Here is a 57,671-nt window from a genome sequence, read left to right as displayed (position 1 = left end):
TTGGGGTAGACCTTCATGTATTCAGGCGTCACGCCGTAGACCGAGTCGATGTCCTTGTAGGTCTCTTCGAGCGTCGGCTTGTCCTGGGCTGCGGCCAAGGCAATACCGAAGGCAAGGATCGAGACCGCGGCCAGCGCCGCGGCGGTTTTGACAGATTTCATGGAATTATCCTTTTGTTTCAACTTGGTTTGAAGGCGTGGGAAGGGAAGGCCCGGACCGCCTCCTGTCCGTGCCGTGGGCTGCATTCGCCTTTCGGGGAACCGAGTCCGATGAATGCCTGACGGCATCCGTCCGCCTCGCCCCGGGCGAGACTGCTCGGGGAAATCTTCGTGGATGCGCTACAGCCGGGGATCGCCGGCGGATCGTGGATGCCGAAACCCGAGGTCCCTCAGGAGATGGTCGTTAAGCTCGAAGAGCGCATCGCGCAGATCGCGTTCGGCGCGATGGCGCCTGCGCATGGCCCGCCAACGTTCGAACGTGGGTTGCAGGAAGATCGACATCTCAGGCTGCCTTCTGTTCCGGCACCGCGTTTTCGCGAGCACGTCTCAAGAAGGATCTGTTGACCGGGCTATGGGGCTTCAGCGCCAGGCGCTCGCTGGCGAGTGCTTCAGCCATGCCAGTCAAGCCGCCCCGCACCGTCGCTTCGGTCAGGGTCCAGTCGATGATATCGCGCTGGGCGTGGCTGCCGCCGAAGGAATTGGCGATGAAACGTGCGCCATGGAGTAAGCCCGCCGCGGTTTCGTAGTCGCTGCGCCAGAATGCCGCGAACCCTTCGACCAGCGGCAGGGCGGTGTTGCGGCCCCATTCACCGATTTCCGCCGGGCCGCTGCCCGCGCGGAAACCCGAGGCGATGCGCTCGACCTCGCTTGTCCGGTCTGCGCCCAGATAGGCCATCACCGCGTGCCAGTCGTTGAACGGATAGGTGCCGCCGTCTGCGTGGCTGTCCCAGGCCGCCGCCAGTTCCTGCCAGCGGTCGCCGACATCGTGGCCCGATAGATGAAGCCGCCACAGCAGCGCCGAGGCATCAACCATGTCGAGCGCGACCATGCTGCGGTCCTGCCGGATCGGCCCGTCATAGAGCGCCAGAACTTCATCGGGCTGGCCGAGATCGAGATGACAGAGTGACCGGTGCCACCAGTTGTGGACCCGGAAGAAATTGTCGTCGCCCGACCATTGCGGCTCGCGCGCGATCATCCAGCCGATGCCGTCTTCGGCGCGGCCTTGCATCTCCATGACGTGGGCGACGGCATGGTGAGCCCAGCAGTCGAGCGGCTGGAGATCGAGCGCGCGGCGGCCGGCCTCTTCGGCCCGGCCGTAGTCGCCGGTCTCTTCGAGCCCGAACGCATGCATCCCGAGCAGGATCGAATAGCCCGGCGTTTCCGCCGACCATTGCGGCAGCACACGCGCGATCCGGTCGCGCAGGCTGCGCGAACCGGCGCGGTAGAAATCCATCAGGTGGCCCGACTGCAACGCCACGATGTCACGCGGATGGTCGGCATTGTGACGGTCGAGAGCCGTTGCCGCGGCGGTCCACTGCCCTTCCAGCAATAGGTCGAGAGCGGCGACATGGGAAGCTTCGCGGTCGGAAAGCCGGAGTGTCTTCACCGTGCCGAGGATCGCCTTCGCCTCACTCGTCGCCTCCGGCTCGGTAGCGAGACCGAACAGATGCGCCTTCAGGATATGTGCCATCGCGAAGTCAGGAGCGGCCTCGATGGCGCGATCCGACAGGCCGACCGGATCGCCCCGATAGATGTTGAAGGCCTCGATGGCCTTATCGAAGAGTTGCACGGCCTCGGCCGTCGCGCCGGAGAGTGTATTTCCTTGTGCATCGATCGTCATCATCGCCGTTTCCTTCCTTTTTATGTATAGTGTGGCCGTCCGCGAACAATTGGCCGCCCGAACATCAGGACGGTGACCCACCTTTGGGTTCTATATTTGGATAGACAGACCGTCGATTGCGTCGCCGAAACTACAGTCGAAGCAGGCAATAATTGCTCGCCTGCAGCCGGTCCAACGAGTAGTTTCAATCGAGCCTATTTGCGTTGCTCATGGACCGTCATGGATATCGACCTGCTCAGAACCTTTGTCGCCATCTGCGATACAAAGAGCTTTACGGCTGCCGCACGTCAGATCGGCCGCACGCAATCCGCCGTTAGCTTGCAAATGAAGCGGCTGGAGGGATCTCTCGGCCGGCCGCTGTTCCAACGCGGTGCTCCGGGAGTGGTTCTGACTGAGCACGGAGCGATGCTTGTTCCAAATGCTCGCCGTATCCTAGCCTCTGTCAGCGAAACCCTGGCTTCGTTCGACAAAGCGACCGTGGAAGGCATTTTCGTGATCGGCATGCCGGACGATTATGCACCGCGGATTCTTGTGCCCACGCTGCAGGCCCTTGGCGCGCTCTTTCCGCTGGCATCAGTCGATGTCGTGATTGATGAGTCACGCACACTGGTAAAGCGGCTGGCCGAAGGGTCCGTGGATATGGCGTTTGTAACAGAGGAGGAAGGGCCGATGTCGGGAGGGACGACAGCCTTTGTGGATGAGATGGTCTGGGTCGCTCCGCGCACCGGAGACCTTCATCTGCGGGATCCGCTACCCATCGCGGTTTGGGATGACGATCAGGACACTTACGCCAGATATATGCGGACACGGTTGGAAGAATTGGCGCGTCCGTACCGGATTGTTGTCGTTGCGCGCAGTATGACCGGCTTGAGAGGCGCGGTTGCCTCCGGTCTTGCCGCCAGCGCCATGATGCGCAGCAGTGTAACTGGGGACATGCGCGAACTGACCGCGCGCGATGGCTTCCCCCCGCTCGCACGTCTGTCGGTCCGGCTCGAGAAAGCCCATATGAAGAAGTCCGCAGTGGTGGACGCACTGGAACAGGCGCTGCTCGCCGCTGTGGCCGAAAGTTTCGTGAAGCATGGTGGGAGCTAGATGTTTAGTGCCACGGTAGGGGGGACATCATCGATGTCATCAGCAAGCGGGAACCCTGGAGCTGCATGCGATCGACGTTGAAAAATTACCTGCGCGGCGAGGTCCCCCTGGGGCGTGTCTTCTGGTTCGACATGTTGCTGGTGGGCACAATCGTTAATGCGCTCACCAGTGCCGGTGCCCTTATTGTTTATGCCGTGGACCTTCCGGGATGGCTCGCGTTGGCCATTTTCCTTGCACCGCTTCCATACAACATCGCCCTGTGTCTCTTTGTCTGGCGTTCCGCCACTCGGAAACCTTCAGCTTGGAGCGACATGGCACGAGGCGGCGCGGTCCTTTGGCTGTTCACGGTGCTTATACTGTAGCGATCAGGTCGGCCGACCGCGCAATCGCGTCGAACGAAAACTATTCGACGACAGGTGCTAGTGGCTTTGGTACACCGCCGAATCGATCGGTTCCGTCGGGCCTCCAAGTTTTTCCTCAGCCTGTGGTTGACCAACGTGACTGACAGCATTGCAACCAATGCTCCAGAAACTATCAAGATTAGCTTATGACAGTCAGTCATGACATTTTCCCATCCGCTCGCCTAAAGCGGTGAGCCGATCGTCGATTCCGTCGAATAGCCCACCACGGGTAGGGACTACGCCCGGTCATATTGTTCGGCGTAGTAATATCGGAAGCCGACGGCCTCACATCATACGTTTGATGTCCTTGTAGGCGCCGGTGGTCTTGAGCGTCACGGTGACATCGGCGTCGGTGCGGTTGCGCCAGAACCAGCCGTGATTGCCATCGAAAGCCGCTTCGAGAACGCCTTCGTCCTCGGCAACGCCGCGGCCCCTCTCGTAGCTATCGCGCAAAGACTGGACTGCCTCGCAGTTGGACGCTTCATAATATGAGCCTGCCACGCTGTAGGGCATTCCGCCTCTCTGATTCCCTGCGACCTATATGTAACTCGCCGTGGCAAGCGCCCCGCCCCATAAGATCAAGCCGGCGCCCACCACCCAGTCGAAGCGCCAGCGCGCCGGCATGATCTTTTCAGAGAGCACCAGGGTCGCCAGCAACGCCATCCAGATCAAATTCATGGTGCCGACGACGAACATCACCGCCATCAGCGCCCAGCAGCATCCGACGCAATACATCCCGTATCTCAATCCGACGACGAGCGCGCCGGCCGCGCCGTCGCGCCATTCATGCATCAGGAAGGCGAAAGGCGTCCTGCACTTGGAGATACAGGCGCTTTTGAGCGCGGAAAACTGGAATAGCCCGGCAGCGACCAGGATCGCCGCGTTGATCGCCGTCGAGGTGCTTTCGCCCATGGGCGTCAGCAGTGCGGTGCGTGACAGGCCCCATTGCGCCAGCGCGGCGGGAACACAGAAACCCAGCCAGGCCAGCGCATAGCCGACAACGAACATCGCCGTCAGCCGTCCGCTCGCCGAAACACCGCGTCGGCCCGCCAGCATCATGAATACGGAGACTGCGGGCACCGCCGACGGCAGCATCATTGCCGCCATCATCACCGCCCACATGGCGAAGACTATGAGAAGCGCGGCAAGGCCTGCCGCGGCGGGCATCGCCATGCCGTGCATAGCCGACATGCCGGCGTTCATGCGCAGCATGTAGAGCCAGCCGAGCGCGACGATCGCCGCCATTCCGGTCCAGACCGCAGCGCGGCCGGACCGGATGCTGTCTCGTAGCAACGACATTCCCGTCATCGTCAGGCGGCTGATGCGTAGTGGAAGTCGGACATGAAGCCGTTGCGACCAGAAAGCTTCCAATCCCAGCCAAAATCCTTGAGGCTGAAATGTTTCGAGCGCGCCACCACGACCGGCTCGCCGGGCGCGATAGCCAACGGATGGCTTTCAATGGTGATCGGCTTGCCGCCTTGCCCCTCCATGCGCTCGATCTCTGCCTCGGTGACGCCGGGAACCGACAGGCTGCTGGTCTTGCCGTCATTGTAATAATGCATCGGAACGTTCTTTGCGCCCACGATCTCGCCGATGAAGGAGGCGAGCACCGCCGGATGACCGCCGGCCTTGCCGCCGAAGATGGCGTGCAGCGCGTCGTTTTGCGCCTGGTCGGCCTTCTCATCGAAATAGGCCGCAACTTTCCATTTCGTTTCAACCATGGTGCCCGGCGCGTGCACCGCCAGCATCACATTCAGCCCGTCGAGCGCGGTGTCCCCGTAGCTGCCCTTGTCGATGTGCCAGGCCACTAGCGCCGTGCAATCACCCTCTGTCGGCGGGCTCAGGAACACGCACGGGCAGGCCGTCTCGCAGTTGCAGGTTTCGAAATAAGATCCGCTCAGCTTCCACTCGGTCATCATCGCCTCCACCGGTTCGAGTCGTCGTTTCTGGTTTCCATCTGGGATTCTTCTTCACCACCTCGTGCCGTCCGCCGCTTGGCGCGGGGCAGGTCCAGAGCAATGCGAATGCTTGACATGACCGGCACAGTGTCAAACACTCGACCGGATTGGCAGAGACAATATGCCGGTCAAAATACGGAGCTGTACTGGTCATTCCGCCGGTACAGCTATGGAGGAGCGGATGCTCCCGCTGTTGGTTAGTCATGACGACGGCCGCCCGCTGGTAGAGCAGATCGTGGCAGGAATCCGGCGCCGAATAGACGAGCGTCAATTGCAGCCGGGCTCACGCCTCCCGTCGATCCGCCGCTTTGCCGAAGACCAGAGTGTCAGCCGCTTCACGGTGGTCGAAGCCTATGACCGGCTGGTCGCCATGGGCTACCTGCATTCACGACCGGGCGCGGGGTTCTTCACTACCGCGCGGCGGCGCGTCCATATCAGCCATCCCGAGGCCGACAGCGATCGCCGCAACGAGGACCTGGTCTGGCTCATTCGCAGGTTGCTCGAGGCCGAGCCCGGCACCATGCTGGCCGGTGGACCATGGCTTCCCAATAGCTGGCTCGATGAGGCCGGTATTCGCCAGAGTCTCAGTATGCTGGCCCGCAATAATGGCGCCTATCTGGTCGAATACGGCAACCCATTTGGCTATCTGCCGCTGCGCAAGCAGCTCACGCTGATGCTTGGGGAGATAGGCATCAATGCCAGCGACACTCAGTTGGTTCTGACCCATGGTGTCAGTCAGGCGCTCGATCTCATCGTACGTCACTTGCTGTCTCCGGGCGATACCGTGCTGGTCGACGATCCCGGCTACTACAATCTTTTCGGCAATCTTAGGCTCGCCAATGTCGAACTCGTCGGCGTGCCACGGCTCAGAGACGGTCCCGATATCGAGGCGCTAGAGCGACTCGCCACAGCGCACGGGCCAAAACTCTATTTCACTCAGTCGGTGATGCAGAACCCGACCGGCACCGACATGAGTCCCCATGTTGCCTACAAGGTGCTGCAGATCGCCGAACGCCACAACTTCCGGGTCGTCGAGGACGATATCTTCTGCGATCTGCAGACGCGCCCGACACCGCGGCTGGCGACTCTCGATCAGCTCGACCGCGTCATCTATGTGCGCAGTTTTTCCAAAACCATGTCGGGCAGCCTGCGCGTCGGGTTTATCGCCTGCGCTCTGCCGCTCGCCAACGACCTGGCCGACGTCAAGATGCTGACGAGCATCACGAGTTCGCAGTTCGCCGAACGGTTGCTCTACCTGATGCTGGCCGACGGTCACTACCGCAAATATTTAGCGCGCGTGACCCAGCGCCTCGACGAGACGCGGTGCGACGCCGTGCGCGCCTTCGAGCGCATCGGCATGAAGGTCTTTTCCGAACCCACCGCCGGTATGTTCCTGTGGGCGCGCGTGCCCGGCGTGGCGGATTCGCTGGCGCTGGCCGAGCGTTCGCTTGCCGACAGCATCATGCTGGCGCCTGGAAACGTATTCAGGCCGCACCTGGAACCTTCGCCCTGGATGCGCTTCAACGTCACCGCCTGTACCGAGCCGCGGCTTCTCGCCTGGCTCGAAAACGCGGTACATGCAGCCCGCGGCTGCAAGGTGGCAGCTCTGTAAGATAGTGTATCGCCGAGGAAGGATGGCGGCTATGAAGCTCGAACGCGCCGTTCATCAGTGCGCGGCAGACGAAAGAAAGGGGGCAGTCTGAGATTTCGGTCCCAGCGAGTGGAATGTCCGCTATCGTTTTTTCGGCGACGGAAAGTGCCTGTCTGCTGGCGGCCTCGAAGCAGCAGTTGCGGGCGGAGCGCTACACCGCAGCAGGGGATCCGAACCAGGTCGCGAGCCCATTTGTCGCGGTCAGAGCGACCATCCGCCATCGACCGAGATCGATGCGCCAGTGACGAATGCACAGAGGTCGGCACCCATCCACAGCACGGCGTCCGCGATCTCCTCCGACTTGCCTAGTCGTCCGACCGACTCGAGGTCGATCGCCTTCTGGATGTCGACGCCGGTGAAGCGTTCCATCATGGGCATCTCGATGTTGCCGGGAAGGATGGCATTCACGCGGATGTTCGACTTGGCGTAGTCGATCGCGGCGGATTTGGTGAGGCCGATGATCGTGTGCTTGGAAGCGGCGTAGACGGCACCGCCGGCGATGCCCCGGATGCCCGCGCCCGACGAGGTGTTGCTACCGAAAACGATCGAGCATCCTGCTTCACGCGGGCAATGTGGCAGATCTTTCATTTCCGGCGAGAACGGTCATAGGAAGCCGGACGATGAATGTTGTTCCGGTCTCGGCCGAGGCCTTGGCTAGCGTTCCGCCAAGCTGCATCGCGAAAGCTTCGAGGAACCGTGATCCCAACCCGGAGCTGCTGGCGGTATTCATGCCAACGCCATTGTCCTCGACCGTCAGGGTGACCTCGCCATCGCGCCGCTGAAATCCCAACGTGATACGGCCAGCGCCATTTGGAAACGCGTACTTAATTGCGTTGGTCGCGAGCTCGTTCACCATCAGACCCAGCGGAACCGCATGATCGGCCATAATCGTGAGAGGTTCGGCTTCGACGGCGATCTCAATCTTGGAATCCTGGCCGAGTAGGCTTGAGCGGATGCTTGATGCGATCCCTTCCAGATAGGCCTCCACCCCGACTGGCCCGAACGCGCTCGATTTGGCGATCACGTCGTATAGTTCGGCGACCGCGCCGATCCGCGCCTGCATGGCCCGATATCCTTCCACGCATGGATCGGCTGCCTGCCGGAGTTCGTAGGCCACAAAGGAGGAAATGACCTGTAGGCTATTCTTGATCCGGTGCGCCAGTTCGGCGGCCAGAACATTCCGATGACGATCGAACAGCGTCTCCTTGGTGGCATCCTCGAACACGAGGAGAAGCTGCGCGCTGTGATTGCCCCGCACCTGTATTTTGCGTGCATACAGTTTGAAGATGCGATGCCCGAGCAGAGGAAATTCGTCCTCAAGCAGGAAGTCGTCGAACGGTCGGTCATCCGGAACGACGTGGTCGAGCAGTGCATGTAATGCCGCGACATCCCACTGTCCCTGCTTGAGGTCCTCCAATCGCTGCCCGACAATATCTTCTGCGCTGTCCCCGAACATCAGAACGAAGTTCCGGCTTGCAGTGACGATCCGCATCTCGGAATCCAGAATCACAAGAGGATCCCGCACCGTATCGGCGATGGTTTGACCCAGGCGCAGATTGATCGTCGCCTTGCGTTGTTCATTCCGCAGTTCGGTCACATCGTCGATCGTGAGAAGAAAGAAATCGACGCTGCTTCCGGGTCGGTGGACCTTGCGGGCGTTGAGAAGCATCGTCTTCGGACCCACGTCGGGGAAAATGTGCTCGACCTCGTAAGCCTCGACGGTGGTTTCCCGCGGGAGAATCTCCTCTAGAAGCACGCGCAACGCCGGAATGTCCCACTGCCCATTACCCAGATCGTAAAGGCGGTGGCCGATGGTCCCGGCGGCTGCGGTCGCGAACATCGAATAGAAGGCGCTATTGGCCGAAATGACAGTCAGTTCAGCATCGAGCACCAAAAGCCCGTCGCGCACTGTCTCGACGATATCCTGAGCTGAAACATCGCTCAGTTTAAGAACCGGAGCAGACAATGAAGGGCCCTCCCGGTGACGCGTCCACGCCACTGATTTAATTGAGCATATCAGTGCTTGCGAGATTGGGAAAGCTTGCTGGATCGCACCGACACCGTAGTCTTACCGCCTAGGATTCCCGAGCGTGGCCCGCTGCCTCCTGTCCCGTGTCTTGTTGGTATCTTCGATCGCCTCAACCGACTGGATGTATTCGGCAATGCGAAACCTCACGTCAACGTCCGGCATGAGGATCAGTCAAATTATCGCGGAAGGGCGGCGATGAGGTCGGTAGCGGTCACGCTGACCGCTTCCCGACAAATGGCAGCTATCCCGCCGTCGGTGCCGAAAAGCTGCCTGTCTGGAATCGGCCCCGTTCCCGCCGCACGCAAGCGCATTCTTGCCGTTAAAAGATCAAATGGCACCCCTCCCGAAGCTGCCCTCCGGTCATTCGACCATTGGGCCGCAACGGCCGAGATTAGACTTTGCAGCGATTCTCGCGTGTCTTTGAACCTCGGCTTGCGATAGAGGCCGACCGTCAGCGAATGGTGAAGTCCGTCTCCGTCATGTGTGGGGCGCCCTCGTGCCGGTTGCGATACGACGGAACCGGCGTTAGTACAGCCGACCGGTTCCCTCGCCGTTATGTTCTTGACCGTTGGACAGGTGAGTTCGTATTTTGCCAAACCCAACACTGCTACCCCACCGAACTGAAATCCAAAACCGGGATGTAACTGGAAGGTATGATTAAAAGCCTGTCTGAGTGCCGGTCCGCTTGCTGGATCATTGTCGCTATCGCTGGCGGTGGAGTATTATCCACCATCAATAGCTCATCGATAAGCGTGATCTTGTTTTTGTCGATTATGATCGTCGCCGGCATTGCGGCATTGTCGCTCGGCCGCGACATTCAGGAAATTAAAAGCCAGGACGAAGCCGCGCGCCTGAAAAGAGACCAAGAGTTCGAGCGAGAGGTTGACGCACAAGCCCGCACTACGCTCTCACCGGCTTAACTGAAGCTCCGCCGCTGGACACGCAGGGCGGGCCTCTACACCTTGGCGCAGACTGTCCGGCCACTCAGTTTCGGGCACACCGGCATTGAGCATGCGCTGCGCGATCGCTTCCGGAATTCCCTGATTGGCTTCACGGTACGCCGCGTCGCGGATAGGGGAGCTGGAGTAGCACGTGCGGGTTGGCGCGTGCCGGCATAGCTGAACACTGGGATGGCGATCATGGGCAGCGGCGTGCCGTCTGTCCGGTAACGCACCTTGCCGCCGATTTTGAACGTCCATCGTGTGTTTCGGCGTGCAACGCAAGCTCGAAAATCTAACGAGTCAGACGACCGATTCCGCTCGCCCGCACCCAAGCCCTCACCAGACGTCTGGATCTATATCAGGAACCGTTCTCCCGCCGACAGGACGAGTTACAAAGAATCGAGAACAACCACGCGCTCACCTTCTATCGACGCGTACCGATACGCCAAAGTGGTCGCTTAGCTGCTCCGCCTTTTCAACCGAAGGCGGACCATCCGTTAACGGCCCCCTAGCTGCCGACTAGTTGTTCAGTCCCGGCATCTGATGGATCGGATTTATAGTGAATCTCTCTGGCTCGGAAGTCCAGGCCCTGCAGATGAATTCGTAGGGCGTGAGGCCTCTCAGCGTCTTAAGGCGGCGAGCAAAATTGTATGCCGCCACGAAGTCGCCGATGTGTCTGCGGAGTTGGTCGTGGTTGTCATAATGATAGCGTTTGACGGTCGCCTCCTTGATTGTCCGGTTCATCCGCTCGACCTGACCGTTCGTCCAGGGGTGCCTGGGCTTGGTCAGCCGATGCTCGATGCCGTGTTGCCAGCATGCGCGGTCGAACGGATGACCTCGAAAGCGTGCGGTGGGGCCGTTGCGGTTCTTCGGAATGTCGGCGAACTGAATGCCGTTGTCGGTCAGCACAGTATGAATCTCGTAGGGCACGGCTGAAACCAGCGCTTCCAGGAAGTCTGACGCCGTTCGCATGGTGGCGCGCTCGACCAGTTGGACGAAGGCGAACTTTGAGGTCCTGTCGATCGCGACGTAGAGGTAGAGCTTGCCTTCGGCGGTCTGCACCTCAGCTAGGTCGATGTGAAAATAGCCGATTGCGTAGGCCTTAAACTTCTTCCTCGACGGCTTGTCACCATCCACATCCGGCAGTCTCGAAATCCCATTGCGCTGCAGACATCGATGCAATGAAGATCGCGTCAGATGTGGGATTGTCGGCTGAAGTGCGTAGAGGCAATCATCCAGTGCCAGCAGCGTGTGTCGCCGGAACGCGACGATGATCGCCTCCTCTTCCTCACTGAGAACGGTTGAACGTGGCTCCCTCGGCCCTGTCTTGAGGTCCTCGACCGTCCTCCGCTTGCGCCACTTCAGAACCGTCTTGGCATTGATCCCGTAGCTCCGGCTCAGTTCCGCGGCCGAAGCTTGCGATCGCTGTATTGCAGCGCGGACTGCGTGCGTGGTCGTGGCGCTGCCGTGACGTATTTGGCCCATAGTGCTTCCCTCCATCGAACGGAAAAGATCGCACCATCAAACTCTGGGATCAAACAACTAGTCCCCTTTCGCTTTCCTTCCAGCCAATGGGGGCGGAAGGAGATGCACGATGGGACATTTCCAGTACGATCCTACGATGCCGGAGCGCAAAGCTTGGGATGCTGGCCGAAACGGCGTTCGCGCGATCGAGTGCTCTTTTTCGTCATCCAATCCAACGCATCTCTTCGCAACTAAGCTTCAGGTTCAGGTCCCACAAAAGGTCTTATAGACGCGGCCATCGCGCGGTGGTGGCTCGGCATAACTCGCGAAGCCTGGCTGGATCTCGTAAGGCTTGCCAAGCACGGTCAGGAGGTCCTCGAACGGTCCGAACTCCTGTTTCTCCACGGCGGCCTCGATGACCGCCTCAACGCGATGGTTGCGCGGGATGACGGCCGGATTGACGCGCTGCATGGAAGCCCGGCGCGCTGATCCTTCCTGCGGCTCTTGACCGAGCCGATGGTGCCAGCGCTCGGCCCATTCGTCATATGGGGCAGGGTCCTCGAAGAGGCTGCGCACCGCGACGTCGCCTTCGGGTCCAATAGCGGCCTCGCTCAGGCGTCTGAAAGTCAGGGTGAAGTCGGCCTTGCCAACGACCATCCGATCGAGAAGATCCTGCGCCAGCGCAAGATCGCCCTCCCGCTCCCAAAAAAGTCCCAACTTGCAACGCAAGCCACTGTTATACGCGTCGCTGAACCGTGCTGCGAAGGCAGAAAGTGCCTCTTGGGCCTGCTCCAAGGATTTGTCCTGATCCTCAGCCAGAAGGGGCATCAGACACTCCGCCAGCCGCGTCAGGTTCCACTGGGCGATAGCAGGCTGATTGGCATAAGCGTAGCGACCTAACTGGTCGATCGAGCTGAATACGGCCTTGGGATTGTAGATGTCCAGAAAAGCGCAGGGGCCATAGTCAATCGTTTCGCCGGCGATAGACATGTTGTCGGTGTTCATGACCCCGTGGATGAAGCCGACGAGCAGCCACTGCGCTACGAGGTTCGCTTGGCGCGCAATCACACTTTCCAGTAGTGCCAGGTAGGGACGAGTAGCGCCCGCGGCATCCGGGTAATGCCGGACGATCGCGTGATCAGCGAGAGCCCTCACCGCATCGACGTCCCCGCGCGCCGCGAAGAATTCGAAGGTTCCGATCCGCATGTGGCTGGATGCGACCCGCGTCAGTACTGCGCCTGGCAGGTAGGTTTCTCGTATCACTTCGTCGCCCGTCATGACTGCAGCAAGCGCCCGAGTGGTCGGAATGCCAAGAGCCGCCATGGCTTCACTGACGATGTACTCGCGCAGAACGGGGCCAAGCGCCGCCCGCCCGTCGCCGCCGCGGGAAAACGGTGTTCGGCCAGAGCCCTTTAGCTGGATATCCCGGCGCACTCCTTCCTGATCGATAATCTCTCCTAGCAGGATTGCCCTGCCGTCGCCGAGCTGCGGCACGAACTGGCCGAACTGGTGTCCGGCATAGGCGGTGGCGATCGGCTCGGCACCCTCAGGGATCCGCTTGCCGGCAAGAATCTCAACACCCGCCTGTGTGGCGAGTTCTACCGGGTTCAGCCGGAGCTGGACGGCCAGCTTCTGGTTAAGCTTGAGGAGGTGGGGTGCGGAGACCGGGGTCGGGGAGACACGCGCATAAAACGAGCTCGGCAGCCGAGCATAGCTGTTGTCGAATGCAAAGCGTACTGTCATTCACACTCCTCAAATATCAACGGCAGTCGCGAGACGCATCGTCGGTCGCAAAAATGTTATCAATGACAATAGCGCCATCAGACTGCCGGTCCGCATGCTGATGTGGCGATGCTTGAACTTATTTCCAGCTACGTGCCAGAAATGGGTGTCGGTGCCCTCGGGCAAATAGCCCTTCGAGCTGAACGGCTACGCTTCTCGCGCAAGCGAACGTTTGCTCTGCGCGAATCGATAGCCGGAATTCCTGTGTTGACCGTAGTGCGAGATACGTACTCCGATGCTTGGTCGGCGTTTGGTGGCGAATTTGTCGAAACGCTTGCGCCATGCCCAGACAGCACGCTTGATTGGTGTCGGGCCGTGCTCGGTCGTGACAAGGCAACGACGTCCTCAACTTAACCCGCTTGGAACAATTTATGGCATCCGCACGATGGTATGCGCGCTACCTCCAATGGTCAGCACATCGGGTGAGAATTGCCTTTGAGCAGAAATCGATTCGGTAAAAATGTAAATCGCTCTGAGCCCTTTTGCCGACTGTCGATTCGTGCCGCGCGCCGACATTTTCTATTGCCCATGCAGTAGTCGGCCTAAGGATTTTTGACTGCAAGCAACCGTTCGAAAATCCTGCAGTCGCGCTCCCCGGCCCGAAGGCGTGGCCGCACGAGCATAGGCCCAAATAGCACTGCATATCCGAGGAAAGCAATCGTCCATGAAGCTGCCGATGCGTACAGCAAGGCCATCTGCTCTGGATGGAAGGCTGCACAGATACGCAAGGTCGCAGCAAACAGGATTGCAGCGAAAACCAGACGTCCTTCCGGCCCGGCTCGCAACTCTCGACCCGTGTGGCCGAGCGTCGAACGCACCATCACCGCCAGTGTCATGCAGCCGACTGCACCTACACCGAACGCGTGCAGTCCGGCCGCCGGCGGCACCGTCTGAGGAAAGACCGCTGCTAGCCCGGCGAGCAGCAGCCCCACGGGCACGAACGCATAGGCCAAATGAAGGATCAGCACGAGCGGGTCTCGCCATGTACGATCGCCCGCCCATCTGGCCAGCCGTATGGTGTTGAGCACGGCAGCTGAAACCAGTACAGCGCCGGTTTCCACCCGTCCAGGGAACAACGACCATGCAGCCAGCGCCAGTGTGCCGAGCACAATTACAGCAACATCGAAGCGGGCGAAGGGAACCGGTAGGCGGCCAGGATTTTCCCGCACAAGCCAGTTGCGGGTAAAGCTTGGGATGATGCGTCCGCCGATGATCATGATCAGCAGCACGATTGCTCCGATGGAGAGACGTCGGCTGATGTCCGACAAACCGTCGTAGTGGGCTTCGGCGTGGAACAGGAGGTTGGACACGAACAGTACTGAAACCGGAGCTACAACCTTCAGGTTTCGCCAATTGCGGCCTGCCACGATCTCATTGACGGCAGCGATGACGACAGCGAGCAGAAAGGCGCCGTCAATCACTGCGGCCGCAAGCCAGCCAATCTCACTCGAGAAGAACACCGCGAAGCGGCCCGCAAGCCACAGAAGGACAAGGGCCAGAAGAGGGGCGCCCTGAACCGGCAACCGTCCGGTCCAGTTTGGTATGGCGGTCAGAAGGAAACCCGTTACCACTGCGGCCACGTAGCCAAAGATCATTTCATGGACATGCCAGTCCAACGGCGCGAACTCGCTTTCCGTGTCAATTCGGCCAAAAAACAACGGCAGCCAGAATAGGATCGTTATCCCTGCATAAAAGGTTCCGGCCAAGAAGAAGGGCCGGAAACCATAGGAAAGGACCGCCGGGTAGTTCCCCGGCTTCGTGCGCGGGATCGCCATGTTGTCCCATACCGATCTGACTTATATCGATGCCTAGAGAGGGACCGACGCTGCGCGGAGGACGCGCGAGTCCACTCAGCATCGGAGGCGGTTCATTGAATTCGCCGGCTCAATTTCCGGCCGAGACCTTTGAGAGCAGATCGGCGAAGGCGGCCTTGGCCTTGCCCGGCTGCTTGATGGTTTTGGCCTGTTCAAGATTTGCCGGCTTGCCTACCACGATCAACGCCACCATCCCCATACCGTAGTGAGGCACACACTTGACGCCGTAGACGCCTTCCTTGTCGAGTGTGACGGTAATCGGCTTGCTGATCTCGCCCTTGAAGGGCTGTGCACCTTCCGGAATCATGCCGTCTATGCTCGCAGCATCATGACCTTTGTCCGTAGGAACGAACGTGACCGTGTCGCCTGGAGCGGCTTCGACAAAGTTTGGCTGGAAGACCATGACGCCGTGCTCGCCCTTGTTGAGCATCTGTACCTGATGATCGGCCGCATATGCGCCGCCGGAAGCCATCAGGGCAGCGAAAGCCAGGGTGATAAAAGATTTGCGTCTCATTTACGCGCCTTTCTCTTTTACAACAATCCGATCGTTGCGCCGCTTCTATATAGGCGTTCGGCAGTCAACTTTGCGATAACGCAAATTTGACGCAAATGTGCTCACTCTATCCCAAGATCGTCGAGGACGGTGTAGGTTACCCGGGCCGTGATGAAGCGATGTCTACGGCAGCAGTAGTAGGCATTGAGACGAGAGGGGCACATGGTTTGCGTCTGCGCGCAGGCGCGTGTGGCCGGAGAATTATCCCTTCATTTCATAGAAAATTTCAACTTTTTGAATCCTGCAACGTGCGCCAGGAGTCCTGAAAGTTGAAACTGCGAATACAGGCTCCACATTGGTGGGCGACCATCTGCCGTTGGGCGTAACATTGTATTTTCGGCGCGCTTTGGAGAGAGAGGATACCGTTTTGACCCACCGTTGGGAAGTCTGAACTGGTAGACACCACGACCTTGGCACATCACGATTCCGTCTGGGGAGGGCGGCAACCATCCCATCTCGGATAGCGGAGACCATCCCGATTGTATTTCCCGCGGTTTCGTGCTCGCGAATAAAGGTTCTGCTCCGCGATCCTGACGCTTTCTCGGAATGGATCGGACGACGGAAAATGGGAGCGCCGACTATCGGCAAAGGCCCGGAATCGATTGCAGAAATATCATGATGGATCCAGCGAAAATCGATGACTGAGAAGCCATCGGGTTTGTAAAATAATTTTACGAACCTGAAGCCGGACGTCCGCCCAACCGGCTGCGGGGCGTATGGTCTACCTCGGCGTGGGTGGCGATATAGACGGTCAGATCAACCCCACGCTTATGCTGCAAACAGTCGGCCCGCAATGCGCCCTCATTTCAGCCGTTAAGATCATCTTTTGCGCTATTTGAAAGCGGCCATTCTTCGTAGACCTCGGTGAGGTTTGCATCTCGTCCATGGAACTCTTTCGGTCGCTGGCCGATCCCATTTCGCCGTTATATTTCCTTAATTCGCAGTGCTTCTGTAAGGCATTTGGTAGCCCAACATCGTATCGTCCTCTGCATTAGCCTATGTTCCACCCAAGGCGGTCGAATTCTCCCTGCAACGTGCCTGTTCGATTTGTTTTGCCCGTGCGCTCGTCACTCGGATAGCTGGCAAATTTCCAAAAAGGCTTGGTTGCGATGCACTTGTTATTAAAGCGTCGGCCTCCGGAACCGGGTGCAGTCAAATTTAAGGCTCGCGAAGACTTTCGTCGAAGCCGCGCAGGAGAGGATAGAGGAAGTAGGAAATGACCGTGCGCCGGCCGACGTTGATTTCGGCCTGGACGGTCATGCCCGGGATGAGATGGAAGCTTGGCGGCAGGGCGCGGAGCGTCATACCCCCAAGAGCAACTCTCATCTTGTAGAAGGGCGCTGTCGCTTGGTTCTTTTCTTCGGGCGCGAAGCTGTCCTGACTTATCATCCGAATTCTGCCGCTTACAGTCCCGTGCTTCTGGAATGGAAATGCATCAAACTTGATCTTGACGGGTTCATTACCCGCCAGCCGGCCAATATCCTTCGCCGCGACGGACACTTCGGCTTCCAGCGGGACATTGAGTGGAACCAAGGTGAACAGCGGTTCGGCCTCGCGCACCACCGAGCCGATCGAGCGCTGGGCGATCTCCAATACCGCGGCATCCGCCGGCGCCGTCAGCACCGCCATTCGCTGACGAAGCCTTGCCTTTTTCAATTCCTCTGCGGCGGCCGAGCGGTCGTTTCGCAGTTGAACCAGTTTTTCTATGGACTCCCGGCGGAAGTCTTCCACGAACGCCTGGCGTTCGGCATTGTTTTGCTCGATGGTCTGGGCGGTCTCCCGCTGGTTACCGCGATTGGCCTGGAGACTGGCCTCGATATCCAGGCTTAGGTCGCGACCCTGCAAATAGCTCAGACGTGAGCCCGCGCCGTTGTCCATCAGTGTCGAGCGCATCTGGTCAATCTGGTGAAGACCCTCAAGCCGCTTTCCCAGCACGACTTCTTGCTCGCGGCTGCCCGCCAGGATCGCCTCGGCGTGTGCGAGTTGTGTGTCGAAATCGTGCAATTTGGCCGAATAGTAGGCTTGGCGCTGGTTGAAGAGCTCAGCCTGAAGCGTTTCGTCCGGCCTCGCCCCTGGCGGCGCGACATACCGCCTCTCGGCCAGCTCGGCGCTTATGCGATCGATCTGTGCGTCATAGCCGTTGATCTTGTCTTGTAGTTGTTCACTATCAGATGTGGCGAAAGTCGGATCCAGCGTGGCGAGCGGCTGCCCGGTATGCACGGTGTCGCCGACCTTCACGGCAATTGAACGAATGACCGATGTTTCCAGCGGCTGCACGATCAGCATCGGCCGCGTTGTGAGAAGCCTGCCGGGTGCCACGACGATTTCATCGATTGTGGCAAGGGAGGCCCATGCGACCGCGAAGCCGAGAAACAGGACGACCGCGTATAGGGTCAAACGCGCAATCCGTGGCGGGGATCTCGCCTCTAGTTCCTCAGCGTCGGGCTGAAATTCGGCTACGATCGGCACTGGAATCGCATGAACCACCTTCAGTGGCGGCTTGGCAAGCACCTCTTCTGGGCGGGCGTCGCTTGTCGCGATGGCAAGTCTTGGACGTGGGTTTTTCATCCCGCCAGCCTCGTCTGCTGGTTCCATAGCTGACGGTAGGTCGTGCAGCGGGTAAGCAACTCATGGTGTCCGCCCACATCGGCGAGTTGGCCCTTGTCCAGGACGAGGATGGCATGAGCATCGGCGAGTGTGGAAAGCCTGTGCGAGACGATGATAACGGTACGACCTTCCGCGATGGCGCGAATGCTTCGTCTTACGATCATTTCACTTTCGGGATCGAGCGCGCTCGTCGCTTCGTCGAAGATGAGGATACGTGGATCATTGACCAGGGCTCGTGCAATGGACAGGCGCTGCTTCTGGCCACCCGACAGATTTTCGGCGTTCTCCTCGATCATCGTGTCGAAACCGCGGGGCAGTTGCTCGATGAATTCGTCGGCTCCGGCCAGTTGAGCCGCCCTTACAATTTGCTCGAAACTTGCATCCGGTCTCGCCGCCGCGATATTGTCGCGGATCGTGCCACGGAAAAGGAAATTGTCCTGGAGGACGACGCCGACGCTCTTGCGCAGATGGTTCAGGTCGAGCTCGCGAATGTCGTGTCCGCCAATGCGGACTATACCCTCCTGCATAGGGTAGAGCCCTTGGAGCAGGCGTGTGACGGTTGTCTTGCCTGAGCCACTGCGCCCGACAACGCCGAAGATGCTGCCTGGCTCGATTGAAAAGGAGACACCGTCGAGGGCCAGCGACAAGTCTGGACTGTATCGGAAGGAGACGTTCTTGAATTCGATTCTACCCCCTATGATCGGTGTCAGTCCGTCGGCGCGGCCGCAACGCTCCACGCGCTGATTCATTACTTCGCCGAGCATTCGCACCGAAAGCGCGACTTCCTGATATTCGTGAACCATCGTCACGATCTGCACCAAGGGTCCGGAAACGCGGCCCGCCAGCATGTTGAAGGCCACCAGGGCGCCGATCGTCATGTCGCCGCGGAACACAGCTAGGGCGCCGAAACCGACGATGGACACGCCCATCAGCTTTTCCATCAGGCCGGTGATGGATTGGGCGGCTGTCGAGATTTTCTCCACGTCGAAACGGCTGTTTATGGTTTGCGCGGACCGATCGTCCCATACGCGCCGCTGCAGCGGTTCCATCGCCAGCGATTTGACGGTGCGCATGCCGTGGACGGTTTCCACCAGCAGCCCCTGCCGCGCGCCCTCCGCTTCATACAACATCTTAAGGCGGCGCCTGAAGGGGCCGACCAACACCGCCACGACGATTGCAAGCGCGGCGCTGAATAGAAGCACCATTGTGGCCAGTTCGCGGCTGTACAGGAAAAGTACCGGGACGAATACGAGAAGCGAGAGCGAATCCAGGATCGTCAGGAACAGTCGTCCCGTCATGAACTCTCGGATGCGGCCGGCCTGCTGCATATGCCTGACCAGCACGCCTGCCGAGCCTTGCTCGAAAAACGTTATCGGAAGGTCGAGCAGATGCCTGAAGGTGCGGGTCGCCACGCGGATATCGACCCGGTTGGTGGCATAGATGAGCAGATAGCGGCGCAGGAAGACGAATGCCGCATCGAAGAGCAGCGCTACCCCGACCCCCAAACTGAGAACATAGAGCGTCGCATGGCTCTGATGGACGAGCACCTTGTCGATGACGAGTTGGAAGAAAATGGGAGTGGCGAGACCGAGGGCATAGAGGAACAGGACTGCTACGGCCACATCAAACAGAAGCCGCCGTTGGCGTACGATATCGGGGAGGAACCAGCGAAAGCCGAAGGGCTGGTCCGGATCATTGAGTGCGTAGCTTCGTTTGGCCAACAACAACTCGCCGCGCCATCTGACGCAGAACCGTTCGACCGCTACCTCAAGGAGTTCCGGCCGCTTGGCCAGCGGATCGAAAAGCCGGACGATCTCTTCGCCCGCCTCATTGTGTCCGGCGGACACCACCGAAACCCAGTTGCCGTTGTCGAGCGGCGCCAGGGCGGGATAGGCCTTGCCCAGTCTGGCAAGCCCCGAGCGCCCGACCTTCGCAAGACGCGCCCGAAGGCCTGCCTCCCTGGCCATGCGAAGCATAAGAGAAGGCGGGACGGGGTCACTTCCCACCGCGTGGATCGCGGCAAGCCGTTCAGGCGTGGTCCCGAGCCCGTGATGAAGCAGGACGGCTGCCAGACATTGCAGCCCCGATTGCGGCGCCCCCTCCATGCAGCGAAGCCTTCCCCTAATCGTTAGAGTGTCGTGCCCCCCCGACCGGATAGGCAAGGAACCCCGCGTCCGTCCCTCACGTCTGATTGGTGTGAAAACGGGACCATGCGTCCGCTCGGTCAATTGAAATTCGGTGAGCCGTTCTGCTTCGTTTCGGCGCCGATGCGGGTCGGCGTAACACCGCCTCGCGCATCCGAAGATTCACTTTGGCCTGATGCGACTGACGGCGTACGCTTGATCGCGCCGCCTTCGATTAGCCCTTGCAATGCCTTCTGCATGAGCTCGACGCTATTGGCGAAGCCTTCAACAGACATGACGATACGTTGGCGGAACACCGGTTTGGGCGCATTGGACTGATCGCGCTCGGTCGGCGAAAGGCTGACAAGGTCGACGCGCACGGTGGTGCCGCTGACCGTGATCTCGCCGATGCCGTCCGCATAGATCTCATTGTGCATTATGTTTCCTTCCTTCGGGTTGGCCGGCGCGGTCTGCGCCGGAATCATTGACCGGTCAGGCTGCCAGTTGGCCGTTGAAAATCACGTCCACCCAGTAGTTGGATGAGTTGTAAGAACTTGTCGGGAAGGCGCTCGCCGAACCGTAGGCATAGATGCCGTTACCGCCGGAGGACGAGCTTGAGGGCGCCGTCAGCGGTCCGTTGGTGACGGCGTCGGTGAAATAGTTGTTGTTCGCCGAGTAGTGACCGCTCGTGTGGTAGGAGATGACGTAGGTCGCGCCGGCGGTGATCGGGACGGCACTCGAGAAATTCGCCGTCTGCCAGCCGCTCAACGTCTCGTTCGTGAATGTGGTGGTCGCCAGAAGCGTACCCGTGCTGCTCCACAGGCTTCCCGTGTGCGTTCCCGTATCCTGGGAGCCCTTGTAGAAACTGACCCCTGTGACTGAGCCGCTGGTAGACGCGGAGAACTTCATCCCGAGCTCGACGGGAGAAGTATCGTTCACGTTGACGGTTTCCGGCGTCGAAGTGTCCGCGAACAGACGCTGGGTGTTGGACGGCGCCGTCACGGTCAGTGCGGCGTTTGCGCTTGCGCTGCCGCCCCGCCCATCCGAAATCGAATAGCTGAAGCCGCCATTGCCGGTGAAGCCGCTGGTTGTAGTGAAGGTGATCGTGTTGGCCTGGGCGTTGAAGGCGACGGCGCCGTTCGTCGGGGCCGATACGTCGGTGATCGCCAACGGATCGCCGTTCGGATCGGTGTCGTTGGCCAGCAGCGAGGCCGCCGCGATACTCAGGACAGTATCTTGCTGCGTTGTGAATCCGCTGTCATTCGCGGCGACTGGCGGCTGGTTCGGCAAGGCGCCGGCGGGGGCGTAAACAACGTCGACCCAATAGTTGGTGGCGTTGTACGTATCTGTCGGGAACGCGGTCCCCGAGCTATAGGCGTAGACGCCGTTTCCGCCGCTCGCCGTGCTCGATGGAGCCGTCAGATTGCCGCTTGAGACCGAAGAGGAGAAGTAGTTGCCGTCGGCCGAATAATGGCCCGAGCTGTGGTAGGAGACGACATACGTCGTTCCCGCCGTGATCGAGATCGGGGTGGAGAAGCTTGCGGACTGCCAGCCGCTCGCCGTTTCGTTGGTGAAGGTCAGCGAACCTAGCAATGTGCCGGTATTTGTCCAAAGGCTTCCCGTGTGAACGCCCATGTTTTCCGGACCCTTGTAGAAGCGGATTCCATCTACGATGCCCGCGGCAGAGGCGGTGAATTTCATTCCGAGTTCGACCGAATCCGGATCGCTTTCCGTTATCGTCGATGGCGTCGCATTGGCGGCGAAAAGGCTCTGCATCACCGATGGCTGCGTTACGGTCAACGCAACATTGGCGCTTGCAGTGCCACCATTGCCGTCGGAAATCGAGTAGCTGAAGCCGCCATTGCCGGTGAAGCCGCTGGTTGGCGTGAAGGTGACGATACTGGTTTGGGCATTGAAGGCGACGGTGCCGTTTGTGGGGGCGCTGACGCCGGTAACCGTCAATGTGTCGCCATTCGGATCGGTGTCGTTGGCCAGGAGCGACGCGACGGTGATCGAAAGCGCGGTGTTCTGGACCGTCGTGAAGCCACTGTCGTTGGCGGCCACCGGAAGCTGGTTGGCACCGCCGCCGATGGGGGTGTAGATGACGTCGACCCAATAGTTCGACGCGCCATATGTGCTTGTGGGCATCAGGTTGTCTGGGCCGTACGTGTAGACGCCGTTACCGGTGGGCGCTGTGAGTTGGCCGCTAGTGTGGGCCGTGGCGAAATAGTTCGAGGTGCTGGCGTAGTGTCCGTTGCTGTGGAAGCTTGCCACGTAGGTCGTGCCGGCGTTGATCGAAACAGGGCTGCTGAACGTCACCGTCTGCCAGCCGCTTGACGATTCATCGGTGAAATTGGCGGTCACAAGCAGCGTTCCGTTGCTGTTCCATAGACTCCCGCTATGCGTTCCCGTGTCCCCGGTACCCTTGTAGAACCTCACGCCGTTGATCGTGCCCGCCTGCGACGCCGTAAATTTGACGCCCAGATTGACCTGCGCGCTTTCCTCATCCGAAAGCGTCTCCGGCGTATCCGACGAAGAGAAGAGCGTTACGCCGCCCACCGTCAAATGAACGAACGCGGATCCGGTGCCTCCGCGACCGTCGGAGACGGAATAGCCAAAACTTGCGGGTCCCGAATATCCAACCGTTGGGCTAAAAGTGATCGCGCCAGTCTGCGCATTGAATGAGACCGAGCCGTTCGACGCTGCGCCGGCGCCCGAGATCGTCAGCGAGTCACCATTGGGGTCGGTATCATTAGCTAAAAGTGTCGTAGCCTGAAAGGTAGTCGGGGTATTCAGACCGGTGATAAGGCCGTCGTCATTCACCGCCACTGGCGGTTCGTTGACCGTGTCCGTGGCATTGAACACGACATCGACGAAGTAGTTCGCCGTGCCGCCCGAAGTCTGCGGGAAAAGGCTGGCCGTGTCATAGGTATAGACGCCCCCGGTGGCGGTCAGAGGCCCGTTGGTATGGGGGCCGTTGAAATAATTCGGACTGTCTGCGTAGTGCGCGTTGCTGTGGTAGCTGGCTACATAAGTTGTTCCGGCACTGATGGACACCGGGTTGCTGAAGGTTAATGTCTGCCAACCGCTGGCGGTTTCCTGGCTGAACGTTCCGGTCGCTAGCAACTGCCCGGTGCTCGTCCACAGCGAGCCGATGTGGGTTCCGCCGTCGCCTAGCCCCTTGTAGAACTTGATCCCGACGATGGTGCCGGCCGTCGTCGAACTGAACTTCACGCCCAAATTGACGAAGCCGTCGTCGGTCTCAGACGCAACGGTGGGGATGTCGTTAGGGAAAAGGCTGGTGATGGCGGCCGGCGCGACGGCAATAGTAGTGCCAACCGATGGCGTTTCCAGGTTCACGCTGTCATCAACGGCGCGCGAACGGATCGTATAGCTACCGCCGGCAAGCGGAACCCAGCTATAGGTCCAGGAGGAGAAGCCCGTGGCGCGATGCCAGTTCTGGCCGTTATCGGTGGAAACCTCAACGACGGCAACGCTGCCGCCGCCCGCATCGACCGCAGTACCCGAAACCATGATCGACGTGCCAGCGGTATAGTCGCCTGACGAGGTGACGGAAGTTATAGTGCTTGTCGGGGCGACATGGTCCGTCGTCTGCTGGGCCACGGCCAAGCTCTGCACCAAGGTCTCCGGCTGGACGCCCATATCCGCGAACAGGTTGACCATCGCCTGCTGGACGTTGGGGTCCGTCGGGGTTGCTTCATTGTCGTGGTGATCATCCAGGCCCCACGACCAGTAGACCGTGCCGGCTCCGAACACGAGCGCGCCGCTCGGTGCGCGGTAGAGGGTGAGGCTATGTTTGGCCGTTCCCGCGCCGGTCGTGTTGCCATAGTCATAGAGCAGGCTGTTGACATCGACCGTGGTCGAGGAAAGAGGGACGAGGCCATCGGGCCGCGCGCCGTTGTCCAGATCGGAATCCCATTCATACCCCAAAAGGTTCGGCGTCAGGGAATAGACCTGTCCCGGTTGGATATCGGCGACCGCCGTGTTGCTCCAGAAGCGGAAATTGGAAAGGTCATAGGGAATCTGGATCGTATCCAGGCGGTAGGAATCGACGGTGAAGATCGTGCCCGTTAGCCCGTTTTCCGGCTCGCCTGCCCCGAATTGCGGATCGCGCCACGTCGAGGTCGTTCCCGCCGTGTCGATATTGGCGTTGTCCCATCGCTCCTTGTAGGAAACGAGCGTCTTGTACGGCGTTCCCGACCCATCGATGCTGGGGGCCCAGCGAGTCTCCCAATAGACTTCGTTGCCGCTCATGAAGGCCAGATTGACGCCTGCGTCGCGGGCTGCCTCGACATTGTCCCGCTGGTCCGCCGACCAGTATTCGTCGTGACCGACAGAGAGGAATATCTTGCTGTTTAGTAGTTGGCTGGCCGAGCGAGCGGTGTCGATGCCAGAGATGTAGTTTACATCGTAACCGTTCTGTTCGAGCCAGCGGATCGCCGGATATTCTTCGCCGAAGACAAAATCCTGCGGGCCGGCCGCATAGCCGCCGTCGCGCGTGATGATCGGACGGTTGTAACTCACCGCATAGGCGCGGCCGGCGTGCCCGAAGTCGTCAATCCCACCGTAGAAATTGTATCCGCCCCACCAATTGTAGGCCTGCCAGGTCGTGTCGGATGTTTGGAACGTGATATCGCTGGGAGCCTCATCGTCGCGGACAACAAACGGGATGATATTCCTCCCCTGCGAACCGTCGAGGCGCGTCAGTTCAGCGAAGTAGACGCCCGAGACGGCGTCGGAGGGTATCGTCCAGGACGCCGAGACCTGCCAGTTGCCGGCGTCGACGAGCTTCAGTGCTGGATCAAACATCGGATCGGGCTGAATCTGCGCGTTAGCCAAGGTCTTGTTAATCGTCGCGACTTTGCGCGCGCCGTCGCCGCCGTAGTAGCCGAGCCTGTAAATATCGATGCGATAATTCTTGGAGTCGGTATTGATCTTGAAATCGACTGTCTGGCCGTTGTCGATTGTGAATTCCGCAGCGTATCCCTCGATACTTGGATCGGCTGTACCGATTAACCAGTCGGCCTCGGGCGTTCCTTGCTTCATGTTCTCGAGCACAATCGGATTGCTGGCAGCCGCTGCAAGCGGCGTTACAAGCATTTCCTGGGCCGGCGGAAGCAAGGCCGTCGAGGATTTGGCGTCGGGCGCGGTGCCGGTCGAAGCGGAAGCATTGCCAGTGACACCCGTGCTCAAGTCCGTTTGCCCACTCGCATCGGCAACGCCATCGCCCGGATTGAAGTATTGCAGCACCCTGGGCGCATAGCCGGTCGGCATGCCGTTGGTCGCCGCCGGCCCTCCGATCCGAACGGAACAGATGGTACAAGCGCGCCCGGTACACGAACCGCAGGGCGAGGTACTCGCCGCACCGCGCCAGTCCGAATTCCAGCCCAAGGCCGGCGTCGCTCCCGGTGAGCCGCCAATTGCAGTTGCAGACTGTGTCTCCGATGAAGTTTGACCGCTCTCTGACGTTGCCGAAATAGAGGTTGCCGACGAAGAGGAGGTATCCGACCTTAAGAAGGGTCCCATCGAGACATAGGAGGCAGGCGGCAACGAAAGCTCGGCGGTGCCGGCATAACTTGATCCATCGGCAACAGGTTGAATTGATGCACGCATGGAAGGGGCAAGCGCCATTGTAGGAACGCCAAGAGTATTGGGCAGATAGGGGGAGACTGACGCCGAAGATGACGCTGGCTCATTCGCCCGGTCTTGCACTCCATTGAACGCCAGATCGGCCGATACTTGGACCGCGAGGTGTGATCGGGTGATCACTTTAGGCGCATCAGATAACAATTTACTGGAGACGGGAGCCCGCGCGCCGATCTTCGATGACCGCTGATGATCCTGGCCGGATCTGGTGTCAACTACTACCGGTCCCTGATCCGGGGCAGAATTTTTCTGCCTGTTGTGAAATTCGTCCATCAGCATCCCGCCCAACAGGTTCGACTTTCAAACACTCCTCTGCTCGCATCTTCGCGCACCATCACTCCGCTGACGATTGCTTCTTTGGGTGATTGGCACCGCTAAAAGTACTAGGCTATTGCCGATGAGGAAATCGGTAGGTGTCTAGTGTAGCGTTCCTGAAGGATAGCCCCGCCAGCAACTACGCGTTTGTCGCCGCTAGCCGCTGACTGACAGACTTTGGCACGTTTGCAAGCATGGCTTCGTCGATTCCGTGAACGACAGCTTTTCCGATTTTTGCACCCAAAACTTGACCGACCGCAAACGGCCCCTAAACCGCCGAGCAGCAATGCGCCCCATCCTAGCCGTAGAGGCAAACATTGCCTTCGCCTGAAGCAGACATTCCGGCAGCATGGTGATGCACACGGATCGCGACTGTTCCTACACCGCATTCAGCCAATCGGACCAGCGTGGGTCATTCATGAGAAAGCGCGTTCGCATATGCTTCCAGGTGCCGTATTTGTAGAAATCGAAGTCGAGGCTCGACACCTTATTCTGGACCATGGCCCAGGTCGACCATTTGAGGTCCACAAGCGCCTTGAACAGGGAGACCCGGGCGGTGATGGCCGAATCGACGCGGCCGTAATACTCCTCGATCATCTCCGCCTCGATCTCCGGCGAAAAGCACATTTCACCAAACCAGAGCGCCAGTTCTGCCGCCCTGTCATTGGTCGAAGCGTATTCGAAATCGACCAGCGTCACCCCACCCTTTTCGTCGAGCAGGAAATTGCCGGCCAGCGTGTCGTTCATGCAAGGCGCAAGATCGAGCCCGGCCGCTTCGATCGCAGCGCGTGCCTCGCGATAGCGTGCGTTCATCCAGCCAAAATCGGCGGGAAACTCGCCGCCGAGCGAAAGCACTTGCCGGAAGTGCTCGTCGATCATATCGAAGGTTGTCTTGACTAGGGAAAGCGCGGAACTGTCGTTGAAGGCTTTCAGTGCGCGCACTGCATTACCGCGCACCGTCAAATCGAGGAAGTCGGCATTGGTCGAGGTGCGCAGCCCCTCGATGAACGCGCTGACTTCGATACCCGTCTCCGGGAAGAAGTGGATAATGCGGGCACCGACGCCGGCCTCATGCGCCAGACGGCCGGCTTCGTTTGCGGCAGCCCGATCGATGAACATCTCGGTACCAACGCCGGGAATTTTCACGAAGAAGCTGTGCGGCGCGCCAGTGACATATACCCGCCAGTTCGGATTGCTGATGCCGCCCAGCACAGGTTCGTAAGAAATCTCGCGGTCCTGCCAATCGGGCACCGCGAAAATCGCCTGTTCGATTGCTTTTTCCGCCGGGGTCGTCGCCTCACCTAGAATGCGTTTCATTGCCGCCTTGCCCCCTCAGACCCGCGTCAGCCACGTTTGGAAACTTGGCCCTTCGAGAATAGTGCGCGCCCGAAGCAGGCGCCACTCAGCATATTTGAAGAACTCGACCTGCTTGCGCGCGGATCGGGCCGCGCTGATGAAGCCCCATAGCGCCCACATGAGATCGTCGGCCGCCCCATAGAGCCGGGCGCGTGCAAAGACCCTCGCATCGGGTGTGCCTGTGGCGATCTCAATGGCCAGCAGCGCCTCGCCGTCAAAGGGCAGAAGTTCGGCGAGTACTGTTCCGAGGTCGTGGGCGAGGTCCGCCTGGCGAGCCCATTCGAAATCGACCAGGCGCACCTCGTCCTTCGGCCCCACCATCACATTCGAGGAAACACCGTCAGCGTGGCAAGGCACGGCATCGATACCGGTCGCCGCGATTGCCGCGGCAACGCGCTCGACCGCCACTGATGTGACACGCACAGGCGCGGGCAGCGCGACACCGGATACCTGCGCGATCCGGCGATATGCCTCGATCAGATCAAAGACGCTACGCGTTTCCGCGAGCGGCGCCACGGCATGGAAGGTGCGCTTGGCCGCCAGCAGTTTTTCCAGCACCTGCGGACGACGGAGCACATCCATGCTGCCGCCTCGCCATTCATCGCCGAGCGCTTCGAACACCAGCACGCCATTGGCTGCATCGGCATGAAACAGCCTCGGCGCGATGCCGATGTCACCCGCCTTGCGGCTCGCCTCTTCGGCGTGATCGAAGGTCACGAAGTCCTGCATATCTTCATGCAGGCGCTTGACGAAAAGTGGTTGCCGCCCAGCCATGGTGGCGACGCAGCAATGGTTCTCCACCGCCCGGTGAACCGGCGATACGACGCCCGGAAGCGGCGGAGAAAGCACGGCTTGCAAACAGCCGGCATGGGCGAGCACCGCGTGAAAGGCTTCATCGGGCTGCATGGGCGTCCTCCTCTCGCCGGCCGTCGGCTCGTTCAAATGCTGTCGACGCTTTCCAGCAGTCGCCGGAGAAAGGCTGTCAGCATTGTAAGCCCGGCCTCCATGTCCTTGGTTTCGGTAAGCTCGTCAGGATGATGGGTGATCCCACCCTCGCTGCGCACGAAAATAAGTGCTGCAGGAATACCGCCGTTCTGGAGGGCCACGGCGTCATGGCCCGCGACCGAAGCCATGCGCAGGGGCCTGAAACCGCAACCTTCGGCCACCTCATCGGCAAGCGCCATGAGGGACTTGTCCATACTGGCGCGAGGGCGGACAGCATCCGCCGAGATGGAAAGATGAGTGCCGGTATCGTGGGCGATCTGTTCGAACGCGTCGCGCACCGCCTGTCCGGCCACTTCCAACTCGGCAACTAAGGTGCTGCGCAGTTCGAACCAGACCATGGCGCGTTCCACCACCACGTTCGGCGAGTTAGGTTCGACGATAAGCCGCGCCGCCGAGCGGTGAAAACCTGGCCAGTGCGCAGCAATGGTTGCCTCGAAAGCGGCAATGCCGCGTGCGGCCGCAAGCAATGCATCCCGGCGCTCGGCCATCGGCGTCGGGCCGGTATGAGCCGCACGACCGATCCAGCCTACCTTCATCTTGCGTGCCGCCCAGGTACCTTCGACGACGCCGATGCGGTGGCCGGCCTCGATCAGCTTCATGCCCTGTTCGGCATGCAGCTCGACATAGGCTTTCGGCCACGGTGGGACGCTGCCGCTTGCGCCATCCACGCCGATGCCAGCAAGAGCTTCGCGCAAGGAAATGCCGGAGCCATCGCGATGGGCCAGGCCGTCTTCCAACGCAAGAGCGCCGGAAAACACCGAGCTGCCCGTCAGGCTCGGCTGGTAGCGCGCGCCTTCCTCGTTCGTCCAGTTGACGACGGCAAGGTTGTGGCGCGGTTGGAAGGTTCCGGCCTTGCGGATTGCATCGAGTTCGAGGGCCGCGCAACCAGCCGTTATCACGCCCAATGCACCGTCGAAGCGACCACCGTTCGGCTGTGTGTCGAGATGGGAGCCTGCGAATATCCAGGGCGCGTCCTGTCCTGCCCAGTCGAAGCACGCGAACTGGTTGCCGATAGCATCGTGGGCCATGCGTGTGCCTGCCTTGCTCATCCATGCGGCGAAGGCTGCGCGCGCAGCACCGTCCTCACTGCTGGCGGCGAGCCGCGTCACGCCACGCCCTGGAATTGAGCCAATCGCCGCTATCGCGTCGAATGCGGCAAGCAGGTCTTTCAGGCAGGAACCCGCTGTTGTGGGGTTATCCATGTACGATCTCCAACTGACCGTTGCGGGCGGCTTCCACCACATCATCCGGCGGCCGCAGGTCCGTCACAAAAGTATCGACACGGTCGAAACCTGCGGTGATGACATTGCCGACCTTGCCGAACTTGGAGTGGTCTGCCAGCATGACGCTGCGGGTGGAGTGACCGAGTAGCACCTGCCTGATGCGCGCCTCGTCTTCCTCGAAATCCATGAAGCCGAAGCCGGCATTGACGGCAGCAGCGCCCATGAAAACCATGTCGAAGTGGAATTGCTGAATATAGGAGACGGTATCGTAGCCGACGAGGTCCTGTTCCACCGGGCGCAGCCGGCCAGGCGTCATCTGGACCTGAACCCCGAAATGTTCGCAGGCTTCCTGCGCAATGCGCACGGAATTGGTGTAGAGCCGCAACCGCTTGAAGCCGGTCAGCCGCCTGGCCAGGGCAAGCGTCGTCGTGCCAGTGTCGAGGAATATGACACAGTCGTCGTCGATCAGCTTGTGCGCCAGCGCGGCCACGTGATCCTTTTCGAGCGCGTTATGCTTGATCCGCTCGGTGATCGGCGTGTCGGCGGCGCGCCCGGCAGGGATCGCCCCGCCATGCACGCGCCTGACGGCTCCTTCGGCTTCCAGGTTCTTGAGATCGCGCCGTATCGTTTCGCCCGACACGCCGAACTCCGCCGAAAGCTCCACCACGCTGACCCGTTGGTCGCGGTCGAGCCGCTCGAGAATGATTTCCTTGCGCAGTTCACCCGACATCAATGGTTTCCTTCTCGCGGACCTTTTCATGGGTGTGGAGGCACGCGGCAGAATTGCCGTCGTCGAATGCGAATAGCGGGGGGTCGATCCGGGTGCAATCCTCCCCCGCGCGCGGGCAGCGCGAGCGGAACGAACAGCCTACCGGCAGATCGATCGGGCTCGGCGGCTCGCCGTCGAGAAGATAGTGCGTGCGCGGGAACCTGTTGGCTTCAAGCGTTGGCATGGCGCTCAGCAACGCCCGCGTATAGGGGTGGCGTGGCTGCTCGAACAGGGTCGCGTTGTCAGCCATCTCAACGATGCGGCCCAGATACATAACCGCGATACGGTGGCACATCCTGCGCACCAGCGCGAGATCGTGCGAAATGAAGACGTAGGAGAAGCCGTGCGCGGCCTGAAGCCTCGTGAACAGGTCGAGCAGCTCGGCCTGCTCCACCTGGTCGAGCGCGGACAACGTCTCGTCCAGGATCAGCAGCCGGGGCTTCAATACCAGTGCGCGCGCAATATTGATGCGCTGGCGCTGGCCGGCGCTCATGCCGACCGCCAGGCTGTCGGCATGTTCCAGGTCGAGCCCGGCTTCTACCATCGCCTCCCGCGCCAGCCGTGCCGCTTCAATGCGGCCTTTTCCGTGGATCAGCAATGGCTCCTCAATCATGCGCTGCACGGGCATATTTGCCGGTAACGATCCGTAGGGATCCTGCAGAAGAAGCTGGAATGACTGCCGCAATTCAGTCAGCGATCGTACGGAAAGACTGGCGAGGTCTTTGCCGAGAAAAGCGATACGGCCGCTGTTGGGACGCTCCAGCCAGGCCAGAAGCCGTGTGAGCGTGGACTTTCCGCAACCGCTTTCGCCCACGATGCCGAAATTCTCGCCTGCCTTTACCGCGAAGGAAACGTTGCGGATGGCCTTGACCTCATTATAGGCGTTGAAGGTGCCGCGCCGACGCACGAGATAGGTGCGGGTTACGTCGTCGACCACCATCACAGGCTCGCTGTCCAAGGTGGTGGGCGCCGTCACCCCCTTCCAGATGGGTGGGATGCGCGACAGTAGCGTCCGGGTGTAGGGTTGCTGCGGATTACCGGTGATGGTTGCCGTCGGTCCCTCTTCGACGATTCGTCCACCCTGCATCACCAGCGTCCTTTCCGCGATCTGTGCGACCACAGGGAGCGACGAGGAAATGAACAGAAAGGCGGTGTCGAGGCTTTTGCGCAGATCGCTGATAAGCCGGATGATCTGTGCCGCGACGGTGACGTCGAGCGGTTGCGTGATGTTGTCGGCGATGACCAACGAAGGATCGGAAATCAAGGCATCCACGATCATGACACGCTGCATCATACCGCCGGAAAACTGGAACGGCGCTTCATGGAATCGCGCTTGCGGTGACGGGATGCGTACCTGCGCAAAAAGATCGAGTACCTTTTCGCGTGCCTCCGCGCGGCCGGTGCGTGGGCGGACCGCGCGGAGTTTCTCGATGATCTGGTTGCCGATGGGCAGCCGCGGGTCGAGCGATCCCATTGGGTTCGGCCCAATGAAGCCGATGCGGTTGCCGCGCACGGCCCGCAGCTCGCGCCCGCCCAGCGCCAGCACGTCCTTACCTTCGAACACAACCGTACCGGAAGCGATTTCCAGGGGCGGTAAAACGGCGCGGACCAATGCACGGGCCAACACCGACTTGCCGGAACCGGCCTCGCCGACCAGCCCCAGCACTTCGCCGGGCTGCAATACGAAACTCACCCCGTCGACGACGCGGCGTACCCGACCGTCGCGCTTCAGGTCAACGGAAAGGTCGGAAACCGCCAGAATCGGGGCCATAATCACGCTTCTCCCTGTAGGATCGCGTTGCGGGCGCGTTCCAGCGCCGACCCGATGAGATTGAGGCAAGTCAACGAGACCAGCATGAACAGGCCGGGCATCGTGGCGATCCACCAGGCGTTGATCAGGTATTTGCGCCCATCGGCGATGACGTTGCCGAATGTCGGCGTGGGCGGCTGCACACCGAGGCCAAGGAATCCCAGAATGGATTCGAAGATCATCATGCGCGCGATATCCAGCACCGCGACAAAGGCGATTGGCGGCAAGATGACCGGGGCTACGAACAGAAGCATGATGCGAAGGTCCGAAGCGCCGAGCACGCGTTCGCCCAGCACATAACCGCGGTTGCGTTCGCCGAGTGCGACCGACCGGACGACACGTGCATAGAGTGGCCAGCCCGACAGGCCGAGCACCAAAATGATGGCCGGAACGGTGGGCCGCGAGACACCCAGGATGGTGATCGCCAGAATGATCATCGGAATCGAGAGCTGCGCATCGGTAAGCCGCATGATGACGGCGTCCACCCAACCGCCGCGAAAACCGGCATAAAGGCCGAGGCTGCAGCCGACAATGAACATCAAAACGACCGTTGTGACGCCGATAAACAGCGAATAGCGCAACCCGACGAGGCACCGCATCAGGACATCGCGCCCCAACTGGTCGGTGCCGAGCACATGCGGCCACGTCCATCCCTCCATGGGAAAGGGCGGCAGCAACTTGGAGCCGTAGGCGATCTTGATCGGGTCGATGGAACTGACCAGCGGCAGGAAAATCGCTAGGAAAACGAGAAGCGCAAAGCCGCCAAATCCGATGCGAAAATCCGTGCGCGCAAAAGCCAGTTGCAGCATGCGTCTGGTCGGCGTCACCCTGCGCCGCGCCTTGCCCTGTGGAACGGCGTTCTGGTGAGCGATATCGGTCACGTCAGTACTCCAGTCTCGGATCGATGGCCATTGCGACCAGGTCGACCAGGATGTTTATCGCGACGAACATTATGGACATGAAGATCGCAATTCCCTGGATCAGCGGAAAGTCGCGTTGCAACACAGCATTGATGGTCAACAGGCCAAGCCCCGGATAGTCGAAAATGAACTCGACCACGAGAACTCCGCCGAGCAGCATGCCCAGCTGCACGCCGAGCAAGTTGACCAACGGAATGGCGGAATTGCCTAGTGCATGGACCAGAACCGTGCGGCTCCTGCTCAGCCCCCGGATCGGAGCCAGCTGGATAAATTCCTCGCGCATGACCTGCGCGACGGAAACGGTGAGCGTGCGCAGAATGAAGGGGACGATTTCCACCGCCAGCACGATCGCCGGCAAGATGACATAGCTGAAGCCACGGTAGCCGATGGCCGGCAGGAGCTTGAGCTTCACCGAAAGCAACAGCGTCAGCACGATTCCGAGCCAGAAGTTCGGCGTCGACACGCAGACCGAGCCGACACCAAGTGCCAGCTTGTCCGGCCACCGTCCCGGATAGAGCCCGCCCGCCGTGCCGAGCGGAACGGCAACCAGCAATGCCATCACCAGTGCTACGGCCCCCAGTTGCAACGTCATCGGCAACGTCTTGAGGATGAGTTCCAGCACCCCGGCCCGCTCTTCGCGCGTCGGATCGTCAAAGGCGGATCCACCCAGACTGGCACCGCTCTTGGGCCGCACGAAGGAGCGGCCAAGATCGCCTGTGACGAGGTCCCCCAGATAATACAGGAACTGCACCGGAATAGGCTTGTCCAGGCCAAGCTCCTTGGCCTTCAGGGCGACCACCGCGTCGGGCGCCATGCCTCCAACGATCAGCCGCGCCGGATCACCCGGAACGACGCGCAGCAGTGTAAAGATGATAAAGGTGACCAGCAGGATGATGAGAACGCCCTGCAGAAGCCTTCGCAAAAGAAACGCTAGGACGAACATCCATATCCTCCCGACTGGAAATCAGGCGGCCGCATGCCTCCACACGCGGCCGCCCGAGTGGCTCAGGCCAATGTCGCCTTGTTCGCGTCCATCATGCCGTTCGGATAGAAATACATCCCTTCCAGCCCGTCTCGCATCGCATGGATGAAGACGGAGGTGAACAGCGACAGTGCCGGCACCTTTTCCGCAAGCATCGGCATGACCTCCTTCTGGATCACCGCCTTGCGTGCTTCGGGCTCGAGCGTGTTGCGTTCCTTGTCCAGCACCGCGTCCAGATCCTTGTCCTCGATGCCGCAGATGCGCTTCGAACTGGAGTGGAAATGCGTTCGCAGCACGAGGTCGGGTTCGGGCGAGCCGGTCGACCATCCGCAGTCGACCATGTGGCCCGGACCGCCGCCCGGCCGATCATAGAGCTGTTCATTCCAGGCAGCGACTTCCATGACGTTGAGCTTTACCGGAAAACCCTGTTCCTGGAGCATCGCGGTGATGACCTCGCCATATTCCTTGGTCTTGGGATAGAAGCCGACCGATGTGATGTATTCGAGTTCCGGTAGGCCCTCGCCCTTCGGGAAGCCGGCTTCCGCCAGCAGTCTTTGACATTCCTCTGGATCGAATTTCGGATAGTTCGGCGTATCGATGTAGCCGAACTTGACGGGTGAAATCCAGCAGTCCGAAGGGTGGCCGGATACGCCCAGTATGTCGAGAATAACGGAGCGGTCGATCGCATGGGCTGCGGCGCGACGCACGCGCGCATCGTTGAACGGCGGCTTGGAGCAGCGGAACCACAGATATTTGTTCTCCACAGACACGGCCTTACTGAGTTTGTAACCACCGGCATCCTCGATGGACTTTACCTGCTCCGCCTCCAGGCGCTCGATCAGGTCGGCCTCGCCATTGAGCAGTGCCAGCGTGCGGGTCGTGGCGTCGCCGACAAAGGTGAAGTTGATGCCCGGAAGCGTGGGCTTGCCTTGGTAGAAGCCGTCAAATGCCTCCAGCACGGTCGTGTTGCCGTCCTGGCGGACGAACTTGAAGCCACCGGTGCCGTTCGGACGCGCCGAAAGCGACTTCTTGTCGGCCACATCCTTTGCGGACATGATCGGCAGAAAAGCCGACAGGAACCAGAAAAGGCTTGCCGGATAGCCGGCCTTGTCGGTCTTGACGCGCGCGACATGCTCGGACACCACCTCGACCTCGCAGGGGCCAGGATACCATGCCGCAGGCCTGTCCGCCTGGCTTGCATACTCGAACGTCGCCTTCACGTCCTCGGCCCCGAACGGCTTGCCGTCATGGAAGGTGACGCCTTCGCGTAGCGTGAACTCAAGCGTGTGCTCGTCGATCAGCTTCATGTCAGTGGCCAGTTCCATCACCAGCTCGTCCGGCTTTTCGGGCCGCATCGGTGCGCGTGTCAGGTAGCCGAAAACGTAGCTTTCCAGATTGATCTGCGCCAGCGTCGTATGGGAAGACGGGTCCCAGTTGCCGGTCAGGTTCTCGGCCGACATGAAATTGAGCGCCTTGCCTTCCTCGGCATGCGCGGGATCGACCAGGAAAGCGGTATTGAGAACCGGCAGGCCAAGTGCCACGCCGGCCATGGCAGAACTGGTTAGGAATGTTCTCCGATTGAATTTCATGATGGTTCCTCCACAGCTGGTTTGTTGGATGTTCCACACTCCGCTTTGTCGCCAGCAACGACAAGCGAAGGTAGTTGATCAATGAAAGCGAAGTTTTCGGCGCGCTGGCAGAAAGCCATGACCTGCGCATCGGCATGCCGGCGCCCGACGACCTGTAGGCCGACCGGCAGGCCACCCGCCGTCAGCCCGCATGGGATCGAGGCGGCTGGATTGCCCGAAAGGTTGAACGGATAAGTGAATGGCGTCCAGCCGGTCCAGGCGAGAACGGCGGATGCCGAGCGCCAACCCTCTGGAGCCTCGCGATCGGCGGCGAAAGGCTCGATTGGCACGGTCGGCAACAGCAAGAGATCAATATCCTCGAACAGCGCGTGCACGCTGCCGGCAAAATCGGCCCTGGTCTTCATGGCTGCGAGATAGTCGGACAGGCTGTAGGCCGAGGAAGCCTCGACCAGGCGGCGGAAACCGCTACCAAAATCGCCAAGATCGGCCTGAGCGCCATAGGCGACGCCCCTGCCTGCAACCCAGAGCGTCTCGAAAATGCCGATGGGATCCGGCCATTCTGGTTCGACGAGGCGGACATCTATCTCGAGGCCACGCGCGATGGCCTTGACCGCATCTTGCACGACACGCGCGATTTCCGGTGCCACGTCCACGCCGAACAGCGTTGGTGCAAAGCCTATGCGAAGTCCCGAGACCGCGCCCGTCTGCGTATAGTCGGCATTGTCGTCGGGCAGCGCCTGATGGTCGCGCGGATCGGGTCCCTTCGCGACATTGAACAACAGGCCGCTGTCCTTCGCCGACAGGCTCATAGGGCCTGCGTGAGACAACATCTCCGTGGCGCTCCATGGCCAGGTGGGTACGCGGCCCAGAGATGCCTTCATCGCAAAGATGCCACAGAATGCCGCCGGAATGCGCACCGATCCGCCACCATCGGAGCCCAGCGCGAACGGAACCATCCGCGCAGCAAGGGCTGCGCCCGACCCGGAACTGGAGCCGCCGCTCGTCAAGGCCGGGTTCCATGGGTTGCGCGTCGGTCCGTAGAATTCGGAGTTGCTGGAGCCGGACCAGCCCATTTCCGTGGTCGTGGTTTTGCCGATCATGATCGCTCCGGCCTCGATCATGCGCTGCACGATCGGCGCGGTCGCTTTCGGCACGAAGTCGCGATAGGCGACCGATCCGCGCTGGCAGAGCCGTCCGGTCACATAGAAGAGATCCTTGACGGCCATCGGAATGCCGTGGAGCGGGCCACGCGACTTGCCCTGCGCGATTTCCCTGTCACATGCCCTTGCCTCCTCCAGTGCTTCGTCCGCGTAGACCTGGCTGAATGCGTTGACGATCGGGTTCAAGCGTTTGATGCGGGAAAGGCTCTCCTGAACGAGAGCCTCCGACGTGAGGCTACCTTTGGAAAGCACTGCCTTGAGGGAAGAAACCGAAAAATCCACAATCCCACTCCTGCTATGTGGAATTATGTGGAATTTGTGGAAATTGTCAAGCAAGGCACAAAAAAACTGCGGTTACCCCGTGTACGGACCTAAGTCCAGTCGCCACACGATTAACGCTTTGCGACCACCAATTCTCTCCCGGTTTAGAGCCCGATTTGCGGTTCGTCATCATTCTCGCGAGTATGCAGAGAAGCCGATTCCGAACGATATTCGCAAGATAGAAAAGCATGCGGAGTGGTTGCTTTTTAGGAGGCGGCCGAAATGCCCAGAACTTCCGAAATGGTCGACACCGGAACGGCAGCTAACCGCAAAACGCCGACCGAAATCGGACAGGCCGCTCCCGGCCCCTGAGCGGTAATGCCGAAATGCCGTTTCTCCTATGGCCAATCAAGGCCAAGGAGAACTCACATGGGTCATTCTCATTTCGATGATGCAAGCCGTGAGCGCGCGGCTTGGAACGCTGGAAAAAAGGTCGGCACCAAGCGTCCGCTCACACAGAAACAGATCTGGGCCGTTCGGTTCTTCCTGGACCGGGAAAGGCGCGTTCGGGACCGTGCCCTGTTCGATCTGGCAATCGACAGCAAGCTTCGCGGATGCGATCTGGTCAAAATAGGGATTCGTGATCTGGTCGCGGGGCGAGAAATTAGGACCCGCGCGATCGTCGTTCAGCAAAAGACGGGCCGCCCAGTCCAGTTCGCATTAACGGACTTGATCGCCACTCCAATAATGAACCTCATCATTCCAACCCCCCAAATCCGCGACATACTCGGACTTAGGATTCTGGTTGGCCATTGCCGCCGGCGCAAGCCTCAAATCGCCGACCTGCTTCATTAGAGTCAGCCTTATGCGCCCGATGCCTCCAGATGAGTCAGTCTTATTCTGTGGGCCGAGTCTGACTTTTGATGCCTTGACGTGCTGAGAAAGGCAGAATTCCAAGCAGTTGGGAGTTTTCGCGAGTCAGGCTTATGATCCCCGCTACAGGAACGGCGGGACGACACGAAAGGTGAAACGACCATGGGCGAATCTCCTTCCCGACTGATCGACGCGCGGATCGAGCAGCTGGGCGACTGGCGGGGCAGGATGCTGGCCCATGTCCGCGCTCTCATCCAGCAGGCCGACCCCGAAATCGTCGAGGAATGGAAGTGGCGGGGCGTTCCGGTGTGGTCCCACGGCGGGATCGTCTGCACCGGCGAAACCTACAAGAGCGTGGTGAAACTGACCTTCGCCAAAGGCGCTTCGCTGGATGATCCCTCGGGGTTGTTCAACGCCAGCCTCGACGGCAAGGTGCGGCGCGCCATCGATCTGCATGAGGGCGACGAAGTGGACGAGGGTGCTTTCAGGGCGCTGATCCAGGCTGCCGTGGCGCTGAACCGGCCAGCGGCGAAATGATCGCTTCCCCTTTCAGACGCTGATGGCGGGCCTATCGATATGACCTTGGTCATGCCGCGAGAATTCGACCCGCAGGATGTGCTTGGCCGGCCGCTAATGGCCAATCTCGCGACCGTTGCCGCGGATGGCGCGCCGCGAAACGCGCCCGTATGGTTCATCTGGGAGGACGAGGCGCTCTGGATGCTCGGCTCGGCGGACGGAAGCACCGTGCAACCGATCGAAAGGGAGCCGCGCTGCGCGGTGGAAATCGTCCACTTCGACAATGAGGCCGGTATCCCGCTGCATCTTGGCATGCGCGGCTCGGCCACTGTCGAGCCGATGGCACCGGATCGCTTCAAACGGCTGCTTCACAAATATCTCGGCCCCGAAGCGGACTGGAACAGGTGGTTCATCGATCATGTGGCCGAGATCGACCATCCCGAAGGCCGCATGATCCGGCTTGTCCCGGCCAGCCTGTTCACCAACAATGTGTCGTTCTTCCGCACCGGTCCCGACCTTGCCTGGCCGCCGAAGCCGTAGGCCAGCCTGTCCGGCCCCATCGGCTGATCTACATGCGTTCGCCGGGCAGGCGGCTTGCCTGTTTTACCCAGGCGGAAAACTGCGCCTCGTCGATCTTGTCGCCTTCGTGGATATGGAAATAGCGCACCTTCGCCTGCTTGGAGGAAACCGGCGGCGGCGGGTCGAGTTCGGCTCCCCGAAAGAAGGCCACCTTGATGTACTTGTCGAAGCAGTGGAAGCTCAGGAACCAGCCATCGCCGTCGTTGCCGTACATGGGCGAGTTCCATTTGACCGCCTTAGACACGGTGGGCACGGCATTGGCGACCAGCGTGTCCACCTGCCGGCCGACCGCGCTTTTCCAGCCGGGCATCGCGGCGATGTAGGCCTGGACCGGGCCGTCGCCGTAGCCTTTTGCGATCTGCGGGTTGCCGCCGGATAGAAGCACCGGCTCCGTGGCCCCTGCGGTCCTTTCGCCTTTTGGAATGCTATCGTGCGGCGCGGGCTTCCTGTCGGGCATCGTGCTTTTTCCTCCCTGATTCATCCATTTGCGGATCGAGCACTAACAATGTGTCGTTCTTTCGTACCGGTCCGACCTCGCCTCACCGCCGGGGCGGTAGCCGCAAGGGGGACGCCGCCCGACTGGCCGCACCCCCATTATCCCAGAGCGCAGAAATCGGAGGCCAGGCTGTCGCGTTGACCCGGGTTTTCGCGTAAGCGGGCCTCGCGGCAATGCGGTGCGCCGCTCAGTGTAATCCTGTTTATTCTATCGATTTGTTACCGGGGCAGACCCAAATTCATGTTTGACGGTTTCTTGACGGGCGTTTCGTCCGCCCATTTGATTTTTGTGCTTGCCTCCGCCCTGGCGGCCGGTTTGGCGCGGGGCTTTTCGGGCTTCGGCGCGGCATTGGTTTTCGTTCCGCTGGCGAGCGCCGCGATCGGCCCCCAGGTCGCCGTGCCGCTGCTGGTGGTCGTCGACGGCATCATGACGCTCGGGCTGATCCCGGCCGCGTTCCGATTGGCGGATCGACGCAATGTCGTCATCATGACGCTCGGCGCTGTTATCGGTGTGCCGGTCGGCATCTTTCTTCTTACCAGCCTTAACCCGCTGACCATCCGTTGGGCGATTGTCATCCTTGTCGCCCTGCTGCTGGCGCTTCTGGTATCCGGCTGGCGTCATCACGGCCGGCCGAAGGCTCCGTTGACGGTTCTGGTCGGAGCGGTTTCAGGGCTGTTTTCGGGCGTGGCGCAGGTCGGCGGCCCGCCGGTGGTGGCCTATTGGCTGGGGGGTGCGACGCCCGCCACCGTCGCGCGCGCGAACATGATCCTGTATTTCGCCCTCTCGACGGTACTGACGGCAACCGGCTATTTCTGGAGCGATCTGATCACGGCCCAGGTGTTGTCGCTGGCGGTCGTTGCCGCGCCGCTCTACGGCGTTGGCGTGTGGTTTGGAAGCAAGATGTTCGGCATTGCCGATGAGCAGGTCTTCCGGCGCATCTGCTACCTGATGATCGCCTTTTCGGCCGTTTTCAGCATGCCGATCCTGGACGGAATTCTGCACTGAAACGAAAGAGGCGGCTCCGCGCAACTCTTCAGGTCGCGGATGGTGTCGCTGGGTTAGCCCACCGGCCGCTCGCCGACATCGCTGAAAAACCGCAACAGGTATCCGTCTGGATCGGCGACGACGAATTGACGGTTGCCCGTCTCTATATTTCCCTGTCGATACCAGCGCTCTTCCAAGGGGATATGAACAACCAGATCAGATTTCTGTACGTTCGAATACAGGCTGCTTACGTCCGATACCTCGATCTGGAGGTTCATGCCCCGGCCAAACGGGAACTCCATTGGCACGGAATGAAAGCGCCTTCCGGGTCCCGACAGTTCTTCGAGCATGATATGGGCGGCCTCTCGAATGAGATAGGCAAACCGCTCCTCCGGCCGAAGGTGGAGCACCCGAAAGCCGAGCACCTTGGTATAGGCTTCGACGGAACGGTCGAGGTCACTGACGTCAAGTTCGGGGGTGATTGCCGGGGCAGAGGCTCCCATGTCTCGTTTCAGCTTGCCTTCAGGCGCGAGCCGCGCAGCAGGCCCTGTTCCTCCAGCACGGGATAGGCCATCGAGGCGAGCAGCGAATTGATCTGCTTGAGGTCGCGGATGGTGTCGAGGTGGATCGAGCTTGTCTCGATCGACTTCGCCGTGCCGTCGCGCAGGCGCAGGAAATGGCTCTGGCTGGTTTCCTTCTCGGTGTCGCGCAGGCGATCCTTTTCCAGCACGAGTTGCCGAGCGGTTTCCGGGTCGCGTGACACCAGGACGTTAAACGCCATGCGTGCATTGGCCAGCACCGAAGCATGGAAGCTGGACAATTCGCGCCAGCCTTCGGGCGTGAATTCGAGGCCTTTGTCCAGCTTCTTCTGGACGTGCACCAGCATGTTGCGCACGATGATGTCGCCGACCTGCTCGAGCTTGACGCAGGCGCCGATAAGTTCCTGGCAACGCAGCGCCTCGTCCTCGGTCATGACGTTGCGGGTAACCTTGGCGAGGTAGATCTTGATGGCGGCGTGCTTCTTGTCGACGCGGTCGTCGAGGGAGGCCAGCGCCTTGATCTTGTCGTCGTCGGCGCTTTCGTAAAGCTCGATGATGCGTTTCAGCATGATCTCGACCGTCTCGCACACCCGCACCACTTCGCGCGTGGCGTTGGCCAGCGCCTGGCTTGGCGTGTCGAGGGCGGCGTCGTTCAGCGCGGAAAGCTCGGTCGCGGCGAAGGCGTCGACCGGTTCGGGCTTCGCGCCCAGCTTCACGATCCACTCCGAAGCGCGATAAACCACGCCTGCCAGCGGCAGGCCGGCCATCAGGATGATGACGTTGAAGAGAATGTGGGCGTTGACGATCTGGTCGGGCTCGGTCGCGCCAAGGAAGCCGACCGGCGGCTTGAAGGTCATGAACAGGATCAGGATGATGACCGAGCCGACGCCGCGCATCAGGAGGTTGCCGACCGGCACGACGCGCACGCTGGCGTCGGCGCTGCGGGTCAGCATGGGCGCGATGATCGAGGAGCCGAGATTGACGCCCAGTACCAGCACGATACCGAGTTCCGGCGGAATGAAGCCACGCCCGGCAAGGGCGGCCATCAACAGGATCGCTGCGATGCTCGACTGGAACAGCCAGGTGACGCCGGCGGCAAGCAGGAAGGCGGTGATCGGATCGCTTGAGAAATAGGTGATGATGACCGGCAGCATCTCGCTGTCGCGCAACGGCTCGGAGGCCTGGCCGATCATCTGCAGCGACAGCACCAGGAGGCCGATGCCGACCAGGATGCGGCCGATCTGACGCCAGTCGCGCCGCTCGGTGGCCATGAACATGACCGTGCCGGTGACGAGGCAGACGGGGACCAGCAGCGTCAGGTCGAAGGTGAGCAGCTTGGTGACCAGCGCCGAGCCGATTTCGGCGCCGCGCACGGCCAGCTGGCCGGCCGCCCCCGAAACGATGCCGGAGCCGGCGAAGGAGCCGACGAGAAGCGTGACGGCGGTGGAGCTTTGCAGCGCGATCGCCAGCCCCGTGCCGGCCAGCACCGCCATGAACGGGTTGCGCATGGTGTCGCGCAGGCGGTGGCGCAGGACGTCGCCATAAGCGCGCTCGACGCCGGTTTTCACCATGCGGGTGGCAAACAGCATCAGCGCTACCGCGCCGGCGAGATGGACGAGGACGACCGACCCGCTCATGCCGCCACCCCGACACATAAGGCGGCAGCGCGACATGGGCGTGGCGCGTGCGCGGCCTGATGCTGAGCGTTGTGGAAATTGCCGAACACGTTCATTCCTCGAATCGAAACCATATTAGCCGGATAATTTTTCCTCGTGCAGAAAAATGCAGGTCTGCCGGTGCAGATACAGATTTTCCATGGATCGTGCAAGTGTAGCGGGTTTCTCATAAGTCTAGGTAATGATTGCATAAATTCCAACCATCCATTCCACGTCCGTTGTGTCGGCGGCGACGCCGGACGCGGGTGGCCGCAACAGGAAAAGCGATCAAAAAGCATCGTATCCCGCCGGGCCTGGCGGGCCTAAACCACTGGAAATCAGGCCAGGTGGTAAGGGCGGCAGCCGGTGGCATGGAGTAAACTCTATATTAGCTGCCATAACTATTTGAAACCATTACAAAAACGTAATGTTGCCGTTCAGCTTCGGTTCATCGTTCGGGCGCTACTTCATGGGCCATCAACAACGAAGGAGTTCCGCAATGAAACGTCTTGTTATGGCTGTAGTCGCCGCTTCTTTCCTCGCCGCTCCCATGGTCCAGGCTCAGGCCGCGCCGGTGATGGTGCCGGCAGTCTCGGCAAATACCGGTGTTGTCCAGATCGACTGGAAGAAACCTTCGCGCCAGGACGAGCGACGTTCCGACAATCGCCGCGATGACAACCGCCGGCATGTCGACAAGCGCAAGGTCGTCAAGAAGAAGGTCGTCGTGGAGCGTCGTTCAAATTGGAAGCGCGGCCAGCGTTATTCCGACTGGCGCCGCCATCAGCCGGTCCGCGACTATAGCCGTCGCGGCCTGAAGCGTCCGGGCCACGGCCAGGAGTGGATCCGGGTCGGGAACGACTATCTGCTGGTCGGCATCGCATCCGGCCTGATCGGCGCGATGATCGCCGGCCGCTAAGGCCTGGTGCACTTTTAGATGGGAAGGCGGCTCGCAAGGGCCGCCTTTTTGGATTCGACCCTGTGGATACCGGGTATGGGCCGGATCGGGAGTCGTCTTGTTCGGCGAGGACGACTATATGGGAGGAAAAGAGTGTCCCATGCGCTTTCCGCCTGCCTTCCTTGATGAGATACGCGACCGTGTACCGATTTCCTCGGTCATTGGCGCACGCGTTTCGTGGGACCGGAAAAAGACCAACGCCCCGCGCGGCGATTATTGGGCGTGCTGTCCGTTCCACGGCGAAAAATCGCCGTCCTTTCACTGTGAGGACAAGAAGGGCCGCTATCACTGTTTCGGCTGCGGGGTTTCGGGCGATCATTTCAAATTCCTGACCGAACTCGACGGCTTGAATTTCCCCGAGGCCGTCGAGCGGATCGCCGAAATGGCCGGTGTCGCGCTGCCGGCGCGCGACGAGCAGGACGAAGTGCGCGAAAAGCAGCGCGCCAGCCTGACCGATGTGATGGAAATGGCGACGAGCTTCTTCGAGGAGCGGCTGCACTCGGCGGACGGCGCGAAAGCGCGCGCCTATTTGCGCGAGCGCGGGCTTTCGCCAGCGACGCAGGCCGCGTTCCGGCTCGGCTATTCGCCGGACAGCCGCAATGCGCTGAAGGAGTTTTTGGCCGGCAAGGGCGTCGGCAAGGACGACATCGAGGCCTGCGGGCTGGTGGTGTTCGGCGACGACATTCCGGTTTCCTACGATCGTTTTCGCGACCGGGTGATGTTCCCGATCCCGGATTCGCGCGGAAAGATCATCGCTTTTGGGGGCAGGGCGCTGTCGCCGGAGGTTTCGGCGAAATATCTGAACTCGCCGGAGACGGAACTCTTCCACAAGGGCAATGTGCTCTATAATTTCGTGCGCGCCCGCAAGGCGCTGGCCAAGGGCGGTGCGGTCATCGCCGTCGAAGGCTACATGGACGTCATCGCGCTGGCGCAGGCCGGTTTCGACAATGCGGTGGCGCCGCTCGGCACCGCACTGACCGAAAACCAGCTTGAACTCCTGTGGCGCATGTCGGGCGAGCCGGTGCTGTGCTTCGATGGCGACCAGGCCGGCTTGAAGGCGGCATGGCGCGCCGCCGACATGGTGCTGCCGGCGATCCAGCCCGGACGTACGGTGCGCTTCGCGCTGCTGCCGGAGGGCAAGGACCCGGACGATCTGGTCAAGGCCGACGGCCCGGACGCCTTTCGCGCGGTGCTTGCCGAGGCGCGGCCCATGGCCGAACTGTTATGGATGCGCGAAACGGCGGGCGGCGTTTTCGATACGCCGGAGCGGCGGGCGGAACTGGAAAAGCGGCTGCGCGAACTGACCGCCCGCATCCGCGACGAGAGCGTGCGCTTCCACTTTAATCAAGACATGCGCGAGCGTGTCCAAAGCTTCTTCGGCACGCAGCGCGGCAATCGCCAGCAGCGGCCCGGTGAATTCTTTGGCAACAGGGGCGGCGGCAAGGGCGGGCCAGCTCAAGGTGGCCAATTTGGGGGTGGCCAATTCGGAGGCGGCCAATTCGCGCGCGGCGGGCAGGCCGGTGGCCGCGCAGCCATCACCGAAAGCCTTGGCCGGTCGGCTATGGTCAAGCGCTCGGGCGAACTGATGTCGGTGCGCGAGGCGACGATCATCGTGGCACTGGTCAACCATCCAGCGCTGATCGACGAGAATTTCGCCCATGTCGAGTTTCTCGACCTCGCCAATGCCGATCTTCGGCGGCTGCATGCCACGCTGCTGGATGCCATGGCGCACGATATGGCCAATGACCGCGACGCGGTGATCGCCACGATCGAGCGGGCCGGCTGCCGCGCCATATGGGAGCGCGCCGTCGGGCTGATCAAAAGGACGCGGCAGTGGCCGGCGCTGGAGGCCGCAAGCCTCGACGATGCGCGCGACGCCTTCAGCCAGGCGCTCCACTTGCACCGCAGCGCGCGCACCTTACATAAGGAGCTGAAACAGGCCGAGAGCGCGCTCGCCACCGACCCCACCGACGAAAATTACCGGCATCTCATCGAGATACAGGCGCAATTTCGTGATGTGCAGGCAACCGAGGCCCTGATCGAGGGTTTCGGCGTTACGTCGGGGCGTACCGGGCGGGTTTGACGCGGGAAAGGACAAAGTCGGCAATTGATTCGCTTTTTTAACGCGAATCATGCGACAGGCGCTTGACCTTCCGAAGGAATGACGGAATCAGAACGATTCGAAATGTTCGTCTGGCCAAGCGTCAACGAAATACGCAGATGCAGGTACCGATCACTGGACGGATAACAAACCCGCCACAGATATCAGGGTTGATCTGGGCTTAACGAGATATGCCGTAGCAGGGCTAGTGAGCGCGACCGCTCGGCGGGCGCTCGGTGCAGACTTGGTTCGATAGGTTTCCTGGCTTGCCAGGACAGCCGTTTGGAGAAGAAAAAGAATGGCGACGAAGGAAAAGGAAGAGGTCGAGACCGAACGCGAGGGCACGACCGACGGCCCCCTGCTCGACCTATCCGACGATGCTGTCAAGAAGATGATCAAGGTCGCGAAGAAGCGCGGCTATGTGACCATGGACGAGCTGAACGCGGTGCTGCCTTCGGAGGAAGTTACTTCCGAGCAGATCGAGGACACGATGGCGATGTTGTCCGACATGGGCATCAATGTGGTCGAGGACGACGAGCAGAACGAGGAAGCCGAGGCCAGCGAGACGAACGCCGACGCCGAGGAAGACGCCAACGAACTGGCCGAGCGGACCGGTACGGCCGTCGTCGCGGCCCCCGTCAAGAAAGAGCCGACCGACCGCACCGACGATCCGGTGCGCATGTATCTGCGCGAGATGGGTTCGGTCGAGCTGTTGTCGCGCGAGGGCGAAATCGCCATCGCCAAGCGCATCGAGGCCGGCCGCGAGACGATGATCGCAGGGCTTTGCGAAAGCCCGCTGACCTTCCAGGCCATCATCATCTGGCGCGACGAACTCAACGAATCGAAAATCCTGCTGCGCGAGATCATCGATCTCGAAGCGACCTATGCCGGACCGGAAGCCAAGCAGGCGCCGGTGGTCGAGCGGGTCGAAGAGCCCAAGGTTGACGACAAGTCGCGCCGTTCGCGCGCTGACGAGGAAGACGTCACCAACGTCACCGTCGATACGCGCGGCATCGGCGACGACGACGAAGAAGACGAGGACGAGGCCAGCCTGTCGCTGGCGGCGATGGAAGCCGAACTGCGTCCGCAGGTGATGGAGTTGCTCGACGTCATCGCCGACACCTACAAGAAGCTGCGCAAGCTGCAGGACCAGCAGGTCGAGAACCGTCTGGCGGCGGCGGGCACCCTTTCGCCCAGCCAGGACCGGCGGCTGAAGGAACTGAAAGACCAGTTGATCACGGCGGTGAAGTCGCTGTCGCTCAACAATGCGCGTATCGAAGCGCTGGTCGAGCAGCTTTACGACATCAACAAGCGGCTGGTGCAGAACGAAGGCAAGCTGTTGCGGCTGGCCGAAAGCTACGGCGTGCGCCGCGACGAATTCCTCAAGGAGTATGCCGGTTCCGAGCTTGATCCCAACTGGACGCGCTCGATCGGCAATCTGACCTCGCGCGGCTGGAAGGAATTCACCAAGAACGAGCGCGAGGCGATCAAGGAATTGCGCGCCGAAATCCAGAATCTCGCCACCGAGACGGCGATTTCGATCCTCGAATTCCGCAAGATCGTCAATCAGGTGCAAAAGGGCGAGCGCGAAGCGGCCATCGCCAAGAAGGAAATGGTCGAGGCCAATCTGCGTCTCGTGATTTCCATTGCCAAAAAGTACACCAACCGCGGCCTGCAGTTCCTCGACCTGATCCAGGAAGGCAATATCGGCCTGATGAAGGCGGTGGACAAGTTCGAGTACCGGCGCGGCTACAAGTTCTCCACCTATGCTACGTGGTGGATCCGTCAGGCGATCACCCGTTCGATCGCCGACCAGGCGCGTACCATCCGCATTCCGGTGCACATGATCGAGACGATCAACAAGATCGTCCGGACTTCGCGCCAGATGCTGCACGAGATCGGCCGCGAGCCGACGCCGGAGGAACTGGCGGAAAAACTAGCCATGCCGCTCGAAAAAGTGCGCAAGGTTCTCAAGATCGCCAAGGAGCCGATTTCGCTCGAAACGCCGGTCGGCGACGAGGAGGATTCGCATCTCGGCGACTTCATCGAGGACAAGATGGCGATCCTGCCGATCGACGCGGCGATCCAGGCCAATCTGCGCGAGACCACCACGCGCGTTCTGGCTTCGCTCACCCCGCGCGAGGAGCGCGTGCTGCGCATGCGTTTCGGCATCGGCATGAACACCGACCATACGCTCGAAGAAGTCGGCCAGCAGTTTTCGGTGACGCGCGAGCGTATCCGCCAGATCGAGGCCAAGGCGCTGCGCAAGCTCAAGCATCCGAGCCGCTCGCGCAAGCTGCGGTCGTTCCTCGACAGCTGATCGACCGTTCAATCGAAAAAAAAGCCCGGCTCAGACCGGGCTTTTTTTGTTTCCTGAGCCGCCGTGCGGCGAGGGCGGAAGGTTCACCAAATGGAGGATGGCGCGGCACCCGGCAGCTCTGGCGCCGAGGCTTGCCCAGGTTCATAATCTCACGGGTGGAGGGCTGTTTTTCCGGCGCTGGATGCGTGCGGTCGGCATCGCATGGCGGCATCGGAGGGAGGTGAACCGTGACCACCTACATCATGCTTCTGAACTGGACCGATCAAGGTGTGAAGGCAGTGCGTGACTCACCCAAGCGGCTGGACGCGGCCAGGAAACAATTGGCCGATATGGGCGGCTCGTTCAGGGAATTCTATCTCACCATGGGCGAATACGACATGGTGGCGGTCTGCGAGGCGCCCGACGATGCTGTGGCTGCGCGCTTTGCGCTGCAACTCGGCACTGCGGGAAACATACGCTCGCGAACGCTCAAGGCATTTCCCGAAAATGCCTATCGCGAGGTGATCGCCTCGCTCGGCTGATCGTACAAACCCAGGCGGTGCGTTGGCAAAATGATTTTAGCGCGCCGCCGCAATCTGGATGGCATCTCCGGTGGCACCGGCGGGCATTCCGTTTATCTGCGATTGGTCGGCCATGCGATGCATCGTAAGATATATCTTGACTCGATAACGGCGTGCGCCTACTTAAGATATATCGTAAGACATTACTCGAGGAGTTATCAATGCACGGACACAATCATTGCGAAGGACGCGGCGAGCGCTCCTTCCTTCATATGGCCGGCCGGTTCGGCGGGCGTGGCGGCGGTGGTGGTTTCGGCGGCTTTGGCGGCGGACGCGGCGGCAGGGGCGGGCCGGGCGACATGTTCCGCGCCGGCAAGATGCTGGCCGACGGCGACCTCAAGCTGATCACGTTGGCGCTGCTCGCGGAAACGCCGCGCCATGGCTACGACATCATCAAGGCGCTGGAGGAGAAATCCAGCGGCTTTTACGTCCCAAGCCCCGGCGTGGTCTATCCGACGCTGACCTTTCTCGAAGAGGCCGGTTACGCTGCCTCGGCTCCCGAGGGTGCGAAGAAGGTCTTCTCCATCACCGAAGATGGGCAAAAACACCTTGCCGAGAACCGCGACCTGGTGGAGCGCGTGCTGGAGCAGATCGAGCGGTTCGGCCGCAAGATGGCCAAGGCGCGCGAATGGTTCGGCTGGAACGACGACGGCGAGGAGCGCGGCCCGCGTGGCGGCGACCGTTCCGGCAACCGCGACGAGTTCCGCGCCGTGCGCCACCGGCTTCGCGCCGCCCTTGGCGAAATCGCCGATGCCCCGCCTGAAAAGCAGGCCGAGGCAATCGCCATCCTGAAAAAGGCGGTCGAGGCGATCGAAGCACTGTCGCCGCGGGATTGATGCGGGCACCGGGCGGGCAAAGATTGCCCGCCCGGTGGTTTTGATCGGGCGCGCATGCGAGGCGCCCCGCTAAACACCCCATGTCAAAACGGAGGCCGATTATTGGGGCGCGACACCCAGTGCATGGCCCGAGTCAGCTTTGCGTCCGGGGCTTTCCTATATGCTTTCCTTGTGTAGACTAGGGAATGCTCAGATGGCTTGCCCCCGTTCTCGTATTCGGCGTTTTATTTCCCGCGGGACACAGTTTTTCCCAGTCTCGCGAACCCGTCGATGTAGAACTGGTGCTGGCGGTAGACATTTCTGTCTCGATGACTGTCGAGGAACTGGAGATCCAGCGCGATGGCTATGCGGCTGCGCTGACAGATCCTGAAGTCGTGCGTGCCATCACTTCCGGCATGCATGGCAAGGTGGCGATAACCTATTTCGAATGGGCCGGCGTGACCTATCAGAAGGTCATCGTGCCGTGGACGCTGGTCGCCGGCCAGGCCGATGCGGAACATGTCGCGAAAACGATATCCGAACTGCCCGCCTGGCAACCGCGCCGGACTTCGATTTCAGGGGCGCTCCATTTCGGGGCGGACCTGCTGGCGCAAAGCCCGTTCAAGGGCATCAAGCGGATCATCGATGTTTCCAGCGACGGCGCGAACAATGAAGGGCCGGCGATGGCTCCGACGCGCGATGCCGTCGTGCGGCAGGGCATCACCATCAACGGTCTGCCGATCCTGTCGGGCGCTGCCCCGCAGATATACGACGTGCCGGAACTCGACCGCTATTTTGCCGAATGCGTCATGGGCGGACCCGGCGCTTTCGTCATATCGGTCAACGGCTGGAAGCAATTTCCGGAAGCGATACGCCGCAAGCTTCTGCTCGAACTGGTGCATGACAGGCTGCCCGATCCCGGCGGCGTGCCAAAAATCATCTTGGCCAAGGCAACGCAGCCTTATGATTGCATGATAGGCGAAAAGCGCTGGAAGCAGGACCTCCGGCACCATATGTACAATCCCGAGAATGAACCAGATCGCCGGAAAACGCCGTGAGGGCTTTCTGCGCCGCTGCCGCCCATGCGCGGTGACCCTTGCCCGCTTCTCGAATGACCTTTAGGAAATCATCGTGCCTTGCAAATTGCCGGGCAGGATATTTGCGTGTGGAGGTCGGCCATGTCTTTTTTCAAACGTCTGTTCGGTGGCGGATCGAGCGAGCCGGCGGCTGCCGGCCCCGGCGCGCCGGCAAAGCAGGTCGAGCACAAGGGCTTTACGATCAGCGCGACGCCGTTCAAGGCGGACGGGCAGTACCAGACTTCCGGCACTGTCTCGAAGGAGATCGACGGTGAGGTGAAGGAACACCGGTTCATTCGTGCCGACCGTTTTGCCGGCCTTGACGACGCGGTCGACGTGTCCATCCGCAAGGGTATGCAGATCGTCGACGAGCAGGGCGACCGGCTTTTCGGCTGAGACCGGCGGCCGCGCCCCGCGCGGTACGCAGCGTAACCTCCCTCGCGCCTAATAACGCTTGCATGCGGTGCGGGCCGAAGGCCACATTGGCATCTTTCCACGGAAGGATCGCGTCGATGTCGCTCAAAGGTAAAACCTTGTTCATCTCCGGCGGGTCGCGCGGCATCGGGCTGTCGATTGCGCTGAGGGCGGCGCGCGACGGCGCCAATGTCACCATTGCCGCCAAGACCGCCGAACCGAACCCGAAACTGCCCGGCACGATCTATTCGGCGGCACACGAGATCGAGCAGGCGGGCGGCAAGGCGCTGCCGGTGGTTTGCGACATTCGCGACGAGGCGCAGGTGGCCGAGGCGGTTGCCAAAACCGTCGAGAAATTCGGCGGCATCGACATTTGCATCAACAACGCCAGCGCCATCCAGCTTACCGGGACGCTGGAAACCGACATGAAGCGCTACGATCTGATGCACCAGATCAATACGCGCGGCACCTTCCTGGTTTCCAAAATGTGTATTCCGCACCTGAAGTTGGGGAAGAATCCTCATATTTTGAATCTGGCGCCGCCGCTCGACATGGAGGCAAAGTGGTTCAAGAACCATGTCGCCTATACGATGGCCAAGTTCGGCATGTCGATGTGCACGCTGGGGATGAGCGCCGAGTTCGCATCGGTTGGCATCGCCGTCAATTCGCTCTGGCCGATCACGGCAATCGATACGGCGGCGGTGCGCAATCTGCTGGGTGGCGCTTCGGTCGCCGCCATGAGCCGCTCGCCCGAAATCATGGCCGATGCCGCACATGCCATCCTGATGCGTCCGTCACGCGAGGCGACCGGCAATTTCTACATCGACGAGGAAGTTTTGCGCGCCGAAGGCGTCACCGATTTCTCGCACTATGCGCCCGGCGCGAAAGGTCCGCTGGTCGGAGATTTCTTCGTGCCGGACGAGGTCTTTGCCCGAACCGACACCAAGGTGAAGAGCATGTTCTGAAGCGATTGCCGGAAAAGCTGGATCCGGCTTTCCGTTCGTAATTGCGCCGACAAGAGTCGAAAAAAACCCCGCCGGCGAGGGGACCGGCGGGGCTTCTGTCCCGCTGGAGGCGGGACGGGGCAGGGAACGCCCACGAACTAATTTGGTGTGGGTGGTTCCGCGATTCAATGAGGACCACCGAATCGCGGATCCCGTCTATTGCGCGCTGGCGACCGGGGCCACCAGCGAAGTGATGCGGCGGATGGCGACGCGGCGGTTCTGCCGCTCGGGCGCATCCGTGCTCACCTTCAGGTAGCGCTCGCCATAGCCTTGCGTCGCCAGGTTTTCCGGCGGGATGCCGAAAGCGTTGGTCAAGGCCTCCGCCACCGCCTCGGCGCGCCGGTCCGACAGCGCCAGATTGGCATTGTCGGTTCCGACCGCGTCGGTGTGGCCCTCGATGAGGAAGGTTTCCGCCGGGTTCTTTTCCAGCAGCCGTTCCATGGCCGTCGCCACGCCCTCCAGTTTTTGCACTTCGCTGTCGGGGATCGAAGCCGAGCCGAACTCGAAGGTCAGCGTATCGAGATCGATGCGCCGGGCGATGTCGCGCACGCGCGCCGAGCGCTTGACCTCCTGAACCGAGTAGAGGCGCTGCACTTTCTCGACCGGCGGCTGTTCCAGGAACTCGTAGTAATCATCGGGGCTGTCCACCGATTCGGAGTCGAGGATGTAGCGGTTGCGCGGGATGGTCAGGCGCATGGGCGGCAGGTCGTCGCCGGGATCGCGCCATTCGCGGTCGTCGCCATAGTGGCTCTCGTCGACATAGTTCAGCACATATTCGCGGCCATCGGGTGTAATGCGCGAACGCTGGAGAATATCGCCGTGGCGGTTACGGATGGTGACGATCTGGTCGCCATTGCCGCGTTCGATCGTCTCGCGGGTGCGTCCGCGCGGCAGGTCTTCGTAGTAGACGTCCTTGGCGCCGTGGGTCATGCGCGGCCGCTCGTTGCTCTCCACCATGGCCTCGCCGCCAAGCTCGATGATGACGCGATCGCCGATCTCCTTCAAGACATCCACGCCATCACGACGGTCGCGGTCTCGCCGATCGGGCGCTTTTTCGCGGCGTTTGCCCTTTTCTTCCGTCACCGGCTCGATCTTCGTGGGCTGAATGGCCTTCTGGGCCGCCTTGTCGTCGGCGGGCGGCGGCGCTTGATCGACCGCAGGTGCAGGCGTCTCTGCCTGTTCGTTCTGGATCGCCGGCTTCTCCCGATCGCCCTTGCCGCCCTTCTCGCCATCGCGCGGACGCCTGGCATCCTTCTGGCTGTCGAGAATAGGCGCGGCGTTGGGATCGGCCGGGGCTTCGCCCTGAACCGGTTGCTTGCCCTCGGCAGGTGCCGTCTGCTCGTCGATCACCGGCTTTTTGCTTTGCTCAGGCTTCGTCGCTTCGGGAGCAGGAGCTGGTGCCTTTTCCGGCGTCGTCTCAGGAGCCGCTTCGTCGGCGGGTGCAGGCTTGGCCTGCGGCGCTGGCGCGGTTTCTTCGGTCGGCGTTGATTGTTCCGTGGGCGCAGCCTCGGCTTCCGGAGCCGCCTCTGGTGTTGGCGCGGGCTCTGGTGCAGGGGTTGGCTCGGCCTGTTTTTCCCGCTTCTTCTTCTGCGGCTTCTGTTCCTGTTCAACAGGCGCTGGCTTGGCTTGCGGCTGCGGTGCGGCTTCCTCGGCTGGTGCCGGGACTACTTCCGGGGCAGGGGCAGGAGCCGGTTCGGCTTGCGGCTGTGGCTCGGGCGCAGCCTTCTTCTCGGGTTCGGGCGCAGGAGCGGCCTCTGGTGCCGGCTCGGGAGCGGGTGCCGCTTCGGGTTCCGGGGCAGGGGCCGGCTGTGCCTCTGGCTCGGGGGCCGCCTGCGGCTCTTGTGACTGGGCCTGTCTTGCCGCGCAGTCTTCCGCGCTTTCATTCTTTCTGCAGTTGTCCTGCGCAAGCAGGAGCGGAAGCGTCGAGATGTGTTGCGGCGCCTGCCTGTCTTGAAGCGGGAATGCGCCGAGCGGCGCGGATGCCATCAACAGCCCGAGGGCCGTGCCGGCCAGAATGCCTGGTTGGCGTTTCATGTTCTCTCTCCTTTGGTTCGTCATTCGGCAAACCGGTGGGAACGCCATTTGTTCCCGTTATTGGCGATGTGGACAAGCGAGGCGGCGATTGGCCGGCCATTTCAAGGCAAAATCGTGTTTCCTGGATCAAGCTGTGTGTCAGGGCGGCGGACTTGCTTGACCTGGCGGCGATGCGGGGCCACATCCCAGTCTATGGAAGAGCCATTCTGGAAAACCAAGACACTTGAGGAAATGAGCCCCGCCGAGTGGGAGTCGCTCTGCGACGGCTGCGGCAAATGCTGCCTGTCGAAGCTGGAGGACGAGGATACCGGCGAAATCTACTGGACCAGCGTCGGCTGCCGCCTTTTCGACGCGCAAAGCTGTCGCTGTTTTGACTATGCGAACCGGTTGGCGCGGGTGCCCGATTGCGTCGGGCTGACGCCCGCCAATGTGCGCACCATAAGCTGGCTGCCCGCCACCTGCGCCTATCGCCTGGTCGCGGAGGGGCGCGACCTCTACTGGTGGCACAGGCTGGTTTCGGGCGACGCGCAGACGGTGCATCAAGCCGGTATCTCGATGATCGGCCGCGTTACCGCCAGCGAGGACGATCTTGCCGATGCAGACGACTATTTCGACCATATGCTGGAGGAAGAGCCATAGGCGGTGTGGAATTCATCGCCGCCGCCGCATGAACGACGAATGAACGCCCGGTTCGCGAAAGGTTCAGGCGCGGGGGCGCATGGTCCGGTCATCGCATGAAGGCGGCAATCGGGCCGGCTGCAAAGGAGATGAACGATGTTGAACACGATCAGGACCATGGCGCTTTCGGCGCTTGTCGGCTTCGGCGCGTTGGCGGCAATGCCGGCCGTAGCCCAGGCGGATAGCATTTATCTTGGTTTCGGCGGCGGCAGCGGCCCCCGTGTCGGCGTTTATGAAGGAAGTCGCGACCACGGCATCCGCCATGTGCGTCGCGACAGGCACGATGAGCGGAACCGCCACTGGCGCCGTGCCTGCTCAGCCGACCGCGCGCTGGACAAGGCCGAGCGCATGGGTTTGCGCCGCGCCCGCGTCGTTGACAGAAGCCGCCGCACCGTCAAGGTCGCCGGCCTTAAATACGGATCCCGCGTGACCGTGGTGTTCGGCAATGAGCGCGGCTGCCCGATCATCTATCGATAGACCCGCCAACCGCTTTTTGGATAAACGACCCAAAAGAAAACCCCGGAGGCTGGCCTCCGGGGTTTTTCTGGTCAGGTGCAAATTCCCGGACTTCTGCCCGGTTTCAACGGCTTCACTTCAGTTCGAAGGTGACGTTGACCTGCACATTGTAGGCATTCTCGCCGGCCTCTACGGGAACGGATGCGCGGGCCGCATCGAAACTCTTGGCGCGTAGCGGCATGGGCGAGGGGGCGGTTGCCTGGCCGGTGATCTCCAGCACCCGGCCGACCGACACGCCGGCGGCCTCGGCCAGCGTCTTTGCCTTGGCGATGGCGTCGGCTACCGCGTTCTTGCGGGCTTCGGTGAGCGTTGCAGCCGGATTGTCGTTGGTGAAGGCAATGCCGCCGCCCTGGTTGACGCCGAGCGACACCGCCTTGTCGAGCACATCGCCGGTCTTGTCGATGTCGCGCACGCGCACGGAAAGCGTGTTCGTCACCTGATAGGCGACAAGTTCGGCGTCCTGGCTGCCGTCCGGCTTGTTGGTGTAGTTGTAGCGCGGGTTGATCTGGATGCCGGCGGTTTGCAGATCGCGGTCGGCGATGCTGAAGGCTTTCATCGCGGCGATCACCGCCGCCATGGCGTCGTTGTTGGCGTCGAGCGCCGCGCGCGCGGTCTTGGCCTCGCGCATGACGGAAAGCGACAATAGCGCGATATCGGGCGCGACGGTCGCTTCGCCTTCGCCGGTCACGACAATGCGCGGCGTTTTTGCCGAATCGGCCGCAAAGGCCGCCGCCGGAAATGCGATCGCGGCTGCAAGCGCGAGCGGCAAACAGGGTCTGGTCATCGAAATCTCCAAAAATATTGCGAGGCCTGTGGGATTGGCGGGCTGGAGCGTCGACGCTCGGATAAATCCGAGTTGCCGCTCCATCTTTTTGTTCGAGCACCGGATCTTCCAAAAAACCGGTAAGCACGTTTCGGTCCGATGCCCTAGGGAACGAATGTGGACCGATTTAGGCGACTGTGGAAGGTTCTACGCTAAAGCCTTGTGCGGCGAAGCGAAAAACACTATCCAGCCCGCGTGGGGCCTGTAGCTCAATGGTTAGAGCCGGCGGCTCATAACCGCTTGGTTGGGGGTTCGAGTCCCTCCGGGCCCACCAATATTTCCGTATGTCTGACCTGCCAAATTAATTTTGACGCGCGCCACAATTTGATTTGACGCAGCTGCAATTAGAACATGCTCGAAGTCTCTGGTTTCTAAAGAAATTCTCGTGGGCTTTCCCGCCACATTTCGTGTTGAGCCTCAATTTTGCCACATAAAAGACCGGATCGCTGCCTGTTACAAATCACGTGAATCAAGGTGCACTTCGTACTGTTGGCGATTTTGCATAACAGAGAATTTCTGTTCATTTTCGCACAATCGCTGCACGATTTGGTCGGGTTCCGTAGCAGAAATCAGCCAACTCAATCTATTTTCCAATGAGTTGATTCTCAGAAAATGGCTGAAGCCAGCTCATTCGGGGAGACTGGCGAGTTGTTTTACGACTGAGATATTTGTTCGCCACTAACCGCCGATGACTTAGTTCGTCGATAGTGGAGCATACCGAAAGTGAGCGTACGAACCCATCAGGATGGTTCAACCCCACAATATCGTCACTGGAATTAATTGGCGCCGCCAGGCCGCGCGATGCAAGAGCTCTGTCGTGTCTCAAAACCTCAAATTGCCCTGCTGAATGAGATTTCTACGCATCCGCAAGCCCGGACCGGCCACGCCGTCATCGGGAACGAATGTTATGCCGACCTTCTCGAAGGCATCCTGCAGGCGACGGCGCGATTCCAGCGTCACCGTCTCGTCGTTACGCTCGATGCGCAGGATGGTCCGCTGCCCCACGCCGGACAGCTTTGCGAGTTCTCGCTGACCGATATTGAGGGCGACGCGAGCCGCCCGGAGGAGTTCATTCGGGACATCCATCGTCCAATCCTAGCGGTCGCCATCCCTGCACTCCAGATGGCGCTGTCGGCAATCCATAGACAAATTTGTTTACGGCGTCGTGGACGCCTCAATAGACGGTGTGGACGCCGATTGCATGACGCCGTATGTCTCTTTTGCTGATTCCAGCGAATCACAAGGATCCGAATGCACCGGATCCTTGGACGGACCGACGGAGCCTTGCAGATGCTGCTGTTCACCCAAAGCCAGACGCCCGATCCGATGTTTGCGTTCGAGATGGAACGCGTCAGGGCGCTGTCGGCAGACATGGAACGCATCCATCGCGGGATTGCACCCGAAGAGGTCGCTGATGGCAAT

Annotated in this window: 49 protein-coding genes, 1 tRNA gene and 1 pseudogene (1 of these 51 running past the window's edge); 20 read left to right on the top strand and 31 right to left on the bottom strand. The window is 60.8% G+C overall.

Translation table 11 applies throughout. The annotated features are described in order from the left end of the window. From ACX3P0_RS22215 to ACX3P0_RS22205, 3 genes are all read right to left on the bottom strand, one after another. Positions 1-161, bottom strand: the beginning of a protein-coding gene (locus tag ACX3P0_RS22215) for a carboxymuconolactone decarboxylase family protein (protein ID WP_459091989.1). 283 nt of this gene lie to the left of the window's left edge; the window shows 161 of its 444 coding nt (coding positions 1-161); it begins with the start codon at positions 159-161; the stop codon falls past the left edge of the window. A 177-nt stretch (positions 162-338) separates the two neighbouring features. Then, positions 339-500 carry a hypothetical protein gene (locus ACX3P0_RS22210; protein WP_459091987.1) on the bottom strand — a complete coding sequence of 54 codons (162 nt, stop codon included), beginning with the start codon at positions 498-500 and terminating at the stop codon, positions 339-341. Position 501: 1 nt separating this feature from the next. Further along, on the bottom strand, positions 502-1,842 hold the full coding sequence (locus ACX3P0_RS22205; protein ID WP_459091985.1) for a tetratricopeptide repeat protein: 1,341 nt from the start codon (positions 1,840-1,842) through the stop codon (positions 502-504). A gap of 216 nt (positions 1,843-2,058) precedes the next feature. Between ACX3P0_RS22205 and ACX3P0_RS22200 the strand changes: the two genes are divergently transcribed. Next, positions 2,059-2,931 carry a LysR family transcriptional regulator gene (locus ACX3P0_RS22200; RefSeq protein ID WP_459091983.1) on the top strand — a complete coding sequence of 291 codons (873 nt, stop codon included), beginning with the start codon at positions 2,059-2,061 and terminating at the stop codon, positions 2,929-2,931. A gap of 77 nt (positions 2,932-3,008) precedes the next feature. Beyond that, complete coding sequence (locus ACX3P0_RS22195; RefSeq protein WP_459091981.1) at positions 3,009-3,293, top strand: hypothetical protein; 285 nt, start codon at positions 3,009-3,011, stop codon at positions 3,291-3,293. 324 nt (positions 3,294-3,617) lie between these two features. Here the strand turns inward: ACX3P0_RS22195 and ACX3P0_RS22190 are convergent, their stop codons facing one another. From ACX3P0_RS22190 to ACX3P0_RS22180, 3 genes are read right to left on the bottom strand one after another with little or no spacing between them, the layout of a single operon-like run. Continuing rightward, positions 3,618-3,845, bottom strand: coding sequence for a hypothetical protein (locus tag ACX3P0_RS22190; RefSeq protein ID WP_459091979.1), 228 nt, complete (start codon positions 3,843-3,845; stop codon positions 3,618-3,620). 24 nt (positions 3,846-3,869) lie between these two features. Beyond that, positions 3,870-4,631, bottom strand: coding sequence for a DUF2182 domain-containing protein (locus tag ACX3P0_RS22185; RefSeq protein ID WP_459091977.1), 762 nt, complete (start codon positions 4,629-4,631; stop codon positions 3,870-3,872). An 11-nt stretch (positions 4,632-4,642) separates the two neighbouring features. Next, positions 4,643-5,248, bottom strand: coding sequence for a DUF1326 domain-containing protein (locus ACX3P0_RS22180; RefSeq protein ID WP_459091975.1), 606 nt, complete (start codon positions 5,246-5,248; stop codon positions 4,643-4,645). 223 nt (positions 5,249-5,471) lie between these two features. Between ACX3P0_RS22180 and ACX3P0_RS22175 the strand changes: the two genes are divergently transcribed. After that, positions 5,472-6,902, top strand: coding sequence for an aminotransferase-like domain-containing protein (locus tag ACX3P0_RS22175; protein WP_459091973.1), 1,431 nt, complete (start codon positions 5,472-5,474; stop codon positions 6,900-6,902). A 240-nt stretch (positions 6,903-7,142) separates the two neighbouring features. Here the strand turns inward: ACX3P0_RS22175 and ACX3P0_RS22170 are convergent, their stop codons facing one another. Both ACX3P0_RS22170 and ACX3P0_RS22165 read right to left on the bottom strand, forming a co-directional pair. After that, positions 7,143-7,529, bottom strand: a complete 387-nt coding sequence (locus ACX3P0_RS22170; protein WP_459091971.1) for an SDR family oxidoreductase — start codon at positions 7,527-7,529, stop codon at positions 7,143-7,145. Beyond that, positions 7,501-8,907 carry a sensor histidine kinase gene (locus ACX3P0_RS22165; RefSeq protein ID WP_459091969.1) on the bottom strand — a complete coding sequence of 469 codons (1,407 nt, stop codon included), beginning with the start codon at positions 8,905-8,907 and terminating at the stop codon, positions 7,501-7,503. The genes ACX3P0_RS22170 and ACX3P0_RS22165 overlap by 29 nt, the downstream gene beginning before the upstream one ends. A 716-nt stretch (positions 8,908-9,623) precedes the next feature. Here ACX3P0_RS22165 and ACX3P0_RS22160 point away from each other — a divergent pair. After that, on the top strand, positions 9,624-9,890 hold the full coding sequence (locus ACX3P0_RS22160) for a hypothetical protein (protein ID WP_459091967.1): 267 nt from the start codon (positions 9,624-9,626) through the stop codon (positions 9,888-9,890). Positions 9,891-10,430: 540 nt separating this feature from the next. On the opposite strand, the gene ACX3P0_RS22155 is transcribed toward ACX3P0_RS22160, so the two are convergent. Next, positions 10,431-11,396, bottom strand: coding sequence for an IS481 family transposase (locus tag ACX3P0_RS22155; RefSeq protein ID WP_459091965.1), 966 nt, complete (start codon positions 11,394-11,396; stop codon positions 10,431-10,433). 243 nt (positions 11,397-11,639) lie between these two features. Beyond that, a complete protein-coding gene (locus ACX3P0_RS22150) occupies positions 11,640-13,118 on the bottom strand; it encodes a protein adenylyltransferase SelO (protein ID WP_459091963.1) in 1,479 nt (492 codons plus the stop codon). 108 nt (positions 13,119-13,226) lie between these two features. On the opposite strand from ACX3P0_RS22150, the gene ACX3P0_RS22145 reads away from it, so the two are divergent. Next, entirely contained in the window at positions 13,227-13,511 is a 285-nt protein-coding gene (locus ACX3P0_RS22145) for a DUF2478 domain-containing protein (RefSeq protein WP_459091961.1), read from the top strand. A gap of 188 nt (positions 13,512-13,699) precedes the next feature. On the opposite strand, the gene ACX3P0_RS22140 is transcribed toward ACX3P0_RS22145, so the two are convergent. The 15 genes from ACX3P0_RS22140 to ACX3P0_RS22070 all read right to left on the bottom strand — a co-directional run bounded on the left by ACX3P0_RS22140 (position 13,700) and on the right by ACX3P0_RS22070 (position 37,332). Continuing rightward, a complete protein-coding gene (locus ACX3P0_RS22140) occupies positions 13,700-14,932 on the bottom strand; it encodes an NnrS family protein (protein WP_459091959.1) in 1,233 nt (410 codons plus the stop codon). Between the two features lie 109 nt (positions 14,933-15,041). After that, the gene (locus ACX3P0_RS22135; RefSeq protein WP_459091957.1) at positions 15,042-15,485 is read right to left on the bottom strand and encodes a pseudoazurin; all 444 of its coding nucleotides are present in this window, start codon (positions 15,483-15,485) and stop codon (positions 15,042-15,044) included. Positions 15,486-16,682: 1,197 nt separating this feature from the next. Next, complete coding sequence (locus ACX3P0_RS22130) at positions 16,683-18,092, bottom strand: HlyD family type I secretion periplasmic adaptor subunit (RefSeq protein WP_459091955.1); 1,410 nt, start codon at positions 18,090-18,092, stop codon at positions 16,683-16,685. Beyond that, positions 18,089-20,236, bottom strand: a complete 2,148-nt coding sequence (locus ACX3P0_RS22125; protein ID WP_459092021.1) for a peptidase domain-containing ABC transporter — start codon at positions 20,234-20,236, stop codon at positions 18,089-18,091. Before ACX3P0_RS22125 ends, ACX3P0_RS22130 begins: the two co-directional genes overlap by 4 nt. Positions 20,237-20,355: 119 nt before the next feature. Then, entirely contained in the window at positions 20,356-20,691 is a 336-nt protein-coding gene (locus tag ACX3P0_RS22120; protein WP_459091953.1) for a hypothetical protein, read from the bottom strand. Between the two features lie 55 nt (positions 20,692-20,746). Continuing rightward, on the bottom strand, positions 20,747-25,549 hold the full coding sequence (locus tag ACX3P0_RS22115; protein ID WP_459091951.1) for a DUF4082 domain-containing protein: 4,803 nt from the start codon (positions 25,547-25,549) through the stop codon (positions 20,747-20,749). Positions 25,550-26,614: 1,065 nt separating this feature from the next. After that, positions 26,615-27,553 carry a phosphotransferase gene (locus tag ACX3P0_RS22110; RefSeq protein ID WP_459091949.1) on the bottom strand — a complete coding sequence of 313 codons (939 nt, stop codon included), beginning with the start codon at positions 27,551-27,553 and terminating at the stop codon, positions 26,615-26,617. 15 nt (positions 27,554-27,568) lie between these two features. Further along, complete coding sequence (locus ACX3P0_RS22105; protein ID WP_459091947.1) at positions 27,569-28,498, bottom strand: phosphotransferase; 930 nt, start codon at positions 28,496-28,498, stop codon at positions 27,569-27,571. A 32-nt stretch (positions 28,499-28,530) separates the two neighbouring features. Then, positions 28,531-29,799, bottom strand: coding sequence for an allantoate amidohydrolase (locus ACX3P0_RS22100; protein ID WP_459091945.1), 1,269 nt, complete (start codon positions 29,797-29,799; stop codon positions 28,531-28,533). After that, entirely contained in the window at positions 29,792-30,550 is a 759-nt protein-coding gene (locus tag ACX3P0_RS22095; RefSeq protein WP_459091943.1) for a DeoR/GlpR family DNA-binding transcription regulator, read from the bottom strand. The genes ACX3P0_RS22100 and ACX3P0_RS22095 overlap by 8 nt, the downstream gene beginning before the upstream one ends. Further along, complete coding sequence (locus ACX3P0_RS22090) at positions 30,540-32,360, bottom strand: dipeptide ABC transporter ATP-binding protein (protein ID WP_459092019.1); 1,821 nt, start codon at positions 32,358-32,360, stop codon at positions 30,540-30,542. The genes ACX3P0_RS22095 and ACX3P0_RS22090 overlap by 11 nt, the downstream gene beginning before the upstream one ends. 2 nt (positions 32,361-32,362) lie before the next feature. Then, positions 32,363-33,271: an ABC transporter permease gene (locus ACX3P0_RS22085; protein ID WP_459092017.1), complete on the bottom strand. Its 909-nt coding sequence runs from the start codon at positions 33,269-33,271 to the stop codon at positions 32,363-32,365. A gap of 10 nt (positions 33,272-33,281) precedes the next feature. Continuing rightward, positions 33,282-34,262 (bottom strand): ABC transporter permease, encoded by a 981-nt coding sequence (locus ACX3P0_RS22080; RefSeq protein ID WP_459091941.1) that lies wholly within the window; start codon positions 34,260-34,262, stop codon positions 33,282-33,284. Between the two features lie 62 nt (positions 34,263-34,324). Continuing rightward, positions 34,325-35,890 carry an ABC transporter substrate-binding protein gene (locus ACX3P0_RS22075; RefSeq protein ID WP_459091939.1) on the bottom strand — a complete coding sequence of 522 codons (1,566 nt, stop codon included), beginning with the start codon at positions 35,888-35,890 and terminating at the stop codon, positions 34,325-34,327. Further along, on the bottom strand, positions 35,887-37,332 hold the full coding sequence (locus ACX3P0_RS22070; RefSeq protein ID WP_459091937.1) for an amidase: 1,446 nt from the start codon (positions 37,330-37,332) through the stop codon (positions 35,887-35,889). The genes ACX3P0_RS22075 and ACX3P0_RS22070 overlap by 4 nt, the downstream gene beginning before the upstream one ends. Positions 37,333-37,740: 408 nt before the next feature. On the opposite strand from ACX3P0_RS22070, the pseudogene ACX3P0_RS22065 reads away from it, so the two are divergent. From ACX3P0_RS22065 to ACX3P0_RS22055, 3 genes and pseudogenes are all read left to right on the top strand, one after another. Beyond that, positions 37,741-38,061, top strand: a pseudogene (locus ACX3P0_RS22065) (site-specific integrase); the annotation flags it as partial. Positions 38,062-38,346: 285 nt separating this feature from the next. Next, on the top strand, positions 38,347-38,721 hold the full coding sequence (locus tag ACX3P0_RS22060; RefSeq protein WP_459091935.1) for a DUF1801 domain-containing protein: 375 nt from the start codon (positions 38,347-38,349) through the stop codon (positions 38,719-38,721). Positions 38,722-38,760: 39 nt separating this feature from the next. After that, positions 38,761-39,240, top strand: coding sequence for a pyridoxamine 5'-phosphate oxidase family protein (locus ACX3P0_RS22055; protein WP_459091933.1), 480 nt, complete (start codon positions 38,761-38,763; stop codon positions 39,238-39,240). 28 nt (positions 39,241-39,268) lie between these two features. Here ACX3P0_RS22055 and ACX3P0_RS22050 read toward each other — a convergent pair whose 3' ends face one another. After that, complete coding sequence (locus ACX3P0_RS22050) at positions 39,269-39,736, bottom strand: DUF1801 domain-containing protein (protein WP_459078196.1); 468 nt, start codon at positions 39,734-39,736, stop codon at positions 39,269-39,271. Between the two features lie 279 nt (positions 39,737-40,015). Here ACX3P0_RS22050 and ACX3P0_RS22045 point away from each other — a divergent pair, with 279 nt between their 5' ends. After that, on the top strand, positions 40,016-40,780 hold the full coding sequence (locus tag ACX3P0_RS22045) for a sulfite exporter TauE/SafE family protein (protein WP_459091931.1): 765 nt from the start codon (positions 40,016-40,018) through the stop codon (positions 40,778-40,780). 53 nt (positions 40,781-40,833) lie between these two features. Here ACX3P0_RS22045 and ACX3P0_RS22040 read toward each other — a convergent pair whose 3' ends face one another. Further along, positions 40,834-41,262, bottom strand: coding sequence for a bleomycin resistance protein (locus tag ACX3P0_RS22040; protein ID WP_459091929.1), 429 nt, complete (start codon positions 41,260-41,262; stop codon positions 40,834-40,836). Positions 41,263-41,270: 8 nt separating this feature from the next. Further along, a complete protein-coding gene (locus ACX3P0_RS22035) occupies positions 41,271-42,935 on the bottom strand; it encodes a Na/Pi cotransporter family protein (RefSeq protein ID WP_459078199.1) in 1,665 nt (554 codons plus the stop codon). Between the two features lie 517 nt (positions 42,936-43,452). Between ACX3P0_RS22035 and ACX3P0_RS22030 the strand changes: the two genes are divergently transcribed. The 8 genes from ACX3P0_RS22030 (at position 43,453) to ACX3P0_RS21995 (ending at position 52,159) form a co-directional block, all read left to right on the top strand. Beyond that, positions 43,453-43,869, top strand: a complete 417-nt coding sequence (locus tag ACX3P0_RS22030; protein ID WP_459091927.1) for an RcnB family protein — start codon at positions 43,453-43,455, stop codon at positions 43,867-43,869. A 139-nt stretch (positions 43,870-44,008) separates the two neighbouring features. Then, positions 44,009-45,991, top strand: a complete 1,983-nt coding sequence (dnaG, locus tag ACX3P0_RS22025) for a DNA primase (protein WP_459091925.1) — start codon at positions 44,009-44,011, stop codon at positions 45,989-45,991. Positions 45,992-46,307: 316 nt separating this feature from the next. Then, a complete protein-coding gene (gene rpoD, locus ACX3P0_RS22020) occupies positions 46,308-48,329 on the top strand; it encodes an RNA polymerase sigma factor RpoD (protein WP_459078202.1) in 2,022 nt (673 codons plus the stop codon). A gap of 227 nt (positions 48,330-48,556) precedes the next feature. Then, the gene (locus tag ACX3P0_RS22015) at positions 48,557-48,850 is read left to right on the top strand and encodes a GYD domain-containing protein (RefSeq protein ID WP_459078203.1); all 294 of its coding nucleotides are present in this window, start codon (positions 48,557-48,559) and stop codon (positions 48,848-48,850) included. A gap of 200 nt (positions 48,851-49,050) precedes the next feature. Beyond that, on the top strand, positions 49,051-49,725 hold the full coding sequence (locus ACX3P0_RS22010) for a PadR family transcriptional regulator (RefSeq protein ID WP_459078204.1): 675 nt from the start codon (positions 49,051-49,053) through the stop codon (positions 49,723-49,725). A gap of 185 nt (positions 49,726-49,910) precedes the next feature. Beyond that, positions 49,911-50,762 carry a DUF1194 domain-containing protein gene (locus tag ACX3P0_RS22005; RefSeq protein WP_459091923.1) on the top strand — a complete coding sequence of 284 codons (852 nt, stop codon included), beginning with the start codon at positions 49,911-49,913 and terminating at the stop codon, positions 50,760-50,762. Between the two features lie 120 nt (positions 50,763-50,882). Beyond that, positions 50,883-51,176, top strand: a complete 294-nt coding sequence (locus ACX3P0_RS22000; protein WP_459078206.1) for an HlyU family transcriptional regulator — start codon at positions 50,883-50,885, stop codon at positions 51,174-51,176. A 116-nt stretch (positions 51,177-51,292) separates the two neighbouring features. Further along, positions 51,293-52,159 (top strand): SDR family oxidoreductase, encoded by an 867-nt coding sequence (locus tag ACX3P0_RS21995; RefSeq protein ID WP_459091921.1) that lies wholly within the window; start codon positions 51,293-51,295, stop codon positions 52,157-52,159. A 195-nt stretch (positions 52,160-52,354) separates the two neighbouring features. Here the strand turns inward: ACX3P0_RS21995 and ACX3P0_RS21990 are convergent, their stop codons facing one another. Then, complete coding sequence (locus ACX3P0_RS21990) at positions 52,355-54,232, bottom strand: OmpA family protein (protein WP_459091919.1); 1,878 nt, start codon at positions 54,230-54,232, stop codon at positions 52,355-52,357. A 231-nt stretch (positions 54,233-54,463) separates the two neighbouring features. On the opposite strand from ACX3P0_RS21990, the gene ACX3P0_RS21985 reads away from it, so the two are divergent. Both ACX3P0_RS21985 and ACX3P0_RS21980 read left to right on the top strand, forming a co-directional pair. Next, complete coding sequence (locus ACX3P0_RS21985; protein ID WP_459078209.1) at positions 54,464-54,871, top strand: YcgN family cysteine cluster protein; 408 nt, start codon at positions 54,464-54,466, stop codon at positions 54,869-54,871. Between the two features lie 135 nt (positions 54,872-55,006). After that, positions 55,007-55,387, top strand: coding sequence for a hypothetical protein (locus ACX3P0_RS21980; RefSeq protein WP_459091917.1), 381 nt, complete (start codon positions 55,007-55,009; stop codon positions 55,385-55,387). Between the two features lie 112 nt (positions 55,388-55,499). Here the strand turns inward: ACX3P0_RS21980 and ACX3P0_RS21975 are convergent, their stop codons facing one another. Then, a complete protein-coding gene (locus ACX3P0_RS21975; RefSeq protein ID WP_459091915.1) occupies positions 55,500-56,210 on the bottom strand; it encodes an SIMPL domain-containing protein in 711 nt (236 codons plus the stop codon). A 237-nt stretch (positions 56,211-56,447) separates the two neighbouring features. On the opposite strand from ACX3P0_RS21975, the gene ACX3P0_RS21970 reads away from it, so the two are divergent. After that, positions 56,448-56,523, top strand: a tRNA-Ile gene (locus tag ACX3P0_RS21970). A gap of 548 nt (positions 56,524-57,071) precedes the next feature. Here ACX3P0_RS21970 and ACX3P0_RS21965 read toward each other — a convergent pair. Next, positions 57,072-57,335 carry a helix-turn-helix domain-containing protein gene (locus ACX3P0_RS21965; RefSeq protein ID WP_459091913.1) on the bottom strand — a complete coding sequence of 88 codons (264 nt, stop codon included), beginning with the start codon at positions 57,333-57,335 and terminating at the stop codon, positions 57,072-57,074. Positions 57,336-57,671 lie beyond the last annotated feature (336 nt).

This window comes from Mesorhizobium sp. A556, from assembly GCF_054489545.1.
Note: the sequence above shows the minus strand (reverse complement) of the source record. Positions and strands in the feature narration are given on the sequence as shown.

Excerpts from the sequence above, each read along its gene's own strand:
- ACX3P0_RS22210 (WP_459091987.1), bottom strand. The coding sequence starts at position 500 with ATGTCGATCTTCCTGCAACCCACGTTCGAACGTTGGCGGGCCATGCGC.
- ACX3P0_RS22205 (WP_459091985.1), bottom strand. The coding sequence starts at position 1,842 with ATGATGACGATCGATGCACAAGGAAATACACTCTCCGGCGCGACGGCC.
- ACX3P0_RS22200 (WP_459091983.1), top strand. The coding sequence starts at position 2,059 with ATGGATATCGACCTGCTCAGAACCTTTGTCGCCATCTGCGATACAAAG.
- ACX3P0_RS22190 (WP_459091979.1), bottom strand. The coding sequence starts at position 3,845 with ATGCCCTACAGCGTGGCAGGCTCATATTATGAAGCGTCCAACTGCGAG.
- ACX3P0_RS22185 (WP_459091977.1), bottom strand. The coding sequence starts at position 4,631 with ATGTCGTTGCTACGAGACAGCATCCGGTCCGGCCGCGCTGCGGTCTGG.
- ACX3P0_RS22180 (WP_459091975.1), bottom strand. The coding sequence starts at position 5,248 with ATGACCGAGTGGAAGCTGAGCGGATCTTATTTCGAAACCTGCAACTGC.
- ACX3P0_RS22175 (WP_459091973.1), top strand. The coding sequence starts at position 5,472 with ATGCTCCCGCTGTTGGTTAGTCATGACGACGGCCGCCCGCTGGTAGAG.
- ACX3P0_RS22170 (WP_459091971.1), bottom strand. The coding sequence starts at position 7,529 with ATGAAAGATCTGCCACATTGCCCGCGTGAAGCAGGATGCTCGATCGTT.
- ACX3P0_RS22160 (WP_459091967.1), top strand. The coding sequence starts at position 9,624 with ATGATTAAAAGCCTGTCTGAGTGCCGGTCCGCTTGCTGGATCATTGTC.
- ACX3P0_RS22155 (WP_459091965.1), bottom strand. The coding sequence starts at position 11,396 with ATGGGCCAAATACGTCACGGCAGCGCCACGACCACGCACGCAGTCCGC.
- ACX3P0_RS22150 (WP_459091963.1), bottom strand. The coding sequence starts at position 13,118 with ATGACAGTACGCTTTGCATTCGACAACAGCTATGCTCGGCTGCCGAGC.
- ACX3P0_RS22145 (WP_459091961.1), top strand. The coding sequence starts at position 13,227 with ATGCTTGAACTTATTTCCAGCTACGTGCCAGAAATGGGTGTCGGTGCC.
- ACX3P0_RS22140 (WP_459091959.1), bottom strand. The coding sequence starts at position 14,932 with ATGGCGATCCCGCGCACGAAGCCGGGGAACTACCCGGCGGTCCTTTCC.
- ACX3P0_RS22135 (WP_459091957.1), bottom strand. The coding sequence starts at position 15,485 with ATGAGACGCAAATCTTTTATCACCCTGGCTTTCGCTGCCCTGATGGCT.
- ACX3P0_RS22130 (WP_459091955.1), bottom strand. The coding sequence starts at position 18,092 with ATGAAAAACCCACGTCCAAGACTTGCCATCGCGACAAGCGACGCCCGC.
- ACX3P0_RS22125 (WP_459092021.1), bottom strand. The coding sequence starts at position 20,236 with ATGGAGGGGGCGCCGCAATCGGGGCTGCAATGTCTGGCAGCCGTCCTG.
- ACX3P0_RS22120 (WP_459091953.1), bottom strand. The coding sequence starts at position 20,691 with ATGCACAATGAGATCTATGCGGACGGCATCGGCGAGATCACGGTCAGC.
- ACX3P0_RS22115 (WP_459091951.1), bottom strand. The coding sequence starts at position 25,549 with ATGCCGACCGGCTATGCGCCCAGGGTGCTGCAATACTTCAATCCGGGC.
- ACX3P0_RS22110 (WP_459091949.1), bottom strand. The coding sequence starts at position 27,553 with ATGAAACGCATTCTAGGTGAGGCGACGACCCCGGCGGAAAAAGCAATC.
- ACX3P0_RS22105 (WP_459091947.1), bottom strand. The coding sequence starts at position 28,498 with ATGCAGCCCGATGAAGCCTTTCACGCGGTGCTCGCCCATGCCGGCTGT.
- ACX3P0_RS22100 (WP_459091945.1), bottom strand. The coding sequence starts at position 29,799 with ATGGATAACCCCACAACAGCGGGTTCCTGCCTGAAAGACCTGCTTGCC.
- ACX3P0_RS22095 (WP_459091943.1), bottom strand. The coding sequence starts at position 30,550 with ATGTCGGGTGAACTGCGCAAGGAAATCATTCTCGAGCGGCTCGACCGC.
- ACX3P0_RS22090 (WP_459092019.1), bottom strand. The coding sequence starts at position 32,360 with ATGGCCCCGATTCTGGCGGTTTCCGACCTTTCCGTTGACCTGAAGCGC.
- ACX3P0_RS22080 (WP_459091941.1), bottom strand. The coding sequence starts at position 34,262 with ATGTTCGTCCTAGCGTTTCTTTTGCGAAGGCTTCTGCAGGGCGTTCTC.
- ACX3P0_RS22075 (WP_459091939.1), bottom strand. The coding sequence starts at position 35,890 with ATGAAATTCAATCGGAGAACATTCCTAACCAGTTCTGCCATGGCCGGC.
- ACX3P0_RS22060 (WP_459091935.1), top strand. The coding sequence starts at position 38,347 with ATGGGCGAATCTCCTTCCCGACTGATCGACGCGCGGATCGAGCAGCTG.
- ACX3P0_RS22055 (WP_459091933.1), top strand. The coding sequence starts at position 38,761 with ATGACCTTGGTCATGCCGCGAGAATTCGACCCGCAGGATGTGCTTGGC.
- ACX3P0_RS22050 (WP_459078196.1), bottom strand. The coding sequence starts at position 39,736 with ATGCCCGACAGGAAGCCCGCGCCGCACGATAGCATTCCAAAAGGCGAA.
- ACX3P0_RS22045 (WP_459091931.1), top strand. The coding sequence starts at position 40,016 with ATGTTTGACGGTTTCTTGACGGGCGTTTCGTCCGCCCATTTGATTTTT.
- ACX3P0_RS22040 (WP_459091929.1), bottom strand. The coding sequence starts at position 41,262 with ATGGGAGCCTCTGCCCCGGCAATCACCCCCGAACTTGACGTCAGTGAC.
- ACX3P0_RS22035 (WP_459078199.1), bottom strand. The coding sequence starts at position 42,935 with ATGAGCGGGTCGGTCGTCCTCGTCCATCTCGCCGGCGCGGTAGCGCTG.
- ACX3P0_RS22030 (WP_459091927.1), top strand. The coding sequence starts at position 43,453 with ATGAAACGTCTTGTTATGGCTGTAGTCGCCGCTTCTTTCCTCGCCGCT.
- dnaG (WP_459091925.1), top strand. The coding sequence starts at position 44,009 with ATGCGCTTTCCGCCTGCCTTCCTTGATGAGATACGCGACCGTGTACCG.
- rpoD (WP_459078202.1), top strand. The coding sequence starts at position 46,308 with ATGGCGACGAAGGAAAAGGAAGAGGTCGAGACCGAACGCGAGGGCACG.
- ACX3P0_RS22010 (WP_459078204.1), top strand. The coding sequence starts at position 49,051 with ATGCACGGACACAATCATTGCGAAGGACGCGGCGAGCGCTCCTTCCTT.
- ACX3P0_RS22005 (WP_459091923.1), top strand. The coding sequence starts at position 49,911 with ATGCTCAGATGGCTTGCCCCCGTTCTCGTATTCGGCGTTTTATTTCCC.
- ACX3P0_RS22000 (WP_459078206.1), top strand. The coding sequence starts at position 50,883 with ATGTCTTTTTTCAAACGTCTGTTCGGTGGCGGATCGAGCGAGCCGGCG.
- ACX3P0_RS21995 (WP_459091921.1), top strand. The coding sequence starts at position 51,293 with ATGTCGCTCAAAGGTAAAACCTTGTTCATCTCCGGCGGGTCGCGCGGC.
- ACX3P0_RS21990 (WP_459091919.1), bottom strand. The coding sequence starts at position 54,232 with ATGAAACGCCAACCAGGCATTCTGGCCGGCACGGCCCTCGGGCTGTTG.
- ACX3P0_RS21985 (WP_459078209.1), top strand. The coding sequence starts at position 54,464 with ATGAGCCCCGCCGAGTGGGAGTCGCTCTGCGACGGCTGCGGCAAATGC.
- ACX3P0_RS21980 (WP_459091917.1), top strand. The coding sequence starts at position 55,007 with ATGTTGAACACGATCAGGACCATGGCGCTTTCGGCGCTTGTCGGCTTC.
- ACX3P0_RS21975 (WP_459091915.1), bottom strand. The coding sequence starts at position 56,210 with ATGACCAGACCCTGTTTGCCGCTCGCGCTTGCAGCCGCGATCGCATTT.
- ACX3P0_RS21965 (WP_459091913.1), bottom strand. The coding sequence starts at position 57,335 with ATGGATGTCCCGAATGAACTCCTCCGGGCGGCTCGCGTCGCCCTCAAT.